Below are 56,467 nucleotides of genomic sequence, written 5' to 3'. Positions count from 1 at the left end.
GGTCCAGGCAGGTCCCCCGCCGGCCCCGTCTGCGCGGGTCCCGCCCGTGCCCTCACCTCCACCGTGAAGGGATCCGTTCCCGCTGCCGCGGTCACGTCGGCGATCTGGCCGACGACGGCGCATCGCACCAGCCGGGTGGCCTGGGCCTGTGCCGCCCGTGCCGCCCGGTCGCAGGCCCCCTCGGCGCCCTCGGCCCAGTGATCCGCCGCCGCGAGCGCCGCGAGGTCCGCGCCGCCGGCCGCGCGATGCCGGGACACGGCGGCCTGCCCCAGGGCGAGCACGACGCCGAACACGACACACAGGACGGCGATCACACCGACGCTCCAGACTGTGGCGGACCCCCGGTCCCTGTCATCGTCACCGACTTCCATCCGCCACCTCCACCGCCGCCACCGTCGCCGCCGGATCCGCACCCTCCGCCGGTTCCGCGGGTTCCGCCGGTTCCGCGGGTTCCGCCGGTTCCGCGGGTTCCGCCGGTTCCGCCAGACCGGCGATCTCCACCATCTCCGCCGCATGCTCACCGGCGGTCCGCTCTCTCACCGCCCTGTCGCTCAGCGGTCCCCGGGCCACCGAGTCCTCGGTGACCGCGACGGCCTCCTCCCGCAGTTCGTACGACAGCCGGCCCAGCCCCGGTGCGGCGGCCACCACCACGACCCGCACCCGGTCACCCTCCCGGCTGACCGTGACCTCCGCCCCGCGCGGTGCCGCCTCGCGGACCACCGAGACGACCGCGTCGGGCGGATCCTGCCGGGCCGCCGCGCGGGCGCCCGTCCGGGCCGCGTCCACGCACTGGATCTGCGCGGCGACCACGAGCAGTCCCCAGATCAGGCCCATCGCGAACATCACGAGGACCGGCAGCACCAACGCCGCCTCCGCGGTCACGAATCCCTCGTCCCCGTCCCGCCCTCGTTTCCACCCCCGCCGCTCACATCCGCGCATTGAGGGCCTCCTTGACGATGTTCTGCAGCTCCGCGCTGACCTGCCCGCTCGTCACCACCTTGTAGAGCAGCACCGCGAAGGCCGCCGCCGCGACGATCCCCACCGCGTACTCGGAGGTGACCATCCCGGCCTCCTTCCGCCTGCCGCGCATCCGCCACACCAGAGCACGCGCGCGTGCCCGTACCGCCTTGCCCATCTCAACCTCCGTGAGGTTCCGTGCCCTTGATCGAAGCTGTCTGTGCTGTCTCTGCTGTCTGCGCTGCCTCCGCTGTCGAGCTGTCAGGCTGCTGTCCGGGTGTGTTACGGGCGCCGTTCAGCTCGCGCCCCACTGGGCGCCGTTCAGCCCGCCCACGTCACCGCGCGCCGTTCAGCCCGCCCGCGTCACCACCCACCCGTCACCCACCACCCCCTCCCCACACCCCGCCCGCCAGCCCGATCACCACGGGCAGCACACCGACCGCGATGAAGGCGGGCAGGAAGCACAGCCCCACCGGCGCGGTGACCAGCACGGCCGCTCGCCGGGCCCGTGCCGTCGCGTCGCGGGCCCAGTCGGCGCGAGCGTCCGCGGCGATCCGCGCCACCGGGGCGGCCGCCGGAAGCCCTGACACGCCGGCCCGTTCCAGCAGCCGGGCCAGGGCGTCGGCGCCCGGTGCGGCGGCCAGCCTGCGCCAGGCTTCACCCGGTTCACCACCGAGCCGCACCTCCGCAGCCCCGCGTGCCAGCGCCTCCCCGACCGGGCCACCGAGTGCCTCGCCCACAGCCTGCGCGGCGATCACCGGGCCGGCACCGGCCGCGATGCAGGCGGCCACGAGGTCCGCGGCGAGCGGCAGCTGCCCGGCAGCCGCACGCCGGTCGAGGGCCTCGCTCTCGGCCGCAGCCGCCGTCTGCCGCAGGCGCCACCGCCACACCCCGACCGCGGCTGCCAGCCCCACGACGGCACCGACCGCACCGCCGACCAGCACCCACCCGGCGCCCACCACGGCCACCGGTGGCCACCAGCGCCGCAGGACGCCCGCGAACCGGAAACGCGGCTCCGGGGCGGCGGCTGCGCGGCCCAGCAGCTCGGCCAGCCGCCTACGCACCCGGCGCTCCCGCCGTACGCCCACCACCCGGCGCACGGCCCAGACCAGGGCCGGCGCGACCCCCAGGGCCATCCCCAGCCTGTGGACAACGTCCGCGCTCACGTCGCCTCCGCTCCCCGCACGATCCGCAGCGCCCACCACAGCCCCACGCCCTCCAGCACGCCGCCGACCAGCAGGCAGCCCAGCCCCACGCCGGTGTGCAGCAGCGTGTGCAGCGGGTCGGCGCCGAGCGCGGTGCCGAGGAGGACGCCGAGGGCAGGCAGCGCGGCGAGCATCACGGCCGTGGCGCGGGAGCCGGACAACTGGGCCCGGAACTCGGCGCGCTGGTCCCGTTCGGCCCGCAGGGCGGCCTCCAGCCGGTCCAGCCCGGCGGCCAGGCCCGCGCCCTGGTCGACCGCGACCCGCCAGCACGCCGCGAGCCCCAGCAGCCCGTCGGCGCCCGGCTGCCCCGCGGCGACCGTGAGCGCCTGGGGCACGTCCCCGCCGAAGCGGCCCGCCGCCAGCACCGCCGCCTGCGCCTCACCGAGCCCTGCGCAGTCGCGCGCGGCCCGCAGCAGGGCCTCGCCCGGCTGCCGCCCGGCGCGCACCTCACCGGCGAGCGCGGAGCACAGCGCGATCACCGCGTCGCCCCGCCGCTCGCGGTCCCGCCGCGCCGTCCGGGCCAGCCGTACCCGCCGCAGCACCGGCACCCCGGCCGCCCCGGCGACGACCGGCAGCACCGACGCCCCGAGCACCCCGAGCAGCAGCCCGGCGACGGGCGCCCACCACTCGGCGCGCAGCCGCCCACGGATCCGCCGCACCGCCCCGGGCCACCGCCGCCATACCGGAGGGCCGCTGTCCACCGTTCCGCCCCCGGCCAGCAGCAGGTGCGCCCGCCGTGCCCCGGAGTGCCACTCGCCCATCAGCCACGCGGCCGCCCCGGCGCACACCAGGGCCGCGCTCATCACCGTCTCGCCCATGCCGCTCACCACTCCCCCTCGCTGCCGCCACGCGGGCGGGACCGCTCGTCCTCGGCGGGGCCCGGCCCGAACCCGCCGCCACCGCGGAGCAGCCCCCGCAGCCGCCCCCACCCCCGCTCCCGCACGAACGCGTCCGTGCCCCACCGCAGGGCCGGCACCGTGCGCACCAGCCCCGAGGCATCCCGCTCCAGCACCTGCACCTCCGCGATCCGCCGCCGCCCGTCGCGGTCCCGCACCAGATGCAGGACGACCGACAGGGCGGCCGCCAACTGGCTGTGCAGCGCGGCCCGGTCGAGCCCGGCCGCCGTGCCGAGGGCCTCCAGGCGGGCGGGCACGTCCGCGGCGGCGTTGGCGTGGACGGTCCCGCAGCCGCCCTCGTGGCCGGTGTTCAACGCGGCCAGCAGGTGCACGACTTCGGCTCCGCGCACCTCCCCGACCACCAGCCGGTCCGGCCGCATCCGCAACGCCTGCCGGACCAGGTCCTGCAGCGTCACCAGCCCGGCGCCCTCCTGGTTGGCGGGCCGGGTCTCCAGACGCACGACGTGCGGATGGTCGGGCCGCAGCTCCGCCGAGTCCTCCGCGAGCACGATCCGCTCGTCCGGCCCCACCAGTCCGAGCAGCGCACTCAGCAGGGTCGTCTTTCCGGTGCCCGTGCCTCCGCTGATCAGGAAGGACAACCGCGCCCGGAGCAGCGCCCGCAGCACCCGGTCGCCGCCCGGCGGTACCGTTCCCGCCGCCACCAGTTCGGCCAGCGTGAAGGCGCGCGGGCGCACCACGCGCAGCGACAGGCACGTACTGCCCACGGCGACCGGCGGCAGCACCGCGTGCAGGCGCGTCCCGTCCGGCAGCCGGGCGTCGACCCACGGCCGGGCGTCGTCCAGGCGCCGTCCGGCCACTGCGGCCAGGCGCTGCGCGAGGCGTCGTACGGCCGCCGCGTCCGGGAAGGCCACGGACGTCAGCTCCAGGCCGCCGCCGCGGTCCACCCACACCCGGTCCGGCGCCGACACCAGTACGTCGGTCACCGACGGATCGGCGAGCAGCGGATCCAACGGCCCGCTGCCGACCAGCTCGGACCGCAACTGCTCCGCGGTACGCAGGACCTCGGCGTCGCCCAGCACCCGGCCCTGCTGCCGCAGCGCCTGCGCCACACGCGCGGGTGTGGGCTCGGCGCCGCTCTCGGCGAGCCACTGCCGTACCCCCTCCAGCAGGGGCCCCGCGAAGGTGCTCATGCCGCACCCGCCTCGACCAGCGCCCGCTCCCAGAACTCCTTGCAGAACCGGGCCAGTGGTCCGCGTCCGCCGGCGCCGGGCGGTGTCCTGCCCTCGGCCGGGCGCAGGAGTCCGGCCTCGACGGGCACCTCGCCGGCCAGCGGCAGGCCGAGCAGCCGGGCCACCTCGCGGTCGTCGAGGCCGGGCGCGTACGGCCCGCGCACCGCCACCCGCAGATCACGCAGGACCATGCCGGCCGCGGACGCCACCCGTCCGGCTGCCGCGACCGCGCGCAGTTCGCCGGGGACCACGAGGAGCCCGATGTCGAGCTGGGCCAGGGCTTCGGCGGTGCCGTCGTCGATCCGGCGCGGCAGATCGACCACGACGGTGCCGCCCCGGCGCCGCGCCGCGGCCAGCACCGCCCGCACGGCCTGCGGGGGGATGGCGACGCAGTCGCCGCGGTCCCAGCTGAGCACCCGCAGGGAGTGCAGCTGGGGAAGGGACTCCTCCAGGGCGCCGCTGCCGACCCGGCCGCGGGAGGCGGCGAAGGCGGGCCAGCGCAGGCCCTCGGCGGTCTCACCACCGAGGAGCACGTCGAGTCCGCCGCCCAGCGGATCGGCGTCCACCAGCAGGGTGCGCAGGCCCTCGCGCGCGGAGGTGACGGCGAGCGCGCAGGCCAGCGTGGACGCCCCGGCCCCGCCGCGGCCGCCGATCACGCCGACGGTGAGGGCGGGCCGGCCGACGCCCTCGGCGACGTCGGCGATCCGGTCGACCAGCCACTGCTCGCCGTCGGGCAGCATCAGGACGTGGTCGGCGCCGATCTGGACGGCGCGTTTCCATACGCCCGGGTCGTCCTGGTCGCGGCCGACCAGCACCACCCCTCTGCGGCGCGCGGCCGCGCGGACGCGTCGTGCGGCGTCGTCCCCGATCAGGACCAGCGGCGCCGCCTCCCAGCCTTCGCCGCGGTCCGGCACGCTGTGGTGGACCTCCGGCGTGGCCCCGGCTGCCGCGCACAGGCGCAGCAGGTCGTCGAGCAGTTCGGTGTCCTCGGTGACGATCAGCGGTCCGCCGCGCCGCCCTCCGGCGGCGGACGGCGGATCGTGTGTGACGGTTCCGGCCACGGTGTGCTTCCCCCTTCGCTGTCGGTCCGCCTCGCTCGCGCGGCCCCGGTGGCCCCGCGATGCGCGGACATGTGAAGTGCCGGCAACCGGCCTCCATATGAACGGCCGGTGCAATCCGGCCACGCGCGCCCGGCAAAACGGAACCAGCCAGGAACTGGCAGCGAGCGGGCCGCGCAGGAATCACGGTGCAGCGAACCCGGAAAACGTGTGGATCTTGGTCGATAACTGTGGACAACTCGACGGTTGTGAATATCGCGGTCACCCATACCGGTGAGGACCGCACCATCTCCGGTGCGACTTCCGCAGAGCAGTCCGATGACTACGGTCCGTGATGAATCATGAACATGCAAAAGAGGCGGCCGCAGCCGCCTCGATGTGGCACTCCGGCCACGCAGGGAGAGGAAAAACCCACCCGGACATGCGACGACCCCCGCCGGGGGGGAGAGCGGGGGTCGTCCCCACGGCCGACTCGGGGGGGGAGGAGTCGGACCGGGTTAGCACGGTCGCGAACGATCCGTGACTTCCATGGTGTACCCGAGAGCCCTCTCAGGCAAACCCACGCGCCCCACCTTACGCCGAATGGGCTGCCCCTATGCTCTGGGACGTGGAAAACCACTCCTTGCCCCGCACAGCGGCCTTCTTTGACCTGGACAAGACGGTCATTGCGAAGTCGAGCACGCTCACCTTCAGCAAGTCCTTCTATCAGGGCGGCCTGATCAACCGCCGCGCCGTCCTGCGCACCGCGTACGCCCAGTTCGTCTTCCTCGCGGGCGGTGCCGACCACGAGCAGATCGAACGCATGCGCGCTTATCTGTCGGCCCTCTGCCGCGGCTGGAACGTCCAGCAGGTCAAGGAGATCGTCGCCGAGACACTGCACGACATCATCGACCCGATCATCTACGACGAGGCCGCGTCCCTCATCGAGCAGCACCACACCGCCGGACGCGACGTGGTGATCGTCTCCACGTCGGGAGCCGAGGTCGTCGAGCCGATCGGCGAGCTGCTCGGCGCCGACCGCGTGGTCGCCACCCGCATGGTCGTGGGTGACGACGGCTGCTACACGGGCGAGGTGGAGTACTACGCCTACGGTCCCACCAAGGCGGAGGCGATCCGGGAGCTGGCCGAGTCCGAGGGCTACGACCTCTCACGCTGCTACGCCTACAGCGACTCGGCGACGGACGTTCCGATGCTGGAGTCGGTCGGACATCCGCACGCGGTGAACCCGGACCGCGCCCTGCGCCGCGAGGCTCTCGCGCGCGGGTGGCCGATTCTCGATTTCCACCGGCCGGTCAGGCTCAAGCAGCGACTGCCCGCGTTCTCCGTACCGCCGCGCCCGGCCCTGGTCGCGGCGGCCGCCATAGGTGCCGCGGCGGCCACCGCCGGCCTTGTCTGGTACACCAGCCGCCGCCGCACGGCGACCGCCTGACCTGGTGATTCACCGCATCGCTGAAGTCGCGGAATCACGGCAGCCGCGCGACCAGCCCGTGGCCCCGCCCGCAAAGAAGCAGAGCGGACACTTCCGCTTGTCCCTCACCTGGAGTACAAAGGAGACAACGGCCCGCGAGACCTAGGACATCCGAAAGGATCACCTTTTAACCGCATTGGCCCCACGGACCGGAGCATGAACACCGGGCACCCACGCGACGTCGACCCGTCGATTACGGGCCAGCCGCACCAGGTGACGGGCAAAGATCCCGACCTGATGGGCGACATATCGAGGACGCCTGGTAACCCGGTGGTCATGCCAGCGGCGGTACGAGAACTCGTACCGCCGCAACCCTGTTCGGCGCCTGCCCCGTGACGGCCGACCGGTCTACGCCGCCCCGCGCTGGAGCGCCTCGCACACCGCCGTCGACTCGCGCGCGCCCAGCTCGACCGCCCAGCCGCAGTGCGCGATCCACGCCGCCATGCCCTCCGGGGTGCCGGAGAGGTATCCCTCGAACGCCGCCAGGTAGGCCGCGCGGCCCTGCTCGGCGTGTCCGGCCTCGGCCGGGCACACCGACTTGGGGTCGAGGCCGCTGCCGATCAGGACGATCCGCTCGGCCGTGCGCGCCACCAGGCCGTTGTGCGAGACGAAGGGGCGCAGCGCGAGCAGCTCACCGTGCACGACGGCGGCGGTGACCAGCGCGGGCGCCGAACTTCCCGCGATGATCAGCTCGGCCAGCCCGTCCAGGCGTCCGGAGACCTCGGCGGCGCTCGGCAGCGGCTGCTCGACCAGCGGCTCGTCCACCGGCTCGCCCTGCTGCCGGGGCCGCCCCACGTGGTCGGCCTGGTCCGCGGCCGCCACCAGGTGCAGCCGGGCCAGCACCCGCAGCGGCGACTGCCGCCAGACCGAGAGCAGCTGCCCGGCCTCCGCGGTCAGCCGGAGCGCCGCGCCCATCACCCGCGCGTCGTCCTCGCCGCTGAAGTCGGTACGCCGGCGCACCTCCTCCAGGGCCCAGTCCGCGCCGGACAGCGCGGCGGAGCTGCGGGCTCCGCGCAACGCCGCCTCGGACGTGATCTCGGTACTGCGCCGGCGCATGATGCGGTGGCCGTAGACCCGGTCCACGGCCTTGCGCACGGACTCCACGGACTCGCCGACACCGGGCAGCGAACCCAGGGCGGCGAGCGGATCGGCGGTCGCACCTGTCGTACTCATGGGTACGACAGTACGCACCCGCCGCGGAAACCCCACGAAGGAGTGGTCTTCCTCACGCATCGCCCGCACCCGCCCTCGGCGCCCGACTACGCTTGATGAACATGAAAATTGCTTTCGTTGGCAAGGGCGGCAGCGGCAAGACGACCCTGTCCTCCCTGTTCGTCCGCCACCTGGCGGCCTGCGGCGCACCGGTCGTCGCGATCGACGCCGACATCAACCAGCATCTCGGGGCCGCCCTCGGACTCGACGAGGCGGAGGCCGCCGAGCTGCCCGCGATGGGTGACCGGCTGCCACTGATCAAGGACTACCTGCGCGGCACCAATCCGCGGATCGGCTCCGCCGAGACGATGATCAAGACGACACCGCCCGGGGAGGGCTCGCGACTGCTGCGGGTGTGTGAGGACAACCCGGTCTACGACGCCTGCGCCCGGCCGGTGGAACTCGACGGCGGGGCCGTCCGTTTGATGGTCACCGGCCCCTTCACGGACGCGGACCTCGGGGTCGCCTGCTACCACTCCAAGACCGGAGCGGTGGAACTCTGCCTGAACCACCTGGTGGACGGGCCCGACGAGTACGTCGTGGTGGACATGACGGCGGGCTCGGACTCGTTCGCCTCGGGCATGTTCACCCGTTTCGACATGACGTTCCTCGTCGCCGAGCCGACCCGGAAGGGGGTCTCCGTCTATCGCCAGTACAAGGAGTACGCCCGCGACTTCGGCGTCGAACTGAAGGTCGTCGGCAACAAGGTGCAGGGCCAGGACGACCTCGACTTCCTCCGCGCCGAGGTCGGCGACGACCTGCTCGTCACGGTCGGGCACTCCGACTGGGTACGCGCCATGGAGAAGGGCCGCCCGCCCCGGTTCGACCGGCTGGAGGACGTCAACCGCCGCGCCCTGGAGACCTTGCGGACGACCGCCGACGCGACGTACGAGCGGCGCGACGGGGAGCGCTACACCCGCCAGATGGTGCACTTCCACCTGAAGAACGCCCAGTCCTGGGCCAACGAACGGCATGGAGCCGACCTGGCGGCCCAGGTCGACCCCGACTTCGTGCTGGGCGAGGGCGTCGTCGCACCCGCCTGACGACACCTACGGTCGGTCCGCCGGCACCCCGGGCGCACCCTTGGGGGCCGGTGCCGGACGGGCCGACAGGAAGGACTGCCAGCCCTGCCTGGGTGCCTGGCCCACCTTCAGCGTGCGCAGTCTGGCGAGGACCTTCGGGTCCTGGGCGTCCAGCCAGTCGACGAGCTGGCGGAAGGACACACAGCGCACCTCGGGCTTGGTGCACACCTGCTCGATGACCTCCTCGACGGCGCGCATGTAGGTGCCGCCGTTCCAGGACTCGAAGTGGTTGCCGATGATCAGGGGCGCGCGGTTGCCGGCGTACGCCCGCTGGAAGCCCTGGAGCAGCCCGTCACGCATCTGGTCGCCCCAGAACTCGTACTTGTCGGGGTCGCCCTGGGTGGTGGTGCCCGACTGGTTGACCATGAAGTTGTAGTCCATGGTCAGCTGCTCGTAGTCGTGCCCGGGGAAGGGCACCAGCTGCATGGACACGTCCCACAGCCCGTCCTTCTTGCCGGGCCAGACCTGGTTGCTGACGCCGCTGGTGTCATAGCGGAAGCCCAGCGTCCGGGCGGCCTTGCGGAAGTTGGCCTGGCCCTCCAGGCAAGGGGTGCGGGCGCCGATGAGTTCGCGGTCGTAGTCGAAGGGCAGAGGGGCGGCCTTCACCATGCCGCTGTTGGTCTTCCACGACTTCACGAACTGCTTGGCCTGGGCGATCTCGTCCTTCCACTCCTCCACCGACCATTCGCCGACCCCGCCGCCGGTGCCGCAGAAGTGGCCGTTGAAGTGGGTGCCGATCTCGTTGCCCTCCAACCAGGCCAGTCGCAGCTGCTGCACGGTGTCGGCGATGCCGCGCCGGTCGTTGAAGCCGATGTCGGAGCGGCCCGGTGAGTGCTGCGGCGGACGGTACAGGTCGCGTTTCTCCTCGGGCAGCAGGTACACGCCGCTGAGGAAGTACGTCATGGTGGCGTTGTTGGCCTTGGCCACCCGGCGGAAGTGGGAGAACAGCCGCTGGCTGTCCTCACCGGCGCCGTCCCAGGAGAACACCACGAACTGCGGCGGCTTCTGACCGGGTCTCAGCCGTTCCGGGCGCGGCAGATGGGGCTGCGCTCCGGTGAACGCGGTGGAGCCGTCCCCGATCAGCCGGACCGCGCTCTTGGGCGCCGGCGCGCCCTTCGGGCCGGAAATCCCTCCGCCCGAACCGTCGGAGCCGGTCCCACAGCCCGCGAGGGACACGGCGCAGACCGCGGCGCCCATGGCACCGGCGGTGATCCTCCGAGTGGCGGCCATCGCGCCCACCTTCCTTCTCCAGTCGACCAGTCGGCAGCGCCGCCAAAGTCGCACGGCCCGGAGAAGGAATTAGTACGACAAGCCGATGAAATACGCCCTTCATCCCTCCGAGTGATTGATTAACCCATTTGCCCGGAAAATTCATGCTCTCCCTTTACTCTGCATTACGATTCGTTTACTGAAAGTTGCTGATCCCGCCACTGCACGCCGTGACCCACGGCCGCGACCCGACCCCGCCCCGGGCGGGGACCACCTGTTCCGCGACCGCGCTGCCCCGGAGGAGACGGGAAAAATGTCAGCCTGCGTCCCCACTCGTCCCGCCGACCCGCACCAGCCGAAGCGGGTCGGTCCACCCCACAACCCACCGCCCGGGTACCGTCGGTTCCGGGTCCACGGCGCCGACGTGTCGGCCTCCGTGTCCGTCTTCCTGATCGCCCTGCCGCTGTCCCTGGGCATCGCCCTGGCCACCGGCGCGCCGCTGCAGGCCGGGCTGGTCGCCGCAGCGGTGGGCGGCCTGGTCGCCGGGCGGCTCGGCGGCTCCCCGCTGCAGGTCAGCGGCCCGGCGGCCGGCCTGACGGTGGTCACCGCCGACCTCATCCACCGCTACGGATGGCGTACGACCTGCGCCATCACCGTCCTCGCCGGGCTGGCCCAGCTCGGTCTGGGCTGCCTGCGCGTGGCCCGCTCGGCGCTCGCGGTCAGCCCCGCGATCGTGCACGGCATGCTGGCCGGCATCGGCGTGACCATCGCCGTCGCCCAGCTGCACATCGTGCTCGGGGGCACCCCGCAGAGCGTCGTCCTGGACAACCTGCGCGCACTGCCCGCCCAGCTCGCCGACCTCCATCCGGCCGCCGTCACGACGAGCGCGCTCACCCTCGCCCTGCTGCTGGCCTGGCCCCGGCTGCCGGGGCGGGCGGGCAGCCTGTTGCGCAAGGCACCGGCCGCGCTCGTCGCGGTCGCCGGAGCCACCGCGACGGCATCACTGGCCGGCCTCACCCTGCCCAAGGTCGAACTGCCCAACTGGAGCAGTCACGCCCTGGCCGGTCTGCCGGAGGGCCCGGTGCTCGGCCTCGTCGCCGCCGTGCTCAGCACCACTCTGGTGTGCAGCGTGCAGTCGCTGCTCGGGGCCGTCGCCGTCGACAGACTGGCCGCCGGCCGGCCCGGCCTCGCCGCCCGCGTCCCCCGCTCCGACCTCGACCGCGAGCTGCTCGGGCAGGGCGCCGCCAACATCGTCTCCGGCGGGCTCGGCGGGCTGCCGGTGGCGGGCGTGGCCGTGCGCAGCTCCGCGAATGTGCAAGCGGGTGCCGTGAGCCGGAACTCCACGATGCTGCACGGCGTTCTCGTAGTGATCGCCACGCTGCTGATGGTTCCGATCCTGGAGCTCATCCCGCTCGCCTCGCTCGCCGCCCTGGTGATGGCCGTCGGCATCCAGATGGTGTCCCTGAACCACATCCGCACGGTGACCCGCCACCGTGAGGTGCTGGTGTACGTGGTCACCACCCTCGGCGTGGTGCTCCTCGGCGTCCTCCAGGGCGTCGCGCTGGGCATCGCCGTGGCCGTCGGCGTCGCCCTGCACCGCCTCACCCGCACCCGCATTACCCACGAAGTGGCGGAAGGAGTCCATCACGTCCAAGTACGAGGGCAGTTGACGTTCCTCGCGGTGCCACGGCTCAGCCGGATCCTGCATCACCTACCGCACGGTTGTGACGTCGTCGTCGAGCTGGACGGCTCGTTCATGGATCACGCGGCGTACGAGACGCTGCAGGACTGGCAGAACACGCACACCGCGGGAGGAGGCACGGTCGAGCTGACCGGCCGCCGCGCCGGCGTCCGCATCGCTGAGCCCGTGAGCCTCCCCGACCGGCAGAAGGAGTCCGTGACCGACGAGCCGGACACCTCCGCCGACTGCCGCTGCAGCCCGTGGACGCCGTGGCGCAACCACCAGTGCGAGGTGCAGCAGCCGCTGCTGGCGTCACCGCAGGGTGGGGGGCGTCACGGGGGCGGCTATGGCCTCGGCGGTGTGGAGTTCCCGGGAGGCCCGGGGGGCTCGGGTGGGGAGAACCCGGGTTCGCAGGGTTCGGATGCCTCGCAGGGCTCGGTGAGGTCACGGGGCTCGCACGGCTCGGAGGGTTCGGAGGGTCCGCTGGTTGCGCCGGACGCGAGTGGCGGGGCGGGCACGAAGGGCTCCATCGGCCTGGAGGGCTTGGAAGCCTTGCCGCGCTCGAGCGGCATCGCGGACGCGCCGGGGGTGCCGCGTTCGGACACGGCACGTTCGGACACGCCGCGTTCGGATACACCGCGTTCGGATACACCGCGTTCGGAAGGTGCGGCGGGCGTGTGGGACACGTCGTGTTCGACGGGGTCGGCGGATTCGCCGGGTTCCGCGGGGTCGGCGGAATCGGCCGGGCCGGCGGGCCTTCCCGGGTCGCAGGGAGGAAGGCCGGGCCCGGACCGGGCAGGCTCGCAGTGCCCACGAGGCTCTGAGGGCGCGGCAGGGGCGCAGTATCTGCCCGGATCGGGGCACAACGGCCTCATCACCTCCGTCGACTCCCGAATGTCCGGCGGCTCCGGAGGTCCCAGTGGCTCCGGTGGCGCAGGTGGTCTCGGCGGCTCCGGTGGCGCTGATGGCGCCAGTGACCCTGGTGGCTCCGGCGGCTCCGGCAGCCCTCGCGACCCACGCGGCCCCGGTAACTCCGGCAGCCCTGGCGCATGGCAGGCCACCCCCAGCCCAGGCGCCGACCCCGCTCTCGGTGCTCTCAACCCTCACAGCAACCCCATGAACCCCGTCGGCCTCACCAGCCCACCCAACTCCCCCACCCTCACCAGCCCTCCCGACACCACCGCAGCCACCGCCCTCCAGGGCACCGCCACCGCCACCGCCATCCCCATCGAGCCCCTCGGCAGCCGCCAACTAGCCCGAGGCATCAACGCCTTCCAGCGCAACACGGCCCCCTTGGTCCGAGGGGAGCTCGCGCGGTTGGCGCGGGAGGGGCAGCGTCCCGTTCAGCTGTTCCTCACCTGCGCCGACTCCCGCCTGGTCACCTCGATGATCACCTCCAGTGGTCCGGGCGACCTGTTCGTGGTGCGCAACGTCGGCAATCTGGTGCCACGGCCCGGCCAAGAGAGCGGTGACGACTCGGTGGCGGCGGCGATCGAGTACGCGGTGGACGTGCTGAAGGTGCGGTCCATCACGGTGTGCGGCCACTCCGGGTGCGGAGCCATGCAGGCGCTGCTCACCTCCGAACCCGGCAACGCCCGTACCCCGCTCAAGCGGTGGCTGCGGCACGGGCAGCCCAGCCTGCAGCGCATGACCGACGACGTCCGGCCCTGGCCCCGGCTGGCCGGGCGGCCGCCCGCCGACGTGGCCGAGCAGCTGTGCCTGACCAACGTCGTACAGCAACTGGAGCACCTGCGCGCTCACGAGTCGGTGTCCCGGGCGCTGAACGAGGGCGCGTTGGAGCTGCACGGGATGTACTTCCACGTCGGGGAGGCACAGTCGTACCTGCTCACCGAGTCCGGCGACGAGCAGGTGTTCGACATCGTCCGGGCGGCGGACCTGTCCGCGTGAGCGCTGCCCCCGGGTGCCGCCCGCACCGCGGCACCCGGGCAGGGCCCGGGATGTGAGGGGCGCAACAAAGCTGAACCGGCTCCGGGCGCCGTCCGTGGGAAGGATTGACCGGGCGTCGGAGCCTTTCCGGAGCCCGCCCACCCCCGGCGCGTCCCTGAGGCCCGACCGGGGCCCGACCGGGGCCTGACCGGGGCCCGACCGGGGCCTGACCGGGGCCTGACCGGGCCCGATGATGCCCCAACAGGTCTAAACCAATATTCCGTCGACCCTTGTCATCGGGCCACCAGGTCTGATGAGCTGTGGCCTGGGACACAACGGACACCCTTCGAGAGGGAGATGTCGTGAGCAACGAGAGCCTGGCCAACCTGCTGAGCAAGGAGATGGGAAAGTGAGCGAGCATTCCTCCCTCTCCAACCTGCTCAAAGAAGAGCGCAGGTTCGCGCCCCCCGCCGACCTGGCCGCCAACGCCAACGTCACGGTGGAGGCGTACGAACAGGCCAAGGCTGACCGGCTCGGCTTCTGGGCCGAGCAGGCCCGCCGGCTGACCTGGGCCAAGGAGCCGACGGAGACGCTGGACTGGTCGAACCCGCCGTTCGCCAAGTGGTTCGAGGACGGCCGGCTCAACGTCGCGTACAACTGCGTGGACCGCCATGTCGAGGCCGGGCACGGCGACCGGGTGGCGATCCACTTCGAGGGTGAGCCCGGTGACAGCCGCGCCCTCACCTACGCCGAGCTCAAGGACGAGGTCTCCCGGGCCGCCAACGCCCTGCTGGAGCTGGGCGTGCAGCAGGGCGACCGGGTCGCGATCTACATGCCGATGATCCCCGAGACCGCCGTGGCGATGCTGGCCTGCGCCCGCGTCGGCGCCGCGCACTCCGTGGTCTTCGGCGGCTTCTCGGCGGACGCGCTCGCGACCCGGATCCAGGACGCGGCCGCCAAGGTCGTCATCACCTCCGACGGCGGCTACCGGCGCGGCAAGCCGTCCGCGCTGAAGCCGGCCGTGGACGAGGCGGTCGAGAAGGCGGGCGACGTCGAGCACGTCCTGGTCGTCCGCCGGACCGGCCAGGAGGTCGCCTGGACCGAGGGCCGGGACGTGTGGTGGCACGACCTCGTCGAGCGGCAGTCGGCCGAGCACACGCCGGAGGCGTTCGAGGCGGAGCATCCGCTGTTCATCCTGTACACGTCCGGCACGACGGGCAGGCCCAAGGGCATCCTGCACACCTCCGGCGGTTACCTCACCCAGGTGTCGTACACCCACCACGCGGTCTTCGACCTCAAGCCGGAGACCGACGTGTACTGGTGCACGGCAGACGTCGGCTGGGTGACCGGGCACTCGTACATCGTGTACGGACCGCTGGCGAACGGCGCCACCCAGGTGATGTACGAGGGCACGCCGGACACCCCGCACCAGGGGCGCTTCTGGGAGATCGTGCAGAAGTACAAGGTCACGATCCTCTACACGGCGCCCACCGCCATTCGGACGTTCATGAAGTGGGGCGACGACATCCCCGCGAAGTTCGACCTGTCCAGCCTGCGGATCCTGGGCTCGGTCGGTGAGCCGATCAACCCCGAGGCCTGGATCTGGTACCGCAAGCACATCGGCGCGGACCGCACCCCGATCGTGGACACCTGGTGGCAGACCGAGACCGGCGCGATGATGATCTCGCCGCTGCCCGGGGTCACCGAGACCAAGCCCGGCTCGGCGCAGACGCCGCTGCCCGGCATCTCCGCGACGGTCGTCGACGACGACGCGAACGAGGTGCCCGACGGCGGCGGCGGTTACCTGGTCCTCACCGAGCCGTGGCCGTCGATGCTGCGCACGATCTGGGGCGACGACCAGCGGTTCGTCGACACGTACTGGTCGCGGTTCGAGGGCAAGTACTTCGCCGGCGACGGCGCGAAGAAGGACGACGACGGCGACATCTGGCTGCTGGGCCGGGTCGACGACGTCATGCTCGTCTCCGGCCACAACATCTCCACCACCGAGGTCGAGTCCGCCCTGGTCTCCCACCCCTCCGTCGCCGAGGCGGCCGTGGTCGGTGCGGCGGACGAGACGACCGGGCAGGCCATCGTCGCCTTCGTGATCCTGCGGGGTACGGCGGCGGAGACCGAGGACCTGGTCGCCGAGCTGCGCAACCACGTGGGCGCCGCGCTCGGCCCGATCGCCAAGCCCAAGCGGATCCTGCCGGTGGCGGAGCTGCCGAAGACCCGTTCCGGCAAGATCATGCGCCGGCTGCTGCGGGACGTCGCCGAGAACCGCCAGCTCGGTGACGTGACCACGCTGACCGACTCCACGGTCATGGACCTGATCCAGGCGAAACTGCCGGCGGCGCCCGGCGAGGACTGAGCCCGGCCGGGCAGGGGCACCCGGCGCGGACGCGACAGGCGCGCCGGGTGCCCCCGCGGCCGCCGCGCCGTCGTGCTGTCGCCCGCGCGCAACGTGAAGATCACCTGTCCGGCCCGCCGCACTGTAGGTAGGCTGAGGAACGCGTCAACAACACGACCACGTCAACGAACGACCACGTCAACAACACGTCCGCGTCCACAACACGACACGGGCCCACAGGTGCGCCGGGAAGTCTGGTCGGCATGTCATTCGTGCTGCCCACCGACCGGAGGTCTCCGCCGTGACCGCGCCCCGCACCGACCGCAAGGCCTTCGCCCGCCTCTCCCTGCCCGAGCGGACCTATGTCGCGGACGCGCTGCGCACCGAGACGGTCGGCGGTGTGCTGCTGCTCGTCGCCGCGGTCACCGCGCTGCTCTGGGCGAACCTCCCCGTACTGGGCGACAGCTACCGGACCGTCGCGCACTTCCACCTGGGCCCCGCCGCGCTCGGCCTGGACCTCTCGGTCGCGCACTGGGCCGCCGACGGACTCCTCGCGGTCTTCTTCTTCGTCGCCGGCATCGAGCTCAAGCGCGAGCTGGTCGCCGGCGATCTGCGCGACCCCAGGGCGGCCGTCCTGCCGGTGATCGCCGCGCTGTGCGGGATGGCCGCGCCGGCGCTGGTCTACACCCTCGTCAACGGCGCCGGCGGCGGCTCCCTGGCGGGCTGGGCGGTGCCCACCGCCACGGACATCGCCTTCGCGCTGGCCGTGCTCGCGGTCATCGGTACCTCGCTGCCCAGCGCCCTGCGCGCCTTCCTGCTGACGCTCGCCGTGGTGGACGACCTGTTCGCGATCCTGATCATCGCGGTCTTCTTCACCGACTCGCTGAACTTCGCCGCGCTCGGCGGCGCCCTCGCCGGCCTCGGCGTCTTCTGGCTGCTGCTGCGCAAGGGCGTCCGCGGCTGGTACGTCTACGTCCCGCTGGCCCTGGTGATCTGGGCGCTGATGTACAACAGCGGGGTGCACGCCACCATCGCCGGTGTCGCCATGGGCCTGATGCTGCGCTGCACCACCCGTGACGGCGAGGAGCACTCCCCCGGCGAGCACGTCGAACACCTGGTGCGCCCCCTGTCGGCGGGTCTCGCGGTGCCACTGTTCGCCCTGTTCAGCGCGGGCGTCTCGGTCTCCGGCGGCGTCCTGGCCGAGGTGTTCACCGAGCCGGAGACCCTGGGGGTCGTCCTCGGTCTGGTCGTCGGCAAGGCGGTCGGCATCTTCGGCGGCACCTGGCTGACCGCCCGCTTCACCCGGGCCTCGCTCAGCGAGGACCTGGCGTGGGCGGACGTCTTCGCCGTCGCCTCGCTCGCCGGCATCGGCTTCACCGTCTCGCTGCTCATCGGCGAGCTGGCCTTCGCGGGCGACGCGGTGCTGACCGACGGGATCAAGGCCTCCGTACTGACCGGCTCGCTGATCGCCGCGCTGGTCGCCACGGTGCTGCTGAAGATACGGAACGCGAAGTACCGCAGGCTGTGGGAGGCCGAGGAGCGCGACGACGACCTCGACGGCATCCCGGACGTCTACGAGGAGCACGACCCGGCGTACCACCTGCGGATGGCGGAGATCCACGACCGCAAGGCCGCCGAGCACCGGCGGCTCGCCGAAGTCAAGGCGGCCGAGCTTGCCGAAGTGGGCGGCGGGGCAGGCGAGGAGGGCGACGGTCCGGCATGATCTGGCGAGACGGTACAAAAGACGGGACCGTGCGCAGTCGGACAGCGGACGGAACCGTGCACGGTCGGACGGCAGACGGGACCGTGCCCCGTCAGACGGCAGACGGACCCCGTACACAGCGGGACGCAGAAGAGGGAGACCGCGATGAGCGCACCCGACGGCAGCCCGGTCGGCGCCGAACGCAGCATCGGCCAGCTGTTCGCCTCCGCGACGGCCGACATGTCGGCGCTGGTGCATGACGAGATCGCGCTGGCCAAGGCCCAGCTGAGGCAGGACGTCAAGCGCGGTGCGACCAGCGGCGGCGCGTTCATGGCGGCCGGCGTGCTGCTCCTGTTCTCGCTGCCGATGCTCAACTTCGCGCTGGCGTACGGCATCCGCACCTGGAGCGGGTGGAACCTCGCCGTCTGCTTCCTGCTGTCCTTCGCGGCGAACGTCCTCATCGCCGCCGTCCTGGCGCTGATCGGCCTGGTCTTCGCGAAGAAGGCCAAGAAGGGCAAGGGCCCGCAGAAGGTGGCGGCCTCGGTGAAGGAGTCGGCGGGCGTGCTCCAGAACGCCAAGCCGCACCCGCGCCCCACGCGGCCGGAGCTGACCGAGCTTCCGCGGGACCGCGCGCCGCAGGCCATCGAGGCTGTGGCACGCTCGTCGTCATGACGGAACCCGACACCCCTTCGGCGCAGCCCGCCTCGGCCGTCCGCCCCGAGGGCCCCTGGACGCACCGGGACGTGGCGGCGAACGGCGCCCGCTTCCACATCGCGGAGCTGGGCGACGGGCCGCTGGTGATGCTGGTGCACGGCTTCCCGCAGTTCTGGTGGGCCTGGCGGCACCAGATGGCCGCGCTCGCCGACGCCGGGTACCGGGCCGTCGCCATGGACCTCAGGGGCGTCGGCGGCAGCGACCGCACGCCCCGGGGGTACGACCCGGCCAACCTCGCCCTGGACATCACCGGCGTGATCCGCTCGCTCGGCGAGCCGGACGCGGCGCTGGTCGGGCACGATCTCGGCGGCTATCTGGCATGGACGGCGGCCGTGATGCGGCCGAAGCTGGTCCGCCGTCTGGTGGTCGCCTCGATGCCGCACCCGCGGCGCTGGCGCTCGGCGATGCTGTCCGACGTGCGTCAGTCGGCGGCGAGTTCGCACATCTGGGGGTTCCAGCGCCCGTGGATCCCGGAGCGGCAGCTCGTCGCGGACGACGGGGCGCTGGTCGGCCGGCTGATCCGGGACTGGTCCGGGCCTCGGCTGCCGGAGGACGACGCGGTGACGACGTACCGGCGGGCGATGTGCATTCCCTCCACGGCGCACTGCTCGGTCGAGCCGTACCGCTGGCTGGTCCGTTCCCTGGCGCGCCCCGACGGCTTCCAGTTCAACCGCCGGATGAAGCGTCCCGTCCGGGTGCCGACGCTGCATCTGCACGGCTCCCTGGACCCGGTGCTGCGCACCCGCAGCGCGGCCGGCTCCGGCGAGTACGTCGAAGCGCCCTACCGCTGGCGCCTGTTCGACGGCCTCGGCCACTTCCCGCACGAGGAGGACCCGGCGGCCTTCTCGCACGAGCTGATCGACTGGCTGAAGGACCCCGAGCCCGACCGCTGACCGAGGGCCACCGGCGCCGCACCGCCGGGCGGAGTCCGAGCGTGCGGTACGTCCGTACGACGGACCGCCACATGCCTGCCGCATAGGCCAATTGGGCGCGACGGAGGCGGTTATCGACCTTCGGACGGGGCACACGTCCGGGTATGGGCTGGACGCACGACTACAGTGACGTAGCACGCACTCGCCGCTCGGCCAACGGCCCGAGCCCCCACCGCCGGGGTACCCCGCAACTGGCGGGCACGGACGACCCCAGGGTGGGCATCCCGCGCATCCTGCGCCGCCGGGCCCGCTGGGTCTCGGTACGGCTGCGTCACCCGCGCGGCTGACCCCCGTACGGCCGGCCGGGCCGGCCGTCGTCACGACTCACAGGGCGCAGCTGTCGCTGCCCACCTGCTGGTTCGCCGCACGTCCCTGGGTGATGTCCTGCCGGATCTCGTCCACGGTCAGGGCGTAACCCGTCTCGGCGTCGTCGAGCGACTTCGCGAAGACGACGCCGTAGACCTCGCCCTCGGGCGTCAGCAGCGGGCCGCCGGAGTTGCCCTGGCGGACCATCGCGTACAGCGAGTACACGTCGCGGCGGACCGTGCCCCGGTGGTAGATGTCCGGGCCGTTGGCGGTGATGCGCCCGCGTACGCGCGCGGCGCGCACGTCGTACGCCCCGTTCTCCGGGAAGCCCGCGACGATCGCGCTGTCCCCGCTGACCGCGTCCTGGTCGGCGAACTTCAGGGCGGGCGCGGCCAGATCGGGCACGTCGAGTACGGCGATGTCGCGCTCCCAGTCGTACAGGACGACCGTCGCGTCGTAGCGCCGGCCCTCGCCGCCTATCTGGACGGTGGGTTCGTCGACGCCGCCCACCACGTGCGCGTTGGTCATCACGCGGCGCTCGCCGAAGACGAAGCCGGTGCCCTCCAGGACCTTGCCGCAGCTCTGGGCGGTGCCCATCACCTTGACGATGGACCGCTGGGCGCGGGTGGCGACGGGGCTGTTGGCGAGCGCCGGGTCGGGCGGCTGCACGTCGGTGATGGGCTCGTTGGCGAACGGGCTGAAGACCTGCGGGAAACCGTTCTGCGCGAGCACCGAGGAGAAGTCCGCGAACCAGGTGTCGGCCTGCGCGGGCAGCGCCCGGGCCACGCCGAGCAGCACCTTGGAGCTGCGCACCTCCTTGCCGAGCGTCGGCAGGGTGGTGCCGGCCAGCGCCGAGCCGATCAGCCAGGCCACCAGCAGCATGGCGACGACGTTGACCAGGGCGCCGCCGGTGGCGTCCAGGGCGCGCGCCGGGGACCAGGTGATGTACCGGCGCAGCTTGTTGCCGAGATGGGTCGTCAGGGCCTGGCCGACCGAGGCGCAGACGATCACCACGACCACCGCGACGACGGCGGCGGTGGTGCTCACCTCCGCGTCGGCGGTCAGCGTGTCCCAGAGGACGGGCAGGGTGTAGACGGCGACGAGGCCGCCGCCGAGGAAGCCGATCACCGACAGGATGCCGACGACGAAGCCCTGGCGGTAGCCCACGATCGCGAACCAGACGGCGGCGACCAGCAACAGGATGTCCAGCACGTTCACCGCTTCTAGCCTCGCCTCGTCACTTCGCGATCACTCCTGGTCGGCCGGGGGTTCGGCCACAGCACGAGGTCACCCTGTCATGACCGCCAGTCGAGCGGGACCTGCTTGTCGCGGTCCCAGGGTCTCTCCCAGCCCGCGTAGTGCAGCAGGCGGTCGATGATTCCGGCGGTGAAGCCCCAGACAAGGGCCGATTCGACCAGGAATGCCGGTCCGCGGTGGCCACTGGGATGGACGGCCGTGGCGCGGTGGGCGGGGTCCGTGAGATCCGCCACGGGGACGGTGAAGACCCGGGCCGTCTCGTTCGGGTCCACGACGCCGACCGGGCTCGGCTCCCGCCACCAGCCCAGCACCGGTGTCACGACGAAGCCGCTGACCGGGATGTAGAGCTTGGGCAGCACGCCGAACAACTGCACACCGGAGGGGTCCAGGCCGGTCTCCTCCTCGGCCTCGCGCAGAGCCGCCCGCAGCGGGCCGTCCCCCTCGGGGTCGCCGTCCTCGGGGTCGAGCGCGCCGCCGGGGAAGGAGGGCTGCCCGGCGTGCGAGCGCAGCGAGCTCGCCCGCTCCATCAGCAGCAGCTCGGGGCCGCGCGCCCCCTCACCGAACAGGATGAGCACGGCGGACTGGCGTCCGCCGCCGTCCTTCGGGGGCAGGAAGCGGCTGAGCTGGCGCGGCTCGACCGTCCGCACGGCCCGTACGACCGGGTCCAGCCAGCCGGGCAGCCCCTTGTCGCTGAGCACCACCGGGCCACCCTGCGTCTCGCTCGCACGTGTCATCGCCACCCCCGTCGTCCTGATGGGTCCAACGCGGGACGGCACCGAGATCGTTCCGGGCGGGGCACACACCGCACCGCTGCCGCCGCCGGTCCCGCCACGGGCTCGTCAGAGGCACGGGGCACCGCTTCCGCCGCCGGCCCCTCAGGCACACGCCCCACCGCTCCCGTCATCCGGCCCCCAGCGGCGGGGCCGGCTTGCCGCCCGCGTCCAGATACGCCTGCGGGGGCCTCAGCCGCTGGCCGGGGAAGCCGCCCTTCTCGTACTTCAGCAGCTTCTTGGCCTTCTCGGGGTCCGTCTCCCCCTCGCCGTACGCCGGGCAGAGCGGGGCGACGGGGCAGGCGCCGCAGGCGGGCTTGCGGGCGTGGCAGATGCGGCGGCCGTGCCAGATCACGTGGTGCGACAGGTCCGTCCAGTCGCTCTTGGGGAAGAGCGCGCCGACGGCGGCCTCGATCTTGTCGGGGTCGGTCTCGCCGGTCCACCGCCAGCGCCGGACCAGCCGCTGGAAGTGCGTGTCCACGGTGATGCCGGGGCGGCCGAAGGCGTTGCCCAGCACCACGAAGGCGGTCTTGCGGCCGACGCCGGGCAGCTTGACGAGGTCCTCCAGCCGGCCCGGGACCTCGCCGCCGAAGTCCTCCGTGAGGGCCTTGGACAGGCCTATCACCGACCTGGTCTTGGCCCGGAAGAAGCCGCACGGCCGGAGGATCTCCTCGACCTCCTCGGGGTCGGCGGCGGCCAGGTCCTCGGGGGTCGGGTACTTCGCGAACAGCGAGGGGGTGGTCTGGTTGACGCGCAGGTCGGTGGTCTGCGCGGACAGGACCGTGGCGACCAGGAGCTGGAAGGGGTCGTCGAAGTCCAGCTCCGGGTGCGCGTACGGGTAGACCTCGGCGAGTTCGCGGTTGATGCGGCGGGCCCGGCGGACCAGGGCGGTGCGGGACTCGTCGGCCGGCGGCTGCGGGGCGACGGTCTTCGCGGGCGCGGCCTTCCGCACGGGGGCGGTGGCCTTCTCCGGTGCGGCGGCGGGCTTCTTGCGGGCGACGGCCGCCTTCTTCACGGGACCGGCGATCTTGGCGGTGGCCTTCTCGGCGGTCGCCTTCTTGGCGGTGGCCTTCTCGGCGGTCGCCTTCTCGGCGGAGGTCCCGGCCGGCGCCTCGGCAGGCGTCTCGGCAGCGGCCTTCTCGGCCGATCCGGCCGCCGTGGAGGCCCTCTTGGCCGCCGTCCGCTTTACCGCCTTCGCCGCTTTCTCTCCGCCGTCGGAACTCTGTTCGCCCACAGCGGAATCTCGACGTACAACCACCCGCGCAGCCCCCTAAGCCTGTGCTCTCACCGGCGTTTTGGACACCCGGCCAGCCTAAGCCCCGGCACCGACATCCGCCCCGGACCCTGAAGATCAGCGCCCAATTGGACCCCTGCCGCTTACCAGGAGACACCGGTGCGGCATCCTTGTGACAGATCACACTGTTTGGACCGTCCGGCAAAATGGGCACCAGGGTCCCTTGGTACACCGGGGGAAATCGCTCCCCTGAGCAGGTCGACAAGGAGAGAACTCGTGGACGACGTTCTGCGGCGCAATCCGCTCTTCGCGGCGCTCGACGACGAGCAGGCCGCGGAGCTGCGCGCCTCCATGAGTGAGGTGACCCTCGCGCGGGGTGACTCCCTGTTCCACGAGGGCGACCCGGGCGACCGGCTCTACGTGGTCACCGAGGGCAAAGTGAAGCTGCACCGCACCTCGCCCGACGGCCGCGAGAACATGCTGGCCGTGGTCGGCCCCGGTGAGCTCATCGGCGAGCTGTCGCTCTTCGACCCGGGCCCGCGCACGGCGACCGCCACCGCGCTGACCGAGGTCAAGCTGCTCGGTCTCGGCCACGGTGACCTCCAGCCCTGGCTGAACGTCCGTCCCGAGGTGGCCGCCGCCCTGCTGCGTGCCGTCGCCCGCCGCCTGCGCAAGACCAACGACGCGATGTCCGACCTCGTCTTCTCGGACGTCCCCGGCCGTGTCGCGCGCGCCCTGCTGGACCTGTCCCGCCGGTTCGGCGTGCAGTCCGAGGAGGGCATCCACGTCGTCCACGACCTGACGCAGGAGGAGCTGGCCCAGCTGGTCGGCGCCTCCCGGGAGACGGTCAACAAGGCGCTGGCCGACTTCGCCCAGCGCGGGTGGCTGCGGCTGGAGGCCCGTGCGGTGATCCTGCTGGACGTGGAGCGCCTGGCGAAGCGTTCGCGCTGACCCGCGCGGGTCCGCGCACGCGGCAGGACGCCGCCGTCGCGCGGCGCCGCGCACGGTCTCGGGCCGTCGGGAGCTCAGGATGTCGTCGCCCGGCCGAGCGGGGGCCTTCCGGTGGTCTCCGCCGCTTCGCGCGCCGCGATGCGGGCGGGCTTCGCAGCGTCATGCCGTCGCGCGTCTTGACGACGTAGTCCACGGGCAGTCCGTGCATCCGGATGCCGGGGCCGCGCAGCGGGTGCCAGTCGAGGGTGAGGAGGGTGCCCTCGTCCCAGGGCAGCAGGCTCATGGCGATGCGGGCCGCGCCGAAGGGGTCCGCCTTCGCCTCCCGTTCGAGGCGGCGCGGCGGTTCGCAGATCCGCACGACGCAAGTGTCGTCGAGGGTGAGCGGGCCGGTGCCGCCCGGGCCCCCAGCCGGGCGCCCACGTGGGGCCGGTGCGGGTCCGCGGCGGGCACGAGCTGGGTGCCGGTCACCCGTTCCCCGTAGCGGCGGCCGTCACGGAGCAGGTTCCACACCTCGGACGGCGGGGTGGGGATCGGACGGCGGTTCCGGGCCACGCCGAGCACGCTCCTTCGCAGGACACAGGACGCAGGACGCAGGACACGTCCCTCCAGGGTGCGGTTCGCGCGGCGGGGACGCACCTCGGCCCGCGGTCGCCGGGCTGACAGGAAGGGCAGGACAGGCCAGGACGAAGCAGGGCAGGGCAGGGCAGGGCAGCCTAGATGAGCCCGTGCTCCTCCAAGTAGTCCAGCTGCGCCCGTACGGACAGCTCGGCCGCCGGCCACAGGGAGCGGTCCACGTCGGCGTACACGTGGGCGACGATCTGGGACGGCGTCCGGTAGCCGTCCTCGACGGCCGTCTCGACCTGGGCCAGGCGGTGGGCGCGGTGGGCGAGGTAGTACTCCACGGCGCCCTGGGCGTCCTCCAGGACGGGCCCGTGGCCCGGGAGCACCGTGTGGACGCCGTCGTCCACGGTGAGGGACCTCAGGCGCCGCAGGGAGTCCAGGTAGTCGCCCAGGCGGCCGTCGGGGTGGGCCACGACCGTCGTACCGCGCCCCAGGACGGTGTCGCCGGTCAGCACCGCCCGGTCGGCCGGGAGATGGAAGCTGAGCGAGTCCGAGGTGTGGCCGGGCGTCGGGACGACCAGCAGCTCCAGGCCGCCGACCTCGACCGCGTTCCCGGCGGCCAGCCCCTCGTCGCCCAGCCGCAGCGCCGGGTCCAGCGCCCGCACCTTGGTGCCGGTCAGCTCGGCGAAGCGGGCCGCGCCGGCGGCGTGGTCCGGGTGGCCGTGGGTCAGCAGGGTCAGGGCGACGCGCTTGCCGGCCCGCTCGGCGGTGTCCACGACGGTGCGCAGGTGCCCCTCGTCCAGCGGGCCCGGGTCGACCACGACGGCCAGCGAGGAGTCGGGCTCGGACAGGAGCCAGGTGTTCGTGCCGTCCAGCGTCATCGCGGACGGGTTGGGCGCGAGGACGTTGACCGCGCGCGGGGTGGCGGGTCCGGTGCCGACACCGCCCCGGGGCTGTCCGGGCAGGGCGCTTGCGTCCGTCATGCGGGGGCTCCACCGGTCGGGATGTGCTGGGTGAACTCGTCGTGGCCCGGCCAGGAGAGCACGATCTCCCCGCCCTCCGGACGGGCCTGTGCCAGGACGGGCGTCATGTCCCGGCCCAAGGCCGCCGCGAGCGCCCCGGCGGCCGTCTCGTACGCCGTCAGCTGCCGCAGCGTCGCGATGGTGGGCGGCATCATCAGCAGCTCGCCCCTGTCGTACGAGGCCGCCGCCTCGGCCGGGGCGATCCACACCGTGCGGTCCGCCTCCGTGGAGGCGTTGCGGGTGCGCTGGCCCTCGGGGAGCACGGCGACGAAGAACCAGGTGTCGTAGCGGCGGGCCTCGAACTCCGGGGTGACCCAGCGGGTCCAGGCGCCCAGGAGGTCCGAGCGCACCATGAGGCCGCGCCGGTCCAGGAACTCCGCGAAGGACAGCTCGCGCGCGACCAGGGCGCCGCGGTCCGCCTCCCAGTCCGGCCCGCCGGTGTCGCCGACGACCGCGTCGGGGGTGGGCCCGGCCAGCAGGACGCCCGCCTCCTCGTACGTCTCCCGTACGGCCGCGCAGACGATCGCCTGGGCGGCCGTCTCGTCGACGCCGAGCCGGTCCGCCCACCACGCGCGCGAGGGGCCCGCCCACCCGACGTGACGGTCGTCGCGCGGGTCGACGCCGCCGCCCGGGTAGGCGTAGGCGCCCGCCGCGAAGGCCATGGAGGCGCGGCGGCGCAGCATGTGGACGACGGGGCCGGTGCCGGTGTCCTTCAGCAGCATGACCGTGGCCGCGCGCTTGGGGGTCACCGGCGTGAGCGAGCCCGCCGCCAGCGCGCGGATCCGGTCCGGCCACTCCGGTGGGTACCACTGACCGTTCGCCATGGGCGCGAGGCTATCCCGTGGTGAGCGGATGTTCGAGAGGCGGTGATCACCTCGGCCGCTACGGCTGGACGAGCTCCACCTGGATCTCGACCTCCACCGGCGCGTCCAGCGGCAGCACCGCCACGCCCACCGCGCTGCGCGCGTGCACGCCCTTGTCGCCGAGCACCTCGCCGAGCAGCTCGCTCGCACCGTTCAGCACGGCCGGCTGGCCCGTGAAGTCCGCGGCCGACGCCACGAAGCCCACGACCTTCACCACGCGCGCGACCCGGTCCAGGTCGCCGGCGACGGACTTGACGGCGGCCAGGGCGTTCAGGGCGCAGACCCGGGCGAGGTCCTTGGCCTCCTCCGGGGTGACCTCCGCGCCGACCTTGCCGGTGACCGGGAGCTTGCCGTCCACCATCGGCAGCTGGCCGGCGGTGTGGACGTAGGGCCCGCTCCGCACGGCCGGCTGGTAGGCGGCCAGCGGCGGCACGACCTCCGGCAGCGTCAGGCCCAGCTCGGCGAGCTTCGCCTCGACCGCGCTCACGCCTTCGCCCGCTTGAGGTAGGCCACCAGCTGCTCGGGGTTGTTCGGCCCGGGCACGACCTGGACGAGCTCCCAGCCGTCCTCGCCCCAGGTGTCCAGAATCTGCTTCGTGGCGTGGACGAGCAGCGGCACGGTTGCGTATTCCCACTTGGTCATGGGGCGACTGTATCCGCTGGCGGCGGCGGTCCTCGCGGCCGGCCGAGCCGGCGGTTGTCCACAGGCCGCAGGTTGGTTTCCGCGCAAACTGGTTACGCTCGAAGACGTGAGCAGGCTCCAGGTCGTCAGCGGCAAGGGCGGGACCGGTAAGACGACGGTCGCCGCGGCCCTCGCGTTGGCTCTGGCCACGGAGGGGAAGCGGACGCTTCTCGTCGAGGTCGAGGGCCGACAGGGCATCGCACAGCTCTTCGAAACAGAGGCGCTGCCCTATGAGGAGCGCAAGATCGCGGTCGCTCCGGGCGGCGGCGAGGTGTTCGCCCTCGCCATCGATCCCGAACTGGCCCTTCTGGACTACCTCCAGATGTTCTACAAGCTGGGCAGCGCCGGACGCGCCCTGAAGAAGCTCGGCGCGATCGACTTCGCCACCACCATCGCGCCCGGCCTGCGCGACGTCCTGCTGACCGGCAAGGCGTGCGAGGCGGTCCGGCGCAAGGACCGGTCGGGGGGGTTCGTCTACGACTACGTCGTCATGGACGCGCCGCCCACGGGCCGGATCACCCGCTTCCTGAACGTCAACGACGAGGTCGCCGGGCTGGCGAAGATCGGCCCGATACACAATCAGGCCCAGGCCGTGATGCGGGTGCTGAAGTCCCGGGAGACGGCCGTCCACCTGGTGACCCTGCTGGAGGAGATGCCCGTCCAGGAGACCGCGGACGGAATCGCCGAGCTGCGGGCGGCGAGGCTCCCGGTCGGGCGGGTGATCGTGAACATGGTGCGGCCCGAGGCGCTGGACGCGGCCGGCCTGGACCTCGTACGGACCGTGCCGCGCGCCGACGTCGCCCGGTCGCTCTCGGCCGCCGGGCTGGGCGGGGCGCGCCGCGGGCAGAACGCCGAGAAGCTGGTGGACCCGCTGCTGGCGCAGGCCGACGAGTACGCCGAGCGGTACCTGCTGGAGCACGAACAGCGGTCCGCCCTCACCGAGCTGGGCCTGCCACTGCACGAACTGCCGCTGCTCGCCGAGGGCATGGACCTGGCGGGCCTGTACGAACTGGCCACCGAGCTGCGGAAGCAGGACATCGCATGAGTCCCGACCCCACTCAGGCGCCCCACCGCCTCTCCCCCGCGCGCGTGCTGGACGTCGATCCGCTGCTCGACGACCCCAGGACCCGCATCGTGGTGTGCTGCGGCTCGGGCGGGGTCGGCAAGACCACCACGGCGGCGGCGCTGGGCCTGCGGGCCGCCGAGCGCGGCCGCAAGGTCGTCGTCCTCACCATCGACCCGGCGCGCCGGCTGGCGCAGTCCATGGGCATCGACTCGCTCGACAACATCCCGCGCCGGGTCAAGGGCGTCGAGGGCGACGGCGAGCTGCACGCCATGATGCTCGACATGAAGCGCACCTTCGACGAGATCGTCGAGGCGCACGCCGATCCGCAGCGGGCCGCCGCGATCCTGTCGAACCCCTTCTACCAGTCGCTCTCGGCGGGCTTCGCGGGCACGCAGGAGTACATGGCGATGGAGAAGCTGGGCCAGTTGCGGGCCCGGGACGAGTGGGACCTGATCGTCGTCGACACACCGCCCTCGCGCTCCGCGCTGGACTTCCTGGACGCGCCCAAGCGGCTCGGGTCGTTCCTGGACGGGCGGCTGATCCGGCTGCTGACGGCCCCCGCGAAGCTGGGCGGCCGGGCGGGGATGAAGTTCCTGAACGTCGGGATGTCGATGATGACCGGCACCCTCGGCAAGCTGCTCGGCGGCCAGCTGCTCAAGGACGTCCAGACGTTCGTGTCGGCGATGGACACCACGTTCGGCGGCTTCCGCACGCGCGCGGACGCCACGTACCGGCTGCTCCAGGCGCCCGGGACGGCGTTCCTGGTGGTGGCGGCGCCGGAGCGGGACGCGTTGCGCGAGGCGGCGTACTTCGTGCAGCGGCTGGCCGCCGAGGAGATGCCGCTGGCCGGGCTGGTGCTCAACCGGGTCCACGGCAGCGGCGCCGGCCGGCTGTCGGCCGAACGGGCGCTCGCCGCCGCGGAAAATCTTGAAGAGCCCCGCATTGTGGATCAGGGGGGCGGGAAGGCTGGTCTTCGTAACTCTCCCGACACCTACGGCAGTTCAGACGGATCCGCTTCCGGGGCCCCGGCCCCCGACGAGGACCCCCCCGCCGCCGCGGACGACGACTCCCCCGCCGTCTCCGACCAGCGCACCTCGCAGGGCCCCGTCGAGCAGAACCCCGTCGACCAGCTCACCGCAGGGCTGCTGCGACTGCACGCGGAACGTATGCACCTCATCGCCCGCGAGCAGCGCACGCGGGACCGGTTCACCGCGCTGCACCCCGAGGTGGCGGTGGTGGAGGTGGCCGCGCTGCCCGGTGACGTGCACGACCTCACGGGGCTGCGGGACATCGGCGACCGGCTCGCGGCGCACCGGCCGGAGCTGCCCGTCGACGCCGTCTGAGACAGCTGACGGCTCAGGCAGCTGACGGCTCAGGCAGCTGACGGCTGAGGCCTGTGCTGCCGGAGGCCTGCGCGGTGCCTGAGGCCTACGGCGCCCGAGGCTGCGGCGCCCGAGCCTGCGAGGTGTGCGGCGGCATCAAAGACCGACGCCGTGACGCCTGGAGCCGCACCTCAGGGCGACGCCGGTGACCCTGCCGAGGCCGACGCGTGACGGCGTGGTGTCCGGGCGGTGTCCGAAGGCGAGGCCCCGGAGGACGCCCGCAGCCTTCAGCTCACCGCCGCGTAGTTCTCGTACACCTCGTCGTCGTCGAGGGACACCAGGCCGGCCCCTCGCTCGTACTCCGTCCGCGCGGTCTCCAGCAGTCGGCGCCAGGAGGTGACGGTCGGGCGCCGGCGCAGCAGTGCGCGGCGTTCCCGCTCGGTCATCCCTCCCCACACGCCGAACTCGACGCGGTTGTCCAGCGCGTCGGCCAGGCACTCGGTGCGTACCGGACATCCGGTGCACACCGCCTTGGCCCTGTTCTGCGCTGCTCCCTGAACGAACAGTTCATCCGGATCGGTAGTGCGGCAGGCCGCCTGCGCACTCCAGTCGGTTACCCAGCCCATACCGGCGCCGTCCTCTCCCGAATCGAGGCTCCCCCACGGCGGCAGCGGCATATTCACCGCCGCCAGTTGAGGACGTTACGGAAGGCGGGCACAGCGCAACACCCCCAGCGGGCCCAATCTTGAATGGTCCGAACGGACTATGCGCAAGCGGCAGATCACCCGGGGGAGTGAGCCTGCGACATGCGCGACGATTCCGGCAATTCAGGATGGTTCAGTGGGGTCACAACGGGCGCCCCGTGACACGGAAGGCGGATTCGGACACGCGCTCAACACGCCGTGGCGAAAAAGGCCGAGAGGATCCGGAACGATTCGGGGTCGCCGGACGTATTGATACATGGACCTGCTGCTGTGACAGTTGAGAGCAGCTTAGGCCAAGGCATATGCGTGTGTCCGGCGAATGAGAACGTAGGCTGCCCTCATGCCAAAGAAGCGCTCGGGCGGTGGTCTGTCGCCAACGCAGCAGGCCGCCAAGTTCCTCGGTGTCAGTGTGCTCGCGGGATCCGTCATGGCCGGTATCGCGCTGCCCGCCGTCGGCGCGCTGGGCCTCGCGGCGAAGGGCTCGGTGGAGAGCTTCGACGAGCTCCCCGCCAACATGAGGACCCCACCGCTGAGCCAGCGGACCACCATCCTCGACGTCCGGGGCGACCACATCGCGACGGTCTACTCGCGCGACCGCACGGTGGTCGGCCTCAAGGACATCTCGCCGTACATGCAGAAGGCGATCGTCGCCATCGAGGACTCGCGCTTCTACCAGCACGGCGCGGTCGACCTCAAGGGCGTCCTGCGCGCCCTGAACCGCAACGCGCAGAGCGGCGGCGTCGCCGAGGGCGCGTCCACGCTCACCCAGCAGTACGTGAAGAACGTCTTCGTGGAGGAGGCCGGCGACGACCCGACGAAGGTCGCCCAGGCCACCCAGCAGACCCTCGGCCGCAAGATCCGCGAACTGAAGTACGCGATCCAGGTCGAGGAGGAGCTCGGCAAGAAGAAGATCCTCGAGAACTACCTGAACATCACCTTTTTCGGCCAGCAGGCGTACGGCGTCGAGGCCGCCTCGCAGCGCTACTTCTCCAAGCGGGCCAAGGACCTCAACCTCCAGGAGGCGGCGCTCCTCGCGGGCATCGTCCAGTCGCCCAGCCGCTACGACCCGGTCAACGACGAGGCCGAGGCCACCAAGCGGCGCAACGTCGTCCTGCAGCGCATGGCCGAGGTCGGCGACATCTCCCAGGCCGACGCCGAGAAGGCCCAGCGGCAGCCGGTGGAGCTGAGGGTCAGCCGGCCGCAGAACGGCTGCATCACCGCCGTCAAGGGCGCCAGCTTCTTCTGCAAGTACGTCGAGAACGTCTTCCTCAGCGACCCGGTCTTCGGCAGGACCCGGGAGGAGCGGGCGAAGGTCTGGAACCAGGGCGGCCTGACCATCACGACCACCCTCGACCCGCAGGCGCAGGAGTCGGTCCAGGCTTCGCTCAAGGACCACGTCAACCAGGACGACCAGGTCGCCGCCGCGACCACGCTGGTCGAGCCCGGCACCGGCAAGATCCTCGGCATGGGCCAGTCCAAGCCGTTCGGCTACGGCAAGGACGAGACCGAGTACAACTACTCGGTCGACTCCTCCATGGGCGGCTCCAACTACGGCTTCCCGACCGGATCGACGTTCAAGCCGTTCGTCGCGGCGGCCGCGCTGGAGCAGGGGCGCCCGGTCACGCAGGAGTACTCCTCGCCGTACGAGATGGAGTACCCGAGCCCGGTCCAGACGTGCTCCGGCAAGCCCTGGGTGAACACGGGCCCGCAGAAGGCGACCGTCGAGAACGAGGACGAGTCGGAGGTCGGCCCGTACCGGCTGGAGGAGGCGATGGCCCAGTCGGTCAACACCTACTTCGTGCAGATGATCTCGGACATCGGCCTCTGCCCGGTCGTGAAGATGACCGACAACCTGCACGTGGTGCAGGGCAACGGCGAGAAGCTCCCCGAGGTGCCCGCCATCTCCCTGGGCTCCAGGGGCATCTCCCCGCTGACCATGGCGACCGCGTACGCCGCCTTCGCCGCGCGCGGCATGTACTGCACGCCCATCGCCATCGAGTCGATCACCCAGAAGATCGGCGACCAGCAGAAGTCGCTTGAGGTGCCGAAGTCGACCTGCTCGCGGGCGATGACCGAGAAGACCGCCGACACCATCAACACCCTGCTGCGCGGTGTGGTCGACTCCGGTACGGGCCAGGAGGCCGGCCTCGACGACCGCGACAGCGCGGGCAAGACGGGTACGACGGACGAGCGCAAGAACGCCTGGTTCGTCGGCTACACGCCGAACCTGGCCGGCGCGGTCTGGGTCGGCAGCGCCACCCAGCAGGTGCAGATGGAGGACATCACCATCGGCGGCGTCTGGCACGACAGGGTCTACGGCGGCCGCGTCCCCGGCCCGATCTGGCGCGACGCCATGACCGGCGCCCTCGCGGGCAAGGAAGCCGGCTCCTTCAACATCGTCGACATCCCGGACGGCGGTGACAGCGACCGCGGCGACGGCGACCGCGACCGCGGTGACGACGACAACCGCAACGGCGACGACAACGGCGGCGGCCTGATCGAGGGCCTGACCGACGGGGGCACGTTCCCGGACCCGTCGTTCTCCTTCCCGGAGGGCTGGATCCAGGGCGGCGACAACGGCGGGAACAACGGCAACGGAAACGGTGGGAACTGGCCGTGAGGGGCCGGGCCGGGCAGAGCCCGCACCGCGGCTCAGGCGGTAGCCCGCACGCGGCTCGAACGGTAGTACGCACAGGGCTCGGGCGGCAGCCCGGACGCGGCTCGGGCCGTAGCCGGTATGCGGCTCAGGCGGAGGTCCCTACGCCGAGGGGGGCGCCCCCCTTGTTCATGGGGGCGCCCCCCTCGCTTGTCCAGCGGGGTCGCCTCATCGGCGTACAGGCGCACGAGTGGCCTCGGCGTACCTCCACGGACGTGCGGTGGCCGCCGGCCGCGGGCTCAGCCCGCGAGGAGCTTCTTCACCGCCGCCGCGACACGGCCGCCCTCCGCCTGGCCGGCGACCTTCGGGTTCACGATCTTCATGACCGCGCCCATGGCCCGCGGCCCCTCCGCGCCGGCCGCCTTCGCCTCCTCGACGGCCTGGCCGACGATCGCGTCCAGCTCCTCGTCGGACAGCTGCTGGGGCAGGTACGCGGCGAGCACCTCGCCCTCCGCCTTCTCCCGCTCGGCCGACTCGGCGCGACCACCCTGCGCGAAGGCGTCCGCGGCCTCACGCCGCTTCTTCGCCTCCTTGGTGATCACCTTCAGCACCTCGTCGTCGGAGAGCTCGCGCTTCTCCTTGCCCGCGACCTCCTCCTTGGTGATCGCGGCGAGCGTCAGCCGGAGCGTCGAGGAGCGGAGCTCGTCGCGCTCCTTGATCGCGGTGTTGAGGTCTTCCTGCAGCTTCGACTTGAGCGTGGTCATGACGCTGATTGTCGCAGGTGTGCGGGGCTGGACGCCCGCTCATTCAGGGGGCGGCCGGACGCGGGGCCGCGACGGGGTCTGACACGATGGTCGTATGCGCGCGCGATACGGAGTACCCCTCGGCATCACGGCGGTTGCGGCCGCCGGTCTCCTCTACTCGGCCGGGTTCGAGGCCCGTTCCTTCCGGCTGCGACGGGTGACCGTCCCCGTGCTCCCCGCGGGCATGCGCCCGCTGCGCGTACTGCACGTCTCCGACATCCACATGGTCGGCGGCCAGCGCAAGAAGCAGCGCTGGCTGCGCTCGCTGGCCGGGCTGCGCCCCGACTTCGTGATCAACACCGGTGACAACCTCTCCGACCCGGAGGGCGTGCCGGAGGTGCTGGACGCCCTCGGCCCCCTGATGGACTTCCCGGGCGCGTACGTCTTCGGCTCCAACGACTACTACGGCCCCAAGCTGCGCAACCCCGCCCGCTACCTGTTCGAGAAGGCCCAGGGCCGGCACGGCCTGAACGGCAACGCGCCCGCGGTCGGCGTCGTCCACAACCCGTGGGAGGACCTGCGGGACGGTTTCGACGCGGCGGGCTGGCTGAACCTCACCAACACACGGGGGATGCTGAAGATCGACGGCGTCTCGGTGGAGATGACCGGCGTGGACGACCCGCACATCAAGCGGGACCGCTACGCCCAGGTGGCGGGCGGCCCGTCGGCCGGCGCGGACTTCTCGATGGGCGTGGTGCACGCGCCGTACCTGCGCAGCCTGGACTCCTTCACGGCGGACGGCTACCCCCTGATCCTGGCCGGCCACACCCACGGAGGCCAGCTCTGCGTCCCCTTCTACGGCGCCCTCGTCACCAACTGCGACCTGGACACGGACCGGGTGAAGGGCCTGTCGACGCACACCGCCGAGGGCCACACCTCCTACCTCCACGTCTCGGCGGGGTGCGGGACGAACCGGTACACGCCGGTACGGTTCGCCTGTCCGCCCGAGGCTACGTTGCTGACGCTGGCGGGGCGGGAGCAGGCCGGGGGCGCTCCGGGTCGATGAGCCGGCCCCTCGGCCGCCGAGGCGGCCGGCCGGAGCGGGCGGACCACCACACCCCCTTGCGGCCGGGAGTGACGTCACTCACACAGCCCACTCGCGATGCCCCATTTGCCCCATCTGCTTAGCGTGAGGGCATGACCGCCCCGATACCCAGGGACATCCCGGACCTCCCCGCGATCCCGGGGATACCCGCGCCGCTGCCCGCCCCGGTTCCCGCCACCGCGGTGGTACCCCCCGTACGCCGCCCGCTGACCGCCGCCTTCCGCCTCCTGACCGCGCTGGCGGCGGCGGCCGGCGTGACGATCCTGCTGGCCCACGGCGACCCGCTGCGGGTACTGAGCCACTTCACGATCCAGAGCAGCATCCTGCTGATCCTCGTCCTCACCCTCTCGGCCCGCCGTGCCCGGACGGCCCGCAACCCGGTACGGCCCGCCCTGACGGGCGCCGCGCTCCTCTACGTCGTGAGCGCGGCCCTCGTCCACCACCTGCTCCTGGCGAACACGTCGAGCCCCTACGCGGTGCCGGGCACTCTGACGGGCGACACCGCACCGGCACTCCTCCAGTCGATCGCCGACCACACCCTGCACACGGCGGTTCCGATCGCGGCCGTCCTCGACTGGCTGTTCCTCACCCCACCCGGCCGCCTGCGCCTCCGCCAGGCCACCGGGTGGCTCCTGTACCCGCTGGCCTACCTGGCCTTCTCCCTCGCCCGGGGCGAGTACCTGCCCCCCGGCACGCCGGGCCGCTACCTCTACCCCTTCCTCGACGTCGCCCGGCACGGCTACAAGAGCGTCCTCGGCAACGCCCTCCTCCTCGGCCTGTCGATCTACGCCCTGGCCGTCCTCCTGGTCGCCCTGGACCACGCCCGCCCGAACCCCGTCCGCCACCACGGCAGAAACGGATTTCGTCTCCGGCCACCAGTGGGCTAAAGTAAACGACGTCGCCGCGACAAGCAGCGACATCGGGGTGTAGCGCAGCTTGGCAGCGCGCTTCGTTCGGGACGAAGAGGTCGTGGGTTCAAATCCCGCCACCCCGACAGTGAAGTACCAGGTCAGGGGCCTGATCCGCTTAGCGGGTCGGGCCCCTGAGTGGTTCCAGGAGATCGCTTGGGAGCCATCTGGGAGCCGAACTTGATGACTGGCTCCCTGAGGTAGGCAGCCGAGTAGAGCCCCAGAAGCACAGAAGATCAGCACGCGTGGCCTACTTGGTAGGTCTCATCCCAGGAAGACCAGGCAGACTGCGTCCCGGCTGTCGCGGCAGGGGGCGAACATCGCCAAGCCCTCCCGCTCACAGCAGCTGGATCTCCTTGGGGGGCGTCGCCTACCACCAGGCGCTAACCGCTTGTCGAGAAGCCAGCCTCGTGAGAAGCCATGTCGTCCGCTCGCCTCACGATAGGGTACGTGAGATCGACCACCAAGCGCGTTCGCCCTACCCAACAGGTCGTGCGGCCGGGCGTGTTGAGCGGCAAAGAGGCCAGATGGATCGCACAGCGCGTAGGTTTCTGGAACGGATCAGCCGAGGCGGCTCGACCGAGGACCCCATCCTGGAGCTAAGGGCTGTCCCGTAACTGCTGGTCGCGGGTGAGATGATCTTGTCGTGTCTGGTGTGATCACGGCGTCGGAGCCGTCCTGGATAGCCCCGTTCACCGGCCTGAGCCCACGACAGTTCGGCAGGCTGATCAACGCGCTGCGGCGCGAGGGTGCGGACCCCGTCCGCAAGGGCCGGCCGTGGAGCCTGCCGCTGGAAGACCGGGTCCTGCTGGTCGCGGCGTACTGGCGGACCAACCTGACCCTGCGGCAGCTCGCGCCGCTGTTCGGGGTGTCGAAGTCGGCCGCTGACCGCATCATCGACCACCTCGGCCCTGCTCTCGCGCTCCAGCAGCGCAAGCGGTTCCCCAAGGACACCGTGCTGATCGTGGACGGCACCCTGGTTCCCACCCGCGACCACAGCATCGCCGAGCAGTCGAAGAACTACCGGTACTCCACCAACCATCAGGTCGTCATCGACGCCGACACCCGGCTCGTCGTCGCGGTCGGCCGGCCACTGCCTGGCAACCGCAACGACTGCAAGGCGTGGGAGCTGTCCGGCGCGAAAGACGCCGTCGGGAAGACCACGGTCATCGCGGACGGCGGCTACAGGGGCACCGGCCTGGTCATCCCACACCGCCGCGAGAAAGGCCAGGCCGAGCTCCCGGCCTGGAAAGAGGAACACAACGCTTCCCACCGCAAGGTCCGCGCCCGCGTGGAGCACGTCTTCGCCGCGAGGCCATCGCCATCGTGGAAAGAGTGTCCGACCAGCTCAAGACAAGCATCTACAGCCGCGAGCATGTGATCTACGGTCTGGTGACGGACCTCAGGCGGCACCCAGACGACGAAACGGGGAAGGTAGGCGTCCAGGCCCTCCTCCAACGACGCAGCCGCACCATCTGGATGGATCTTCCAGACGCCGACTACCACACAGCAGTCCATTGCCATGACACCGGCACCGCAGTCCGCGTGCGCGGCGTGCTGACGAGCCCGCCCGGAGGCACCGCCACAATGATGGTCGTCGATTTCGGTCCTGATCCGTCCCTCGGCCAGTGAGCACTCAATGCGACGCTCAACTCAGGACAGGCCGGCGACTCCATCAGCCCCGGAGCGGTTCACTGCCACGTGCCGGATGCGACCTGCACACGCTGCCTGAATGCGGGCTTGCCAGGCTGTCCTCAAGGGAGCATAGATTGGCTCCAGTTGATCGTCAGGGGGAGCGGTGGCAGGGCGGGATCTTCGAACGCTGTTCAGCTCGAACGACCGGAGCATCGCCGCCAGTGAGGCGTTCACGAACCGGCAGGCACAGTGGCAAGCGGTGACCGTCGGCCTCGCTGAGCACATACGGCACGTGACCCGTGCGGACTTCGATGTGGAGGACCTGGAGGCTCCCCGCCGCAACATCCTGGTGTTCCATGGTGTGGGCGGGATCGGCAAGTCCACGCTCTCCCGCAAGATCGAGGCGTCGCTCGCCAGCAGCGAGCACCGTCCCGTGCAGTGGGAATCACCGTCCCACCCCGAGGAGCGGACGCTGCCGGTCCGCATCGACCTCGCGCGCGCCGCGGGCATGGACTTCGAGCGCGTCATCCTCACCATCCGTCTTGCCGTCGCCGCGCTCGGCCGGCCGATGCCCGCCTTCGACCTCGCCTTGCGCCGCTACTGGGAGCACAACCACCCGGGCGAACCGATCGAGGACTACCTGCGCCGGGGCGGACTGCTGAGCCGCTTCAGCGCCGCTGCCGCCCTGCCGCAGCAGATGCAGTCGGCCCTCAGCGACGTGGCCCAAGCGCTGCTCCTGCCCGGCACCGTCGGAGGTGCGCTCGGGCACGGGGCCGGAGCGCTCATCAAGGCGTTACGCGAGCGGCGCCAGTCCGTACGCGCCCTCGCCGGCTGCTCGCGCCTGGCCGACCTCCTGGAAGCCGAGCCCGACCTGGAAGCCCTCAGCTTCTACCCGCACCTGCTTGCCTGGGACCTGGTCCAACTCCCGGCCGACAAGAGCGCGCTACCCGTGATCCTGCTGGACACCTTCGAGGACACCGGCGACCGTACCCACCGTGACTTCGAGCGCCTGCTCCAGCGCATCGTGTGGCTGATGCCCAACGCGTTCTTCGTCGTCACCGGACGCAACCGCCTCCAGTGGGCGGAAACGAGCCTGGAAGGGCAACTCGACTGGACCGGGCCGAACGCCTGGCCCGGCCTCGTCTCCGACGCAGCAGATAGAGGGTCAGGCGTATCCGGCCGCCAGATCCTGATCGGCGACTTTACCGACTGTGCTGTGAGTGTCGGGGTCACTCGTCGGGGTGGTCCATAGGGCTTTCGCGTTCTCGTTTACCGATCTCGGCAAGGCTGTTCGTCGCGTCGGGATGCGGCGGGAGGGGCATGTGCGGAGCGTGATTGTCCTGGACGACATTCGTGTCCAGGAGATGGTCCGACGGGACGGGAGCCGGGCGTACACGATCGTGTGGCCGGACCTGACCGTGGACGAGGAGGCGGACTGCTTCCTCTGCCAGTACGAGGGCTCGGGGACGCAGAAGACGTACGCGTACACCCTTGTCGATCACCTGCGGTGGCGGGTGCGCGAGGGGCTGACGACGGCGAAGGTCTCGCTGTCGGATCTGCAGCGGTACATGGGGGCGGTCGGGGCACGGGTGCCGATGCCGTTCGGCGAGCCGTGGCGGATGCCGCCGAAACGTCCGTACGGCTCCGACGCCCTCAAGGTCACGGCCGCCTGCCTGAAGGGCTTCTACCTGCACCAATGCGCCCGGCAGGGGGTGAACCCGGAGCTGAAGGCGGCCTTGGACGTCCGACGGCTGCCGACTCAGCCGGACCGGGACCGGGTTCTGCTGGGGCATGTGGTGACCTCGATGTCGGCCAACCCTCTGACGCCGCCCGGCCGTTCGCGCCGCCGGCACCCCAAGATGCTCCCGGACGGGGCGAGGCCCGAGTTGCTGAGCGAGGTCAATACGGCCCGGGACGCGATGGTGGTGACCTGGCTGTCCGACACGACCCTGCGGATCGGTGGGCTGACCGGGCTGCACCTGGTCGACCTGCACCTGCGGGAGAACGCGGCGTGTGGCGAGTGCAGGGGTCCGCATGTTCATGTGTGTCACCGCGTGGCCAACCTGAACCGGGCAGCGGCGAAGAAGAAGCCCGAGTGGCAATTGCAGAACGGTGTGATCACCGGCGGGGAGATCTACCGGGTGAGCCCGGCGATGATCAGCACCTACTTCGCCTACATGACCACCGAGTACACGAAGTACGCCACCGGGCACGGGATGCTGCTGATCCAGCTGCACGGGTCGAACACCGGTGATCCGTGGACGGCCGACGCGGCCCGCGGCATGCTGCGGCGGGCCGGGAAACGGGCCGGTCTGCCCGGCCGCATCAAGCCGCACCAGTTCCGGCACAGCACGATGGGCAAGATCCTCGACGCGTCGGGCAACGACCCGCTGGTGGCCAAGGAGGCGGGCAACTGGGCCTCGATGAGGATGGTCGACGAGGTCTACGGCCATCCCGATCAGCACTCGCCGGGGTTCGTGGCCGCTTTGAAGGCCGTCTGGGGTGAGGAGGAGTGAGTGCTCCCGCCCGCCGACTGCTGCCCGTGCTGTCGCCGTCCTCGGTTCCGAGCCGCACCACCGGCGACCGGCTGGAGTTGCTGACCGCCCTGCTCAACGCGCCGACGTTCGACGTCGCCTTCCACACGGACGTGATCGACCTGCCCGGCGACCACCCCGTCTACGCCTGGGAGTGCGGCGTCCCGCGGTGCGAGCGGCCTCTGAACCCGGGCACGGAGTTCTGCCATATCCACCTGCGAGACTGGGGCCGACAACGCCGGGAAGGCGTCAGCGTCGCGGAGTTCCTTCGCACCGCCGAGCCGTTGAAGCAGGCGTCCTGGAAGACGCCGCCGCCCTGCCGGATCTGTCGCCATACTCCGTCCTGGAGTCCGGACCGGCTCTGTCACATGCACGCCACCCGGTGGCGCCGGGCCCAATATCCGCACCTCAAAGGGGGTGCTGCCCCGGACTTCGATGAGTGGGTCGCCAACCAGCCGGTGCTGGCCTCGTTCGGGCAGTGCCAGGTGGTGCCGTGCCCAGAGGCTGCGGTGCATGCGCTGGGACTGTGTCGGCGCCACCGGCTCCTCTACAACCGCGCCGGGTGTCCCGGCGGTGCCCGGCTTCCTCATCACTGGGGTCGGCTGGCCAATGAAGGACATACGTCCGGTCTCGTCAGCTACCAGGACGAGGCCGCCTTCCGGCGATGGTGCTGGGAGACCGGGCCGATCATGCGCTCTCACGGCAAGGTGTCACTGCTGGGCCTGAAACCTCTGGTCAAGGCCGAGATCCAATGGGCGATGTTCCACCACACCCAGACTCCAGCCCAGGGCACGAACTGGGCACTTCCCTGGATCCAGCACCTTGCCGAGACCTGCCGGACCGCCAAGGCGGACTCCCTGGCCGACCTCGACCTGGACACGTGCAACCGCCTCGTCCGCCAGGTGGGCACGGCGATGCTCGGCTACCTACGGCTGGTCTACTTCACCCGCGAGGACACCAAGGACGCCGGGTTCATCGAGACCGACCACTTCGGCGTCCGCTTCCCCCACGCCGGCAGCAGAATCGACCTGAGCCGAGTCACGCAGCGCTGGCTGCGGGACCTGCTCTGGGACTTCCTGGCCGCCCGGCTGAAGACGAACCCGCCGCGCAGCCGAACCAGTTTCGATCAACTCCGCCGGGGATGCGTGGAGTTGAGCGCCTACCTCGAAGGCTTCGTGCCGGGCGGAGGCCACGACCCCACGGTGCTGGCCGAGTCCCATGCAACCGACTTCGTCACCGATCAGCGGCAGCGAGCCCGGCATGGTCTGAAGTCGCTCGGCATCCACCATCATCAGGGCGATCGTCGGTCTCGACATGCCGGTGAGCCCTCAATTGCCACCGCCGGAACCCTCTCGACCGTCTTGATGAGTGTTCGTCGCGTCCTGCGCGGAGCACTGGAGACCGGGGCTTCTGACAAGATCGGACTGGACCGCAGCTTCATCGTCGCGATGCCGAGGGCCACGGCCCCAACGGGGCGTCGATCGCCGTTCCCCGACGACGTCGCCAGGGCCCTGGCCCACCCGACCAATCTGGCTAACCTCGAATCGTTCGACATCAACAACCGCGGGCTCCGGGACGCCTGGGAAACGCTCGTCCTGGTCGGCCGCCGCTGCGGCGAGGTCCTCAACGCCCGCCTGGAATGCGTCGGCCGGCTCAACGGACTGCCGATGTTCTGGCACGACCAGACCAAAGTCGGCAACTACGACGAGGCCATCCGCATCCCCGAGCGGCTCTATCAGCGGATCGAACGCCGCCAGGCAGTGACCGTCGCCCGCTTCACCCAGCGCTACGGGCAGCCCCCAGCACCGCGTGAACGCCTGCAGATCGCCCTGTTCCCCCGGCAGTACAGCAACCGCAACCTGCTCAAGGGCGTCAGCTACGGGTGGTTCCACAAACTGTTCCGGAACTGGGTCGACACGCTCGACATCGCCCACTGTGTTCCCCACCAAAGCCGGCACACGCTGGCGACGAACCTCTTGCGCAACGGCGCCGACCTCATTCACGTCAAGCGCTACCTCGGTCAGGTCTCCGGGCGGATGGCCGAGCACTACGTCCACCTCGCCAACACCGATCCCCGCCTCGAACAGGCCCTGCAGACCATCTGGGTGGCCGGTCCCGGATCGGACGAGCCGGGACTGATCCTGTCCGGCAGCGAGCCCATGTCCAAGGAGGAGGCCGAGGCCCTCGCCATCGACCTGACGCGGCGGTCCACCCCGGCCGACGGCGGGTTCTGCACTTTCCAGCACGTCGTCGACGGCGCGGCCTGCCCCTTCGACCTCAACTGCCACAGCTGCGAGAACTTCGTGATGTCGGGCGCCGACCTCGTCTACTGGCACCGCAAGCGTGAGCAGTGGCGCATGCTGGCCGAGCGCGCGCCGGACAGTGCGACCGCCGACTACCTCCACGAGGTCTTCGAGCCCACCGCCCGTGCGATCACCGGCCTGGAACGTGCGCTGGAAGCCGTCGGTCTCCTGGACGAGGCCCTCGCGCTCGACCTCCGCCGTCCCCAGGATTACTTCGGCCGCGTCTGGTCCACCGCTTTCCGAACCACGGACCTCACCGAGCCACCGGAGATCGACGATGGTGATGCTGCATGACATCCACTGCCGACTCCCCAGCGGCCGCGATCGCCGCTCGCCGCCGCCAGACCCGCACCAAACTGACCCAGCTTGAGAAGGCCATCACGCAGCTTCGCCGCGAACGCAGAAGGCTCAATGTCCGAGCCATCGCCGAGCGTGCGGGAGTGTCCGCCACCTTCTGCTACGAAAACCCGGACGCACGAGCCCTGGTCCAAGCAGCCGTCGCCGACGCCCGAAAACGGCGTGATCAAGGAGCCCAGCAGGAACACGAGCGCATCGAAGCCTCCTGGCGCGAGCGCGCACTCAACGCCGAGGAGGCCCTCACCCGCACCCAGGAGACCGTCTTCACCCAGCGCAAGCGGATCGGCGAACTGATGGGCCAGCTCCGAGACGTCGAACAGAGTGCCCCCGCGGACTCCGCCCCAGCCCTCCGCACCGAGAACGCCTCCCTCAAGCGCCGCCTGGACCAGGTGACCCAGGAGCACCGCTCACTCCAGGAGCGACTCGAAGGCGCCCGCTCCAACCTGCGGTTCGCCGAGAAGCGCATCGCAGACCTCGAAGCCCAACTTCTCGAACAGGCCCGCGAGGAGGAGCGGACCGGATTTTCGCGGTAGCGGGCTGAGGGCTGCGTTCAGTGCAGACGTCCGTGCGTTCGTCTAACGGTGGTCTTGCCGGAAGGGACCGCGGCGGTGCCGTACTGTCCCGTGAAGCCGTGGCGATCTGATAGTGCTGGTGCTCAGGATGGCTGGACTTGGTCGAAGACGGCGAGGGCTTCGGCGGGGTCCGGGCTCACGAGGCGTTCCAGACCGGCCATCGTGATCTTCGCCCACCTGCTGGCCCGTGCCCACATCTGTTCCTCGAAGGCGCGGACGGTCTCGTCCAGGTCTCCAGGGCCGGTGGCGAGTGACTCGGCGAGTTCGGCGCCTTCCAGCATCGCGAGGTTCGCGCCCGCCCCCAAAGGGGGCATCAGATGGGCGGCGTCGCCCAGTAGCGTCACCCCGGGGACGTGGGTCCAGGTGTGGGACACGGGCAAAACGTAGAGGGGGCGGTGAATGAAAGCGGTGCCGTGGCGGAGGAGGTCGAGGACGGGAGCGGCCCAGCCGTCGAACAGAGCCAGCAGGCTCGATCGCACGGCCTCGACGTCGGCCAGGTCCAGATCCGTGTGCCAGTCCAGCGGCGCGCGGAACTGGGCGTGCACCTTGACGTGGCCGCCGCTATTGCGCTGGGCGACGAGAGCTCGGTTCACGCCGTACACAGCCATGGAACCGTCGCCGATCAACCAGGCGAGGTCGGGGTGGCGGGTGTCGACGTCGTCGAGGGAGGTCTCGACCGAGGTAACGCCGGTGTAGTGCGGCGTCACCGACGAGACTGCCGGGCGGATCCGGGACCAGGCGCCGTCCGCGCCGATCACGAGGTCGAATGTCTCCTGTCGCCCGTCCGCGAAATGGACCAGTACGCCGTCCCGGGTCCCCGGCACCACGTGCGTCACGCCCCGACCCCACTGGACGTCGAGAGGGCCGAGCAGCAGGTCACGGAGTTGCCTGCGGTCGATCTCGGGATTGGCTCGGTCATCGGGACGGGGTTGCCAGTCGCGCAGGACGGCTCCGTCCGTGTCCAGGATGCGCATGGCCTGTCCCTCGGGACGGGACAGCGCCTGGAACTCCGCCAGCAGCCCCGCCTTGTCCAGCGCGAGCTGGCCCATCCCTTCGTGCAGGTCCAGCGTGCCGCCCGGGGGGCGGGCGTCGGGGGCGGGATCGCGTTCGAGGACGGTGACGGGGTGGTCATGGCGGTGCAGGACGCGGGCGAAGGTAAGGCCGGCAGGACCGCTCCCGACCACTGCGATGCGGTGTCTCATGTCGATACACTGTATTGCTCGTATACGGTGCAGCGCAACGGTACGGTGTGACCATGACTGTCTGGGACCGGCCGGAGCCGCCGACTCGCCCCGTGCCGCTCGACCGGGAGCGGATTGTCGCCGCGGCCATCGCACTGGCCGACGAGGGCGGTCTGGAGGCGGTGTCTGTGCGCAAGGTCGCGGCGCACCTGGACGCCGGTCCGATGCGGCTGTACAGATACATCTCCACCAAGGAGGAGCTGTTCGACCTCATGGTGGACGAGGTCCAGGCCGAGATTCTCCCCGGGGAGCAGCCCGGTGACTGGCGGGAGGCGCTGCGTATCCTCGCCCAGCGCACCAGGGAGGCCGCTCTCCGTCACGAATGGCTGGCCGACCTGCTCGGCGGTCGCCCGACCCTGGGGCCGAACGGCCTGGCCGTGACCGAGGCCACGCTGGCCGCCTTCGACGGCCTCGCCGATGTCGACACCGTCATGCGCGCCGTCGAGACTGTGAGCGCCTACTTCATCGGCGCGATCAGGCGCGAGATCGCGAACCTGCGGGCCGAGCGCGCCACGGGCCTGTCCAAGCACGACTGGCAGCGCGCCCACGGCCCGCATGTGACGAGAATGCTGGCCACCGGCCGCTTCCCGGCGCTGGCCAAGGCCGTGTACGACGGCACGGACGTGGACGCCGAGACGTCCTTCGCGACCGGCCTGGACTGGGTCCTCAACGCCGTGGCCGCCAAACTCACCCCTACGCCGACGTGACGCTCAGCCCTGACCCGTGGTGAGCGACCCGGCGACGCGCACAGCCGCTGCTTTGACGAGCGGCTCAAAACCGTCACGAACGTCCACGCGACGCATCGCCCCAGCTCAGAGTTCACCCGCACACATCGAGAGTCGGTAAAGGCGACTTCTCCTCCGAAGACTGCGAGGACTATCTGGCCCGCAGGCTCAGCCGCGACAGGCAGCCGCTGATCGACGAACCGGTCCGCCGGATCATCGCCGAGCGCTCCCACGGGCTACCCCTGTACCTGGACCTGTCGGTCATGCGCTACCTGGAGCTTCGGCGCAGTGGCAGGCAGCCACAGGTCACCGACTTCGATCACGACTTCCCCGCCCTGATCGCCCGAACCCTCAGCGACCTGACCGCCGAGGAACGCCACGTGCTCCGCTCGGTCAGCCTGCTCGACGCGTTCTCTGTTCCTCTGGCCACCCAGGTCGCCGGTATGGACCACGACGCGCCCGCCCTACGGCTGACCGAGCGCCCCTTCATCCGAGAGTCCTCCTGCGGTGTGTGGCCCTTTCATGTCCACGACTTGATCCGCGCCGCTATTCGCAACGCGGACGACGGCAGTGACGACCGTTGGTCGGACCAAGACTGGCAGCGCGCGGCCCAGCGCGCCTTCCATGCCCTGGAATCCCAGTGGCGCCAGGACCTGCGACGCGACCGCGCCGTGCTGGTCGGCTGTCTCCAGCAAGGGCTGCTCCTCGCACGGGACTTCCGTCTCGATCTCGGCTGGCTCGCCGATGCCGCATTCCAGTACGTAGGGGACTCCATCTGGGAACCGCTGGCACTTCCCGCAGCCGATGCCAGGTCGTCGGACGGCCTGCAGACTGCGGCGGACGCCCTGGTGGAAACACTCAGCGCCATCGCCCGGCGCCAGCACGAACACCGTGAAAGCACAGCTGGCCGGCTCTCTGCCGTCCTTGCATCGCAGCTGCTCCCGGATGACCTGGTCGAACTGGCCACGTACTACCTGGCGAAGGCCCAGCGGGACCTCGGCCTGACCGATGATTCGCGGCGCGGCATGCAGCGCGTCGCTTCCGCCGACGGTCGGCTCGCTTCCGCCGCTCGACGCGGCCTGGCACACCTGAGCCGACTGTCCGGAGATTTCCCGACGGCGGTGGAGGCCGCGGGGAGACTGGGCTGGGAGGGGCGGCATCATCGGGTGCTGGGAGACGTGTGGTGGGTGCAGGGGGACATGGAGCGGGCGACCGCCGCCTACCTGGCGGCCAGGAGCGAGGCCGAAGAACACGGTGCGGTCGGTGAGACCGCCATGGTCCAGGCGCATCTCGCCTTCGCCGTCTCCTTCGCCGACCCGCTCCGCGCCGACGATGAACTCGACTTGGCGGACCGGCTGCTGTCGCGCCTCAGCCTGCGCTCCAGCGAGATGACCGTTCGCATCGCCGCACTCGTACGCGACGCCGGTTTCTCCGTAGACGTGCCCGACCGGGCGGCCGTGCTGCTCGCCGAAATCGGTGTCTCCGGTATTTCCTACGCCGCGGCGAAACTGCAACTGGCCCTGTGCTTCCACCACGCCGTTCTCGACGCCCAGGACGTCCTCGTCGACGCGATCACCCGCCTGCGCGAACTCACGCAGCGCGGCGACTACGCCTACTACGTCGAGATCGCGCACTTCATGGCCGGCCTTCCGTTCCCCGAGCACACCGCGCGAGCTCGGTGGATCGGCGGAGAACGACAGACGCGCGAACGATGGCGGCACCTGGTTGAGACCCGTCGCAGTCGCCTCGGCACGACTCGTTAGGCCGCAACAGGCAACGTCGGCAGGAAGCCATTGACCCCACGGTGTCCGGGCGCCATCCGGGAGTCGACCCGCTCCCCATGCCCCCTCGAAACCACCGCACCCCAACGCCACTACGATCGCCGGTCATGGACTGGCTGGAGCGTGCCGCGAAGCTGAGGCAGTGGAGCAGAAGCGGGACCCGCGCTCCGCACAAGCCGCTGCTGTTCCTGTACGCGCTCGGGCGTTTCCAGCGGGACGCCGACGGTGAACTGCGGTACAGCGCGGTGGAGGACGACCTCGGACGGCTGCTGGCCGAGTACGGTCCGCCCAACAGAACGACGCCCGCCTACCCGTTCCACCATCTGGTGAGCGACGGCGTGTGGGAGGTGCGCACCGATCGCGGACCGGGCAGCCCCGGCAGTGGCGTGCGGGAGCTGCGGGAGATCGGAGCCGCAGGGCGGCTGACGCCGGAACTACGGGCGGCGCTGCGGCGCGAGCCGTCGCTGCTCGGCCGGATGGCACGGGTCCTGCTCGACCTGAACTTCCCGCCTTCGCTCCACGGCGACCTGTGCGAAGCCGTCGGCCTGGAGCTGGAGCCGACGAAGAGCGAACAGTTCTCGGCCGTGCGCGGGCGGCGGGATCCCCGGATGCGGGAGCAGGTCCTGACGGCATACGAGTACCAGTGCGCCTTCTGCGGCTACGACGGCAGGATCGGCGCGGTGCCGGTCGGGCTGGAGGCCGCGCATGTGCGCTGGTGGGCGTTCGACGGCCCTGACGACGTCGACAACGGCCTGTGCCTGTGCTCGCTGCACCACAAGCTCTTCGACAAGGGCGTCCTCGGCATCGGTGACAGTCACCGCATCCTGGTCTCGCAGCGCTTCGTCGGCCACAGCCCCGCCGCCCGCGAGCACGTCATAGCGCTCGCCGGCCGCCCGCTCATCGGACCTCAACCGGGTGCCAGTCCCGTCGCGGCGGTCCACCGCTCCTGGCACACCAGCCAGGTCTTCCACGGCAGCCCACGCCCCGCCCCGGCCGCCTGATCGCCGAGCGCCTATCACGTGACCCGCTGGTAAGGAGTGCGATACCGGGAGTATGGTCTCTTGTATGGCGACGAAGAAGGTAACCGTGACGATTCCCGAGGATCTCCTGGACGAGATCCGCGCGGACGCGGCAGAGCGGGGCCTGTCGGCGTATGTCGCCGAGGCGCTGCGCTTCAAGCGTGACCGGGACCGGCTCCTGGAACTGGTCGACTGGTTGCAGGAAGAGCACGGCCCCATCACCGAGGACGAGCATGCGGCAGCGCTCGTCGAGCTGGACGAACTCGACGCCGAACACGAGCGGCGTCGAACCGCCGGAAAGCACAACGCCGGAGAGGCTGCGTGAAGAAGCGAGCCGGTGAGCACGGACAGCGACCCCTCCGCGTCTTCGTACTGGACTGTGAAGCCCTGTCCCTTGCGGTGCGCGGCGACCGGAAGATGATCGCCTGGCTCGACCTCGCGGCACGCGGGGAGGCCGAGGTGGTGACGTCCCCGATGACACTGGTCGAGGCGTACGACGGCAGAACGACCGAGCAGCGCTGGGACTGGGTACTGTCCCGGCTCCAGGTCGTCGACATCGGGAAGGACGAGGCCCGCCAGGCGCGTCGTCTCCTGGCCGACGCCAAGTTGCACGGCCACAAGTACGCGATCGATGCTGTGCTCGCCGTCATCGCGCGACAGCAGAGGGGGCAGGTCACCGTCTTCACCTCGGATGTCGACGACCTGGAGAAGCTGGTACCGGACACGATCGTCGTCAAGAAGGTGTGACCCGACCCGCGCCCCTCCAGCGCCAGCGCCCACGCTGGTGAGCACCCGCGGTGCCATCGCGTACTTTGTGCGGACCACATCGGCAGTCTCCGACGCGAGGCAGCGGACGGCGAATAGCGTGGCCGACTCGACTTCCTGGCACTGACGGGCCGGTGGATTGTCTTGGGGTCACAGGGCTGACGCTCCAGCACCATCCAGCACCCTTGGGAGCCATCTGGGAGCCGCCCTGCTCCCGAAGCCCCCTCCACGCCACCCGAGACCAACCGGGACCACCTCCCTGACCTGCGCAAACACGATCCAGGCAGGAAAGATCATTAACCGATCCTCATTCGGGACGAAGAGGTCGTGGGTTCCAATCCCGCCACCCCGACACAGGTCAGAGGGCCAATCGCTTGATCGCGATTGGCCCTTTGTCATGAGCGGGGGGCCAAACAGGGGGCCAAACGAAGTTGATCAGGCTACCGCGCCGCCCTCTTCCTGCTGCTCCGCCTCCTCCCCTTCCTGATCATCGGCGAAGATGTCGTCCATGGCTTCGGCGCCCGTCGTGATCACGGGCCGGACGCTGCTTCCGGTAGACCGCCTCGGTCGTCGCCTGGCTGCTGTGACCGACCAGCAGTGCGATGGTCTCCAGCGGGATGCCATGGTCCGAGAGCAGGGACACAAAGCTGTGCCGGAGCTCCCGCGGCGTCCACTCCGGCTTCAGGCCGGCCTTTCGCACGATGGCCTTGAAGTCGCGCCGGAGGTTGGCCGCGTCGAGCGGCTCGCCGGTGCGGGTCGTGAAGACGCGACCGGCCGGACTCCACTCCATCCCCCGTGAGGCACGTTCCAGCTTCTGCCACCTCAGGTGCTCTTCGAGGACGTCGACTACCTGCTTCGGCAGAGCGATGGCCGCCGGCTCTTCCTGGTCTTCGTCTCACCGTGCTTGCGCACCGAGCGCCACACCGCGACGTGCGGCGGGATGCCGTCCCTCGTCCCCAGGAAGACGTGGTCCCAGGTGAGCGGGCGAGCCTCTTCCGTACGGACGCCGCTCAGGAGCGACAGCACCCGGTACGCGTACAGCCGCGAGCCTCGCGCGGCGGCGAGCACGGCTTTGGCCTGCTCCAGGTTCAGTGCCTTGCTCGGCCGGCCGGGGCGACCCTCCGGTGCTGTGACGAGCAGGGCGACGTTCCGCGCTGCCTTGTCCCTGCGCTGGGCGTGCGCGATGGAGCGACGCAGGATGGCCAGCAGGTCGCGCAGGCTTCGTGTGGCGAGCACTTCGGCCCTGTCATCCAACCAGTCGTCAACGTCGTCCGCGCTGAGATCCCTCAGCTTCGCCTTGCCGAGCAGCGGAATCAGGTGCTTGTTCGCCATGCTGCGGTTCTTGCTGAGAGTCAGTTCCTCGCGTCCCTTGAGGCCTCGCTCCAACCAGTCGTTCACAGCGTCGGCCACGGTGTAGTTCACTGGTGACTTGACTCCGGTCTGTACCTCCTTCTTCAAGTCGCGGATCTTCTGACGCACTTCGGTCTTCGTCTTGCCGTAGACCTTCGGCCGGCGGCGCTTGCCGTTCGGGGCGAAGCCCAGGGAAACGGCCCCGACGTACCGCTTCTTGGCCGGGTCCCAATAGATGGTGTCTTCGCCATGACCGGCCCTGGTGGTGCGCTTCGGGGTTTCGCTCATGCTGTGGTGTGCCTCCAAGAATGCAGGGCCGCGCCCTGAAGGACGCGGCCCTGTGGAACGGGGTGATGAGGAATTCAGTCGTTGGCTTCCGCCTCGCGCTTGAGGAGCTCGACGTACTGCGCGATGTACTCCGGCGGCACGAGTCGGCGACGGCCGATGCGGACGGTCTGAAGTCGTCCGAGGCGTATCTCCTCGTAGACCATCGAGCGTCCGATGCGGAGAGCCTTGGCCGCTTCCTCGGGTCGGTAGGGGAGCTGTTCGGCGGGTGCGGCAACGGTGCTCGTGCGGCGGTGCCTCCTCGGCAGGGTTCCGGGGGCTGTGGCCCCCTTCCTGTCAGGTCCGCTACTTCCGCTACCTCCGCTACCGCCCTGGTCAAAGGCATGATCCAGGTAGCGGATGGAGACAGCGGTAGCGGATGGAGCCGCTACCGGTCCCGGAGTCGTGGCCGGGGCGGGTAGCGGGCGGGGCGTCGCGGTAGCGGATGCGGAGTACCGATCCGCTACCGCTTCTAGGGCTCTGACCTGCCCGGTAGCGCCGGTAGCGGAAGTAGCGGACTTTCCGCGGGGGGCGGGCAGTAGCGCTGCCACGCGTCGTGCAGATCGGTCGCGTAGTAGCCCTTCATGACGCTTCCGCCGGTCTTGATGTTGCGGGCCGCAATCGGGGTGTCGTCCGCGGTCATGTACTCCCGCAGCATCCTCGACAGCCCGCGCGCGTCGAGCGGCTTGCCGCTCATGTCCGCCCACGGCGCCTCTTCGAGACTGTGCAGCCTGTCGAGGATGGCGACGGTGGGCAGACACGATCGATGCCGTTGAACACGTAGTCGCGGAGGTCCGTGAGCAGACGGATTCCGACGCTGCCCTTGTCGCTGGTCTTGGCCGCGTTCACCAGCTCGATGCAGGCGGCGCGCGCCCGCTCCGGTCATGTGCCGCCGGCGGCGTCCGCGATGGCGAGCAGGGGTTCCCACACGTCCGCGGGCCGGTCGCTGATGCCCTCCGGGAGCTCCGGGAACACCCCGTCGACCTGGTCGCGGACGGACTGCGCCCAGGTGGACTCGGCAGCATGTGTCATGAGCACGGCACGGAAACCGACCGAGTAGCCAGACGACAACAAGCAGGTAGGAATCACTTGCGTGCCCAGTCTGGTCATCCGGGCCGGGGCCGAAGGACTTGGCGAGGCGTTCGAAGACGGCGTCCAGGCCCTTGGTCTCCATGCTGGCGAGTTCGATCACAATCGTGGTGATCTCGTCGTACCAGGCGTGGCAATCTTTCGGGACTCAGGGTACTGGTTCCACTCGTCGGTGAGGTCATCTTCCTCATGCGCCGGGTTGGGCACCCACCACTGGCCGTCGCGCCTCTCGATGAAGGTCAGCATGTCGTCCAGCACGCTGCGCACGGCAGTGAACACATCCTCCTCACCGTTGTACGCGTGTCCGGCGAGCGTGGTGACAAGGATGGACGGCGTCCGGTTGTCGATGTCCTCCGCGAACGTGATCACGCAGTGCCACTTGAGGAACGTGGTGGAGGCCGATGAGGGTTCAGCGAGTGTCGAGGGCCGACGTCATTCCTCGCGATACTGAGCGAAAACCCGCTGTTGCTCGTCCTGCCAGCTCCAGTTCGCCGACCGGGAGAAGGGCAGGCTTCGGGCAAGGGCGGAGAACTGGTCGGATGGCTCTCGGCTGGCCTTGTTCACCACGATCGCCGAGAGCATCGGTGCTCGTCCGTCTTCGTTGCGGTGAAGGCAGACGTCCTTGAGCAGGTAGGTCATGACCCCGCGGTGAGGCGGGACGGAGTCGAAGCCCTGTGCCGCCAACTCGGCGCTCAGCTCCCCGTACGTGATGGTCTGTCCCTGCCCGGCCCACTTCCGCAAGATCTCCACAGCCGTTTCGACCGCCGCCGGGTACTCCGGGTCCTTGATCCTCATTGCCCCTCCCCCATCGCGTGGACACTGCCCAGCCTGCGCATCGTACCGGCCGGACACCGGCCCGGTACGGCTACTGGCGGTACATCAGCGAAGTACAGCAACCCCCTCGCATCAGAACCGTCTCCCCCGCCCATCAGTTCTGCGGGGCCCTTGGCGTGGCCTGAGTGGGCTTGACGGCGAATCCGCTGGCTGCCGCCGGACTTCGAGCAGCGCTGCGCCCGAGCGGGCCGCCCTTTCCGTCCAGCCGCATAGCTCGCAGTACGTGGAAGCAGCTCATGGGGAGCGAGCAGGTTGTGGCTCGGGTTGCGCTACTTCGGGTCGCGGGCGAACAGCGACGTGGACCAGAAGTAGCCGAGCACTGCCAGGGCCAGGCACCAGGCCACGGCGAGCCATCCGTTGTGGCCGATGCCGGTGCCGAGGAGGAGTCCGCGCAGGGTCTCGATGGCCGGGGAGAAGGGCTGGTACTCGGCGATGGGCTGGAACCAGCCGGGCATGGCGTCGACCGGGACGAAGGCGCTGGACAGCAGGGGGAGAATCATCAGTGGCAGGGCATTGTTGCCGGCAGCTTCGGGGTTCGGGCTGGACAGGCCCATGCCGACCGCGATCCAGGTGAGCGCCAGGGAGACGAGCGTCAGCAGCCCGATCGCCAGCAGCCACTCCAGGGCGGTGGCCTCGGTGGAGCGGAAGCCGATCGCGACAGCGACGGCTCCGACGAGCAGCACGCTCATCATGCACTGCAGCACGCTGCCGACGACGTGCCCGATGAGCACCGAGCCGCGGTGGATGGCCATGGTGCGGAAGCGGGCGATGATGCCTTCGGTCATATCCATGGTGACGGAGACGGCGCTGCCGATGGTGGTGCCGCCGATGGTCAGCAGCAGGATGCCGGGTACGAGATAGGCGACGTACGCGGAGCGGTCGGCCCCGCCGCCCCCGATGCCGGCACTCATCACGTCACCGAAGATGTAGACGAAGAGCAGCAGAAGCATGACCGGCGAGAGCAGCAGGTTCAGCGTCATCGACGGGTAGCGGCGGGCGTGCAGGAGATTGCGGCGCAGCATCGTGGACGAGTCGCGCACGGCGAGGACGAGGGTACTCATCGGGCGGTCTCCCTGGGCTGGTTGGGTACGCCGTCTCCGCTGGTCAGGGCGAAGAAGACGTCGTCGAGGTCCGGTGTGTGCACGGACAGTTCGTCGGCCTCGAGGCCGGCCGCGTCGAGCCGGTCGAGGAGGGAGCGCAGTCCGCGCTGGCTGCCGTCACTGGGGATCTGGAGCGTGAGTGCCGCGTCGTCGCGCTGCGTCTCGGGTAGGGCGGACACGGCATTCTCGTAGGCGACCGGATCGGTGAAGCGGAGGCGGACGTGGCCGCCGGGGATCAGTCGCTTCAGCTCCTCGGCGGTTCCCTCCGCGGCGATGCTGCCGTCGTTCAGCACCGCGATGCGGTCGGCGAGTTCGTCGGCCTCCTCCAGGTACTGGGTGGTGAGGAAGACGGTGACGCCGTCGGAGACCAGCTCGCGGATGATCTGCCACATGTTGTGCCGGGAGCGCGGGTCGAGGCCGGTGGTCGGCTCGTCGAGGAAGATGATGCGCGGGTTGCCGACCAGGGTCATGGCGATGTCGAGGCGGCGCTTCATGCCGCCGGAGTAGGTGGCAGCGGGCTTCCTCGCGGCCTCGACCAGATCGAAGCGCTCCAGCAGCTCGGCGGTGACGCGGCGTCCCTCGCGCTTGGACAGGTGGTGCAGGTCCGCCATCAGGAGCACGTTCTCCTCGCCGGTGATCAGACCGTCGACCGCGGAGAACTGCCCGGTGACGCCGATCGCGGCGCGGACCGCCTGCGGGTCGGCGGCGAGGTCGTGGCCCGCGACCTGGGCGTGCCCGCCATCCGCGGTGAGGAGCGTGGAAAGGATCTTCACGGCGGTGGTCTTGCCCGCCCCGTTCGGGCCGAGCAGGGCGAACACGGACCCGGCCGGGATGCGCAGGTCGATGCCGTCGAGGACGGTCTTGTCACCGTACGACTTGCGCAGACCGACGGCGGAGATGGCGGCGGGCGACTGCGGACCGCCGTCCCATTTGGATGTGGGCATGACAGATGAAGGCATGGAGCCCTCCGTTTCGAAAGCTGGGGCGGGTCGGGGGAAGCGGCGTTCAGGCCCGGGCGCGGCGGACGTCGATGTTGCCGTACCTGGTGCGGGCGTGGATCTTGACGGTGTCCTCGGTCTCCTGCGGCGCGTCGGACGCGGTCAGCGTGTTGCGCACCTGGCCCGAGCCGGAGTTGACGTCGAGCCAGGCGGCCGTGCCCTCGCGAACACCGACCTCGATGGCGCCGTAGTTCGTCTCAAGCCGGACGGTGCCGCGGGCCACCTCGGCCACGCGCACGGTGCCGTGGGCGGTGGTGGCGGTGACGGAGTCCTCGGCGCGGTCGATGCTGATGTCGCCGTGGGCGCCGCTCACCCGCGCCTCGCCGGTCACGGCGCCGACGGTGGTGGTGCCATGGGAGTTCTTCAGGACGGCGGGGCCGTCGACGAGGCCGACGCGCAAGCTGCCGGAACTCGTGGTGATCTCGGCCCCGCCCTCCACCCGGTCCACGATGACCGAGCCGTGCGAGGCGGTCAGGTTCAGCGGGCCGGTCGTATCGAGGCGGGCGTCGCCGGAAGAAGTCTTCACGCGGACCTCGCCGAGCCGGCCCTCGCCGAGCACCTGGGTCCAGGCGCCGGTCATGTCGATGCGCGAGCCCGTGGGCAGTTCGACCGTCACGTCGACGACGCCGGTGCGGCCGAGACCGAACAGGCTGGGCTTGGGCGTCATGACGGTGAGGACCCCGCCCGCGTACGTGACGTCGGTCTGGTCGGCCGTCCGCATGTCCAGGTCCTTCTTCGGGTCGCGTGGCCGCACCTCGACCACGGTCTCGAGGCGGTCGCTCGCGGTGAACTGGATGGAACCGGCCTCCACGCGTGCGGTGAGCGAAATCGGTGCGGGAGTGTCGAAAGAAGGCATGGCTGTCCCGTCCTCTTGGGTCTACAGGGCGTCCCCGCTGGTGGGACGTGATGTGGATGAAGTCGTACCGGGCGCGGGCGCGGCTAGCGCACCCAGCCCGTGAAGCTCTGGCCGACGCTCCGGCTCTTCTCCGTCGTCCGCGGCCGGGAGCCGCCCTCGACCGCCGCCGACACCGCGCGCACCAGCCACGCGTTGACCGAGAGGCCCTCGCGGCTCGCGGCCTCCTCGGCACGGGCCTTGAGGTGGGCCGGCAGCCGCAGGTTGACGCGGGCGGTGCCGCCCTCGTCGCTGTCGGCCGGGGCCCTGAGCGCTTCGACGGGTGCGGCCGGTTCCGCGGGGGCGGCCCCGTAGGTGGGCGGCGGTGTCACCACGAAGTCGGGGTCGAGCCCGCGCAGCCGTACGTCGACCGAGCCGGGGGCGAGCTCACGGGTGATCTCGTCCATCGCGGCGGAGAGCACGTTGAGCAGCGTCAGCCGGGTCGCCGACTCCAAGGGAGCCGTGAGCCTCTCGGCCAGCTCGCGGGCGTCGTCGCCGCCGGCTTCGGCGGCCACCGCGAGTTCGCGGCGGAGGGTGTCGACATACGGCGTGAGATCCATGACGTCATCATGGCACCACAATGGCGCCATGTGCAAGCCCGGATAGCGCGCCACCGCGGGCGAGCACTTGAGGTACTGCCTGAGATGGGAGAATGCGACACGTACACGCCTGATCCCGATGGCGCCGCGCGCACTGTAGAGGTTCTATGGCATCGCATGGCGTCACATGGTGCCACATGGTGCCACGTGGCATCACCAGGCGCCGCCCTGTGTGCCACTGAACCCGGGGCGCCCTGAGCGCTCCTCAGGACGTGGCCGCCGCCGGCACGTCCGGTTGCTGCGGCTGTCGTTCCGGCGCGTCCGTGCGGCGAGGACCATGGTGAGGCCGCCGCCGGGTGCGTCCTCGGCGTGCAGGCTGCCGCCGATGGCCTGGGCGAAGCCGCGGGCGACCGCGAGGCCGAGGCCGTTGCCGTCGCCGCGCGGGGCGTCGCCGTAGCGCTGGAAAGGTTCGAAGATGCGGGACTTGGCCTCGTCCGGGACACCGGGCCGGTCCACGACCCGGACCTCCACCCGGTCGGCCCTGGCGCTCGCCGAGACCAGGACCCCCTCACCCGGCGGGCTGTACGCCACGGCGTTCTCGACGATGTCGGCGACCGGCCCTTCCAGCAGGCCGCGGTCGACGTCCGCCAAGGGCAGGGTCTCGGAGATGTCCAGCTCCACGCTGCCCTCGGGTACGCCGCCCAGCGCCATCGAGATGACCTAGCTAGTACTCCAGTGCGGTTTCGTGATCTATCCAGCGGGTTCGCCGACGGCTCGTCG

Annotated in this window: 50 protein-coding genes, 1 tRNA gene and 4 pseudogenes (1 of these 55 cut by a window edge); 26 read left to right on the top strand and 29 right to left on the bottom strand. The window is 71.0% G+C overall.

What is annotated here, in order from left to right:
- From ACFF45_RS12710 to ssd, 7 genes and pseudogenes are all read right to left on the bottom strand, one after another.
- A protein-coding gene (locus ACFF45_RS12710; protein ID WP_381345773.1) for an Rv3654c family TadE-like protein crosses the window boundary here: on the bottom strand, nt 1-371 show its 5' portion. 4 nt of this gene lie to the left of the window's left edge; 371 of the gene's 375 nt are visible here — the first part of the coding sequence; the start codon lies at nt 369-371; its stop codon lies beyond the left edge, outside the window.
- Between the two features lie 187 nt (nt 372-558).
- A pseudogene (locus ACFF45_RS12705) lies at nt 559-939 on the bottom strand (TadE family type IV pilus minor pilin); the annotation flags it as partial.
- A complete protein-coding gene (locus ACFF45_RS12700) occupies nt 926-1,135 on the bottom strand; it encodes a DUF4244 domain-containing protein (RefSeq protein ID WP_381345771.1) in 210 nt (69 codons plus the stop codon). The gene ACFF45_RS12700 and the pseudogene ACFF45_RS12705, both read right to left, overlap by 14 nt.
- Nucleotides 1,136-1,334: 199 nt before the next feature.
- The gene (locus ACFF45_RS12695; protein ID WP_381345770.1) at nt 1,335-2,123 is read right to left on the bottom strand and encodes a type II secretion system F family protein; all 789 of its coding nucleotides are present in this window, start codon (nt 2,121-2,123) and stop codon (nt 1,335-1,337) included.
- Nucleotides 2,120-2,980, bottom strand: a complete 861-nt coding sequence (locus tag ACFF45_RS12690) for a type II secretion system F family protein (protein WP_381345768.1) — start codon at nt 2,978-2,980, stop codon at nt 2,120-2,122. The genes ACFF45_RS12695 and ACFF45_RS12690 overlap by 4 nt, the downstream gene beginning before the upstream one ends.
- 5 nt (nt 2,981-2,985) lie before the next feature.
- Entirely contained in the window at nt 2,986-4,209 is a 1,224-nt protein-coding gene (locus tag ACFF45_RS12685) for a TadA family conjugal transfer-associated ATPase (protein WP_381345766.1), read from the bottom strand.
- Nucleotides 4,206-5,309 carry a septum site-determining protein Ssd gene (ssd, locus tag ACFF45_RS12680; RefSeq protein WP_381345764.1) on the bottom strand — a complete coding sequence of 368 codons (1,104 nt, stop codon included), beginning with the start codon at nt 5,307-5,309 and terminating at the stop codon, nt 4,206-4,208. The genes ACFF45_RS12685 and ssd overlap by 4 nt, the downstream gene beginning before the upstream one ends.
- A 592-nt stretch (nt 5,310-5,901) precedes the next feature.
- Between ssd and ACFF45_RS12675 the strand changes: the two genes are divergently transcribed.
- Nucleotides 5,902-6,735, top strand: a complete 834-nt coding sequence (locus ACFF45_RS12675) for an HAD family hydrolase (protein WP_381345762.1) — start codon at nt 5,902-5,904, stop codon at nt 6,733-6,735.
- Between the two features lie 387 nt (nt 6,736-7,122).
- Here the strand turns inward: ACFF45_RS12675 and ACFF45_RS12670 are convergent, their stop codons facing one another.
- Complete coding sequence (locus ACFF45_RS12670) at nt 7,123-7,947, bottom strand: Fic family protein (protein ID WP_381345760.1); 825 nt, start codon at nt 7,945-7,947, stop codon at nt 7,123-7,125.
- A 101-nt stretch (nt 7,948-8,048) separates the two neighbouring features.
- Here ACFF45_RS12670 and ACFF45_RS12665 point away from each other — a divergent pair, with 101 nt between their 5' ends.
- Nucleotides 8,049-9,029, top strand: a complete 981-nt coding sequence (locus ACFF45_RS12665; RefSeq protein ID WP_381345758.1) for an ATP-binding protein — start codon at nt 8,049-8,051, stop codon at nt 9,027-9,029.
- A gap of 6 nt (nt 9,030-9,035) precedes the next feature.
- On the opposite strand, the gene ACFF45_RS12660 is transcribed toward ACFF45_RS12665, so the two are convergent.
- Complete coding sequence (locus tag ACFF45_RS12660) at nt 9,036-10,298, bottom strand: polysaccharide deacetylase family protein (RefSeq protein WP_381345756.1); 1,263 nt, start codon at nt 10,296-10,298, stop codon at nt 9,036-9,038.
- A gap of 403 nt (nt 10,299-10,701) precedes the next feature.
- Between ACFF45_RS12660 and ACFF45_RS12655 the strand changes: the two genes are divergently transcribed.
- From ACFF45_RS12655 to ACFF45_RS12630, 6 genes are all read left to right on the top strand, one after another.
- On the top strand, nt 10,702-13,866 hold the full coding sequence (locus tag ACFF45_RS12655) for a SulP family inorganic anion transporter (protein ID WP_381345754.1): 3,165 nt from the start codon (nt 10,702-10,704) through the stop codon (nt 13,864-13,866).
- 388 nt (nt 13,867-14,254) lie between these two features.
- On the top strand, nt 14,255-16,213 hold the full coding sequence (gene acs / locus ACFF45_RS12650; protein ID WP_381345752.1) for an acetate--CoA ligase: 1,959 nt from the start codon (nt 14,255-14,257) through the stop codon (nt 16,211-16,213).
- A 280-nt stretch (nt 16,214-16,493) separates the two neighbouring features.
- Nucleotides 16,494-17,915, top strand: coding sequence for a Na+/H+ antiporter NhaA (gene nhaA, locus ACFF45_RS12645; protein ID WP_381345750.1), 1,422 nt, complete (start codon nt 16,494-16,496; stop codon nt 17,913-17,915).
- 144 nt (nt 17,916-18,059) lie between these two features.
- Nucleotides 18,060-18,566: a phage holin family protein gene (locus ACFF45_RS12640; RefSeq protein WP_381345749.1), complete on the top strand. Its 507-nt coding sequence runs from the start codon at nt 18,060-18,062 to the stop codon at nt 18,564-18,566.
- On the top strand, nt 18,563-19,501 hold the full coding sequence (locus ACFF45_RS12635) for an alpha/beta fold hydrolase (protein ID WP_381345748.1): 939 nt from the start codon (nt 18,563-18,565) through the stop codon (nt 19,499-19,501). Before ACFF45_RS12640 ends, ACFF45_RS12635 begins: the two co-directional genes overlap by 4 nt.
- Before the next feature lie 143 nt (nt 19,502-19,644).
- Nucleotides 19,645-19,827: a hypothetical protein gene (locus ACFF45_RS12630; RefSeq protein WP_381345746.1), complete on the top strand. Its 183-nt coding sequence runs from the start codon at nt 19,645-19,647 to the stop codon at nt 19,825-19,827.
- Between the two features lie 37 nt (nt 19,828-19,864).
- Here the strand turns inward: ACFF45_RS12630 and ACFF45_RS12625 are convergent, their stop codons facing one another.
- The 3 genes from ACFF45_RS12625 to nth all read right to left on the bottom strand — a co-directional run bounded on the left by ACFF45_RS12625 (nt 19,865) and on the right by nth (nt 23,107).
- A complete protein-coding gene (locus ACFF45_RS12625) occupies nt 19,865-21,064 on the bottom strand; it encodes a MarP family serine protease (RefSeq protein WP_381345745.1) in 1,200 nt (399 codons plus the stop codon).
- A gap of 77 nt (nt 21,065-21,141) precedes the next feature.
- Nucleotides 21,142-21,837, bottom strand: a complete 696-nt coding sequence (locus ACFF45_RS12620) for an NUDIX hydrolase (protein WP_381345814.1) — start codon at nt 21,835-21,837, stop codon at nt 21,142-21,144.
- Nucleotides 21,838-22,003: 166 nt separating this feature from the next.
- Nucleotides 22,004-23,107: an endonuclease III gene (gene nth, locus ACFF45_RS12615; protein ID WP_381345743.1), complete on the bottom strand. Its 1,104-nt coding sequence runs from the start codon at nt 23,105-23,107 to the stop codon at nt 22,004-22,006.
- A gap of 276 nt (nt 23,108-23,383) precedes the next feature.
- Between nth and ACFF45_RS12610 the strand changes: the two genes are divergently transcribed.
- Nucleotides 23,384-24,058 carry a Crp/Fnr family transcriptional regulator gene (locus ACFF45_RS12610; RefSeq protein ID WP_381345741.1) on the top strand — a complete coding sequence of 225 codons (675 nt, stop codon included), beginning with the start codon at nt 23,384-23,386 and terminating at the stop codon, nt 24,056-24,058.
- Nucleotides 24,059-24,771: 713 nt separating this feature from the next.
- On the opposite strand, the gene ACFF45_RS12605 is transcribed toward ACFF45_RS12610, so the two are convergent.
- From ACFF45_RS12605 to sp36, 4 genes are read right to left on the bottom strand one after another with little or no spacing between them, the layout of a single operon-like run.
- Nucleotides 24,772-25,602: an MBL fold metallo-hydrolase gene (locus ACFF45_RS12605; protein ID WP_381345739.1), complete on the bottom strand. Its 831-nt coding sequence runs from the start codon at nt 25,600-25,602 to the stop codon at nt 24,772-24,774.
- Entirely contained in the window at nt 25,599-26,465 is an 867-nt protein-coding gene (locus ACFF45_RS12600; RefSeq protein WP_381345738.1) for an NUDIX hydrolase, read from the bottom strand. The genes ACFF45_RS12605 and ACFF45_RS12600 overlap by 4 nt, the downstream gene beginning before the upstream one ends.
- Nucleotides 26,466-26,523: 58 nt before the next feature.
- The gene (locus ACFF45_RS12595; RefSeq protein ID WP_381345737.1) at nt 26,524-26,991 is read right to left on the bottom strand and encodes a RidA family protein; all 468 of its coding nucleotides are present in this window, start codon (nt 26,989-26,991) and stop codon (nt 26,524-26,526) included.
- Complete coding sequence (gene sp36 / locus ACFF45_RS12590; RefSeq protein ID WP_020129281.1) at nt 26,988-27,146, bottom strand: Sp36 family protein; 159 nt, start codon at nt 27,144-27,146, stop codon at nt 26,988-26,990. The genes ACFF45_RS12595 and sp36 overlap by 4 nt, the downstream gene beginning before the upstream one ends.
- A 106-nt stretch (nt 27,147-27,252) precedes the next feature.
- On the opposite strand from sp36, the gene bagA reads away from it, so the two are divergent.
- On the top strand, nt 27,253-28,230 hold the full coding sequence (gene bagA / locus ACFF45_RS12585) for an ATPase BagA (protein ID WP_381345735.1): 978 nt from the start codon (nt 27,253-27,255) through the stop codon (nt 28,228-28,230).
- Nucleotides 28,227-29,594 (top strand): ATPase BagB, encoded by a 1,368-nt coding sequence (gene bagB / locus ACFF45_RS12580; RefSeq protein ID WP_381345733.1) that lies wholly within the window; start codon nt 28,227-28,229, stop codon nt 29,592-29,594. The genes bagA and bagB overlap by 4 nt, the downstream gene beginning before the upstream one ends.
- Nucleotides 29,595-29,860: 266 nt before the next feature.
- On the opposite strand, the gene wblA is transcribed toward bagB, so the two are convergent.
- Nucleotides 29,861-30,199, bottom strand: a complete 339-nt coding sequence (gene wblA, locus ACFF45_RS12575) for a transcriptional regulator WblA (RefSeq protein WP_381345731.1) — start codon at nt 30,197-30,199, stop codon at nt 29,861-29,863.
- Nucleotides 30,200-30,617: 418 nt separating this feature from the next.
- Between wblA and ACFF45_RS12570 the strand changes: the two genes are divergently transcribed.
- Nucleotides 30,618-32,897: a transglycosylase domain-containing protein gene (locus ACFF45_RS12570; protein ID WP_381345729.1), complete on the top strand. Its 2,280-nt coding sequence runs from the start codon at nt 30,618-30,620 to the stop codon at nt 32,895-32,897.
- Nucleotides 32,898-33,172: 275 nt separating this feature from the next.
- Here ACFF45_RS12570 and ACFF45_RS12565 read toward each other — a convergent pair whose 3' ends face one another.
- A complete protein-coding gene (locus ACFF45_RS12565; RefSeq protein ID WP_381345728.1) occupies nt 33,173-33,637 on the bottom strand; it encodes a GatB/YqeY domain-containing protein in 465 nt (154 codons plus the stop codon).
- 94 nt (nt 33,638-33,731) lie between these two features.
- Between ACFF45_RS12565 and ACFF45_RS12560 the strand changes: the two genes are divergently transcribed.
- The 9 genes from ACFF45_RS12560 (at nt 33,732) to ACFF45_RS12520 (ending at nt 42,991) form a co-directional block, all read left to right on the top strand.
- Entirely contained in the window at nt 33,732-34,682 is a 951-nt protein-coding gene (locus tag ACFF45_RS12560; RefSeq protein ID WP_381345726.1) for a metallophosphoesterase, read from the top strand.
- Nucleotides 34,683-34,813: 131 nt separating this feature from the next.
- Nucleotides 34,814-35,608 (top strand): Pr6Pr family membrane protein, encoded by a 795-nt coding sequence (locus tag ACFF45_RS12555; RefSeq protein WP_381345724.1) that lies wholly within the window; start codon nt 34,814-34,816, stop codon nt 35,606-35,608.
- 33 nt (nt 35,609-35,641) lie between these two features.
- Nucleotides 35,642-35,715: transfer RNA gene (locus tag ACFF45_RS12550), tRNA-Pro, on the top strand.
- 560 nt (nt 35,716-36,275) lie between these two features.
- Nucleotides 36,276-37,010 carry a transposase gene (locus ACFF45_RS12545; RefSeq protein ID WP_381345722.1) on the top strand — a complete coding sequence of 245 codons (735 nt, stop codon included), beginning with the start codon at nt 36,276-36,278 and terminating at the stop codon, nt 37,008-37,010.
- Nucleotides 36,965-37,261, top strand: a complete 297-nt coding sequence (locus ACFF45_RS12540) for a hypothetical protein (RefSeq protein WP_381345720.1) — start codon at nt 36,965-36,967, stop codon at nt 37,259-37,261. Before ACFF45_RS12545 ends, ACFF45_RS12540 begins: the two co-directional genes overlap by 46 nt.
- A 295-nt stretch (nt 37,262-37,556) precedes the next feature.
- Nucleotides 37,557-38,516, top strand: a complete 960-nt coding sequence (locus ACFF45_RS12535) for a hypothetical protein (RefSeq protein WP_381345719.1) — start codon at nt 37,557-37,559, stop codon at nt 38,514-38,516.
- A gap of 70 nt (nt 38,517-38,586) precedes the next feature.
- Entirely contained in the window at nt 38,587-39,780 is a 1,194-nt protein-coding gene (locus ACFF45_RS12530; protein ID WP_381345718.1) for a tyrosine-type recombinase/integrase, read from the top strand.
- Nucleotides 39,777-42,395, top strand: a complete 2,619-nt coding sequence (locus ACFF45_RS12525) for a tyrosine-type recombinase/integrase (protein ID WP_381345717.1) — start codon at nt 39,777-39,779, stop codon at nt 42,393-42,395. The genes ACFF45_RS12530 and ACFF45_RS12525 overlap by 4 nt, the downstream gene beginning before the upstream one ends.
- Nucleotides 42,392-42,991, top strand: coding sequence for a DUF6262 family protein (locus tag ACFF45_RS12520; RefSeq protein WP_381345715.1), 600 nt, complete (start codon nt 42,392-42,394; stop codon nt 42,989-42,991). Before ACFF45_RS12525 ends, ACFF45_RS12520 begins: the two co-directional genes overlap by 4 nt.
- Nucleotides 42,992-43,113: 122 nt before the next feature.
- Here ACFF45_RS12520 and ACFF45_RS12515 read toward each other — a convergent pair whose 3' ends face one another.
- Nucleotides 43,114-44,232: an FAD-dependent oxidoreductase gene (locus ACFF45_RS12515; RefSeq protein ID WP_381345713.1), complete on the bottom strand. Its 1,119-nt coding sequence runs from the start codon at nt 44,230-44,232 to the stop codon at nt 43,114-43,116.
- A 53-nt stretch (nt 44,233-44,285) separates the two neighbouring features.
- Between ACFF45_RS12515 and ACFF45_RS12510 the strand changes: the two genes are divergently transcribed.
- The 5 genes from ACFF45_RS12510 (at nt 44,286) to ACFF45_RS12490 (ending at nt 48,543) form a co-directional block, all read left to right on the top strand.
- Nucleotides 44,286-44,978, top strand: a complete 693-nt coding sequence (locus tag ACFF45_RS12510; protein ID WP_381345711.1) for a TetR/AcrR family transcriptional regulator — start codon at nt 44,286-44,288, stop codon at nt 44,976-44,978.
- Between the two features lie 281 nt (nt 44,979-45,259).
- A complete protein-coding gene (locus tag ACFF45_RS12505) occupies nt 45,260-46,759 on the top strand; it encodes a hypothetical protein (RefSeq protein ID WP_381345709.1) in 1,500 nt (499 codons plus the stop codon).
- Nucleotides 46,760-46,884: 125 nt separating this feature from the next.
- Nucleotides 46,885-47,778 carry a phosphorothioated DNA-binding restriction endonuclease gene (locus ACFF45_RS12500; protein WP_381345707.1) on the top strand — a complete coding sequence of 298 codons (894 nt, stop codon included), beginning with the start codon at nt 46,885-46,887 and terminating at the stop codon, nt 47,776-47,778.
- 64 nt (nt 47,779-47,842) lie between these two features.
- Nucleotides 47,843-48,121, top strand: coding sequence for a ribbon-helix-helix domain-containing protein (locus ACFF45_RS12495; protein WP_039657654.1), 279 nt, complete (start codon nt 47,843-47,845; stop codon nt 48,119-48,121).
- Entirely contained in the window at nt 48,118-48,543 is a 426-nt protein-coding gene (locus tag ACFF45_RS12490) for a PIN domain-containing protein (RefSeq protein WP_039657652.1), read from the top strand. Before ACFF45_RS12495 ends, ACFF45_RS12490 begins: the two co-directional genes overlap by 4 nt.
- A gap of 453 nt (nt 48,544-48,996) precedes the next feature.
- On the opposite strand, the pseudogene ACFF45_RS12485 reads toward ACFF45_RS12490, so the two are convergent.
- The 10 genes and pseudogenes from ACFF45_RS12485 to ACFF45_RS12440 form a co-directional block, all read right to left on the bottom strand.
- Nucleotides 48,997-50,199, bottom strand: a pseudogene (locus ACFF45_RS12485) (site-specific integrase).
- A 74-nt stretch (nt 50,200-50,273) separates the two neighbouring features.
- Entirely contained in the window at nt 50,274-50,786 is a 513-nt protein-coding gene (locus tag ACFF45_RS12480; protein WP_381345705.1) for a helix-turn-helix domain-containing protein, read from the bottom strand.
- Nucleotides 50,708-51,243, bottom strand: a pseudogene (locus tag ACFF45_RS12475) (DUF3631 domain-containing protein); the annotation flags it as partial. The pseudogene ACFF45_RS12475 and the gene ACFF45_RS12480, both read right to left, overlap by 79 nt.
- A 180-nt stretch (nt 51,244-51,423) precedes the next feature.
- Nucleotides 51,424-51,693, bottom strand: a complete 270-nt coding sequence (locus tag ACFF45_RS12470) for a hypothetical protein (protein WP_381345703.1) — start codon at nt 51,691-51,693, stop codon at nt 51,424-51,426.
- Between the two features lie 63 nt (nt 51,694-51,756).
- Nucleotides 51,757-52,119, bottom strand: coding sequence for a hypothetical protein (locus ACFF45_RS12465; RefSeq protein WP_381345701.1), 363 nt, complete (start codon nt 52,117-52,119; stop codon nt 51,757-51,759).
- A 308-nt stretch (nt 52,120-52,427) separates the two neighbouring features.
- Nucleotides 52,428-53,219, bottom strand: coding sequence for an ABC transporter permease (locus ACFF45_RS12460; protein WP_381345699.1), 792 nt, complete (start codon nt 53,217-53,219; stop codon nt 52,428-52,430).
- Nucleotides 53,216-54,202 carry an ATP-binding cassette domain-containing protein gene (locus ACFF45_RS12455; protein ID WP_381345697.1) on the bottom strand — a complete coding sequence of 329 codons (987 nt, stop codon included), beginning with the start codon at nt 54,200-54,202 and terminating at the stop codon, nt 53,216-53,218. Before ACFF45_RS12455 ends, ACFF45_RS12460 begins: the two co-directional genes overlap by 4 nt.
- Nucleotides 54,203-54,263: 61 nt before the next feature.
- On the bottom strand, nt 54,264-55,112 hold the full coding sequence (locus tag ACFF45_RS12450) for a DUF4097 family beta strand repeat-containing protein (RefSeq protein WP_381345695.1): 849 nt from the start codon (nt 55,110-55,112) through the stop codon (nt 54,264-54,266).
- Between the two features lie 83 nt (nt 55,113-55,195).
- Entirely contained in the window at nt 55,196-55,708 is a 513-nt protein-coding gene (locus ACFF45_RS12445) for a toxin-antitoxin system HicB family antitoxin (protein WP_381345693.1), read from the bottom strand.
- A 192-nt stretch (nt 55,709-55,900) separates the two neighbouring features.
- Nucleotides 55,901-56,407, bottom strand: a pseudogene (locus ACFF45_RS12440) (sensor histidine kinase); the annotation flags it as partial.
- Between the last annotated feature and the right edge of the window lie 60 nt (nt 56,408-56,467).

The sequence above is a fragment of the Streptomyces cinereospinus genome (assembly GCF_042430725.1).
GTDB lineage: Bacteria > Actinomycetota > Actinomycetes > Streptomycetales > Streptomycetaceae > Streptomyces > Streptomyces cinereospinus.
This window is presented reverse-complemented; position numbering and strand designations above follow the sequence as displayed.

What these genes read in the sequence shown, in the direction of transcription:
- ACFF45_RS12640 (WP_381345749.1), top strand. Translation starts at nt 18,060, where the DNA reads ATGAGCGCACCCGACGGCAGCCCGGTCGGCGCCGAACGCAGCATCGGC.
- ACFF45_RS12670 (WP_381345760.1), bottom strand. Translation starts at nt 7,947, where the DNA reads ATGAGTACGACAGGTGCGACCGCCGATCCGCTCGCCGCCCTGGGTTCG.
- ACFF45_RS12455 (WP_381345697.1), bottom strand. Translation starts at nt 54,202, where the DNA reads ATGCCCACATCCAAATGGGACGGCGGTCCGCAGTCGCCCGCCGCCATC.
- ACFF45_RS12450 (WP_381345695.1), bottom strand. Translation starts at nt 55,112, where the DNA reads ATGCCTTCTTTCGACACTCCCGCACCGATTTCGCTCACCGCACGCGTG.
- ACFF45_RS12605 (WP_381345739.1), bottom strand. Translation starts at nt 25,602, where the DNA reads ATGACGGACGCAAGCGCCCTGCCCGGACAGCCCCGGGGCGGTGTCGGC.
- ACFF45_RS12630 (WP_381345746.1), top strand. Translation starts at nt 19,645, where the DNA reads ATGGGCTGGACGCACGACTACAGTGACGTAGCACGCACTCGCCGCTCG.
- ACFF45_RS12700 (WP_381345771.1), bottom strand. Translation starts at nt 1,135, where the DNA reads ATGGGCAAGGCGGTACGGGCACGCGCGCGTGCTCTGGTGTGGCGGATG.
- bagB (WP_381345733.1), top strand. Translation starts at nt 28,227, where the DNA reads ATGAGTCCCGACCCCACTCAGGCGCCCCACCGCCTCTCCCCCGCGCGC.
- ACFF45_RS12510 (WP_381345711.1), top strand. Translation starts at nt 44,286, where the DNA reads ATGACTGTCTGGGACCGGCCGGAGCCGCCGACTCGCCCCGTGCCGCTC.
- ACFF45_RS12620 (WP_381345814.1), bottom strand. Translation starts at nt 21,837, where the DNA reads ATGACACGTGCGAGCGAGACGCAGGGTGGCCCGGTGGTGCTCAGCGAC.
- ACFF45_RS12555 (WP_381345724.1), top strand. Translation starts at nt 34,814, where the DNA reads ATGACCGCCCCGATACCCAGGGACATCCCGGACCTCCCCGCGATCCCG.
- ACFF45_RS12500 (WP_381345707.1), top strand. Translation starts at nt 46,885, where the DNA reads ATGGACTGGCTGGAGCGTGCCGCGAAGCTGAGGCAGTGGAGCAGAAGC.
- ACFF45_RS12635 (WP_381345748.1), top strand. Translation starts at nt 18,563, where the DNA reads ATGACGGAACCCGACACCCCTTCGGCGCAGCCCGCCTCGGCCGTCCGC.
- sp36 (WP_020129281.1), bottom strand. Translation starts at nt 27,146, where the DNA reads ATGACCAAGTGGGAATACGCAACCGTGCCGCTGCTCGTCCACGCCACG.
- ACFF45_RS12460 (WP_381345699.1), bottom strand. Translation starts at nt 53,219, where the DNA reads ATGAGTACCCTCGTCCTCGCCGTGCGCGACTCGTCCACGATGCTGCGC.
- ACFF45_RS12570 (WP_381345729.1), top strand. Translation starts at nt 30,618, where the DNA reads ATGCCAAAGAAGCGCTCGGGCGGTGGTCTGTCGCCAACGCAGCAGGCC.
- ACFF45_RS12515 (WP_381345713.1), bottom strand. Translation starts at nt 44,232, where the DNA reads ATGAGACACCGCATCGCAGTGGTCGGGAGCGGTCCTGCCGGCCTTACC.
- ACFF45_RS12445 (WP_381345693.1), bottom strand. Translation starts at nt 55,708, where the DNA reads ATGGATCTCACGCCGTATGTCGACACCCTCCGCCGCGAACTCGCGGTG.
- ACFF45_RS12665 (WP_381345758.1), top strand. Translation starts at nt 8,049, where the DNA reads ATGAAAATTGCTTTCGTTGGCAAGGGCGGCAGCGGCAAGACGACCCTG.
- ACFF45_RS12690 (WP_381345768.1), bottom strand. Translation starts at nt 2,980, where the DNA reads ATGGGCGAGACGGTGATGAGCGCGGCCCTGGTGTGCGCCGGGGCGGCC.
- ACFF45_RS12600 (WP_381345738.1), bottom strand. Translation starts at nt 26,465, where the DNA reads ATGGCGAACGGTCAGTGGTACCCACCGGAGTGGCCGGACCGGATCCGC.
- ACFF45_RS12520 (WP_381345715.1), top strand. Translation starts at nt 42,392, where the DNA reads ATGACATCCACTGCCGACTCCCCAGCGGCCGCGATCGCCGCTCGCCGC.
- ACFF45_RS12675 (WP_381345762.1), top strand. Translation starts at nt 5,902, where the DNA reads ATGCTCTGGGACGTGGAAAACCACTCCTTGCCCCGCACAGCGGCCTTC.
- ACFF45_RS12465 (WP_381345701.1), bottom strand. Translation starts at nt 52,119, where the DNA reads ATGAGGATCAAGGACCCGGAGTACCCGGCGGCGGTCGAAACGGCTGTG.
- ACFF45_RS12505 (WP_381345709.1), top strand. Translation starts at nt 45,260, where the DNA reads ATGCGCTACCTGGAGCTTCGGCGCAGTGGCAGGCAGCCACAGGTCACC.
- wblA (WP_381345731.1), bottom strand. Translation starts at nt 30,199, where the DNA reads ATGGGCTGGGTAACCGACTGGAGTGCGCAGGCGGCCTGCCGCACTACC.
- ACFF45_RS12560 (WP_381345726.1), top strand. Translation starts at nt 33,732, where the DNA reads ATGCGCGCGCGATACGGAGTACCCCTCGGCATCACGGCGGTTGCGGCC.
- ACFF45_RS12685 (WP_381345766.1), bottom strand. Translation starts at nt 4,209, where the DNA reads ATGAGCACCTTCGCGGGGCCCCTGCTGGAGGGGGTACGGCAGTGGCTC.
- ACFF45_RS12495 (WP_039657654.1), top strand. Translation starts at nt 47,843, where the DNA reads ATGGCGACGAAGAAGGTAACCGTGACGATTCCCGAGGATCTCCTGGAC.
- ACFF45_RS12565 (WP_381345728.1), bottom strand. Translation starts at nt 33,637, where the DNA reads ATGACCACGCTCAAGTCGAAGCTGCAGGAAGACCTCAACACCGCGATC.
- ACFF45_RS12660 (WP_381345756.1), bottom strand. Translation starts at nt 10,298, where the DNA reads ATGGCCGCCACTCGGAGGATCACCGCCGGTGCCATGGGCGCCGCGGTC.